Below are 56,993 nucleotides of genomic sequence, written 5' to 3'. Positions count from 1 at the left end.
CGACGATCCGCGCGCCGGTCGCCAGGCAGGCGTCCAGGACGCCGGGCACGGTCAGCCCGCCGCCGAGGAAGATGGCGTGCGGCTTGGTCAGCCCTTCGAGGGCGTCCGGTGCCGCGCCGGTCACCACGTGGAGTTCCGGGACGCCGAGCGCGTGCGCGTTCCGGGTGATCCTGGCGGCCCGCTCCGATGACCGCTCGATCGCGATCGCCCGGTTCAGGGGATGCACGCGGGACCACTCGATGCCGATACTGCCCGCGCCCGCGCCGACGTCCCAGAGCAGTTCGCCGGGTGTCGGCGCGAGCCTGGCCAGCGCGGACGCACGGAGGTCGCGTTTGGTGAGCTGGCCGTCGTGCTCGAAGACGTCGTCGGGGAGGCCGGTCAGCGGCAGCGCGGGCCCATCGGCCTCGATGGCGAACACGGTCAGCGTGCCGGGGCCGACCCGCTCGTCCGGGCCGCCGAGGTCGGAGAGAGCGGTGACGCGGCTCTTGCCGTAACCGCGGGCTTTGAGCAGGTCAAGGAGGTCTTCGGCGTTCGCGCCGAGGACGAGGATCTTCCGCCCGGGCGCCAGTACACGGCTCACCCGGCTGATCGCGCGGCCGACGACGGTGACCACCTCGGTCTCCTCCGCCGGCCAGCCGAGCTTCGCGCGGGCGAGCGTCACCGAAGAGAGCGCGGGCAGGACCTCGACGTCGTAGCCGCGCTGGATCAGCGTCGTGCCGATACCGGAGAGCAGCGGATCGCCGCTGGCCAGCACGCAGACACGGCCTTCCCGCTCGGCGAGGAAGGCGTCCAGGCCGGGCAGGAGCGGGCTGGGCCAGGGCTCGCTTTTCATCCCGGCCGGCAGGTACGCGAGCTGTCTCGGCGAGCCCACGACCACGTCGGCGTTCAGGACCGCTTCCCTGGCCTGCGAGGACAGGCCGGGCCAGCCGTCGGCCCCGATCCCGACGACCGTCAGGGGTGATTTTTCGCGCACCTCGGTCACGCTAGACGACGGATTTCCTATGCGATGATCGGCCGGAGGTCGTCGACGACAGGAGAGCTGTGAAGCCGTACCCGTTCACCGCCGTTGTGGGGATGCCGGACCTGCGCCTGGCGCTGGTGCTTTCCTCGATCTCACCCGCCGTCGGCGGGGTGCTGGTGCGCGGGGAGAAGGGCACGGCGAAGTCGACGATGGTGCGCGCGCTGGCCGGTCTGCTGCCCGGCGTCGACGTGGTGGACGCGTGCCGGTTCTCCTGCGATCCCGTCGAACCCGATCCGGCCTGCCCGGACGGGCCGCACGCCGAAGGCTCGCCCGCGCATCGCCGTCCCGCGCGGCTCGTGGAGCTGCCGGTCGGCGCGGCCGAAGACCGCGTGATCGGTTCGCTGAACCTGGAACGCGCGCTCGCGGACGGCGTCACCGATTTCCAGCCCGGTCTGCTCGCGGCCGCGCATCGCGGGCTGCTGTACGTGGACGAGGTCAACCTCCTGCACGACCACCTGGTCGACACGCTGCTCGACGCCGCCGCCATGGGGCGCGCGACCGTCGAGCGCGAGGGGGTCTCGGTGTCGCACGCGGCCCGGTTCGTCCTGATCGGCACGATGAACCCCGAGGAAGGCGAATTGCGGCCGCAGCTGCTGGACCGCTTCGGCCTCACCGTCGAGGTCGCGTCCAGCCGGGATCCCGAACTGCGGGTCGAGGTCGTCCGCCGCCGTCTCGCCTACGAGGCGGATCCCGACGGATTCGCCGGCCAGTACGCCGCGGCCGACGCCGAACTCGCCGCGGACATCGAGGCGGCACAACGACTTCTGCCGTCGGTCAAACTGCCAGACGACGCGCTGCGGCAGATCGCCGAGGTCTGCGCGTCCTTCGAGGTCGACGGGATGCGCGCGGATATCGTGACCGCGCGGACCGCGGTCGCGCATGCCGCCTGGGCCGGGCGCACCGAGGTGACCACCGACGACGTCCGGGTCGCGGCCCGGCTCGCGCTGCCGCACCGGCGTCGCCGCAACCCCTTCGACGCGCCCGGGATCTCCGAGGAGCAACTGGAGCAGGCGTTGCAGGACGCCGAACCCGAAGGCCCCGGTCCCGACGACGACGGCCCCGGTTCCGGTACCCCTCCCGAAGGCGGTGAGGCTCCGCCGTCGGAGGGCGGAAGCCAGGAGCCGTCGGGCGGCGGACAGAGCGGCGGTGACCAGAAGCCGGTCGGCGCCGGGGAAGCCTTCCGTGCCAGGCGTTTCGAGGTGAAGGGCACCGGTGAGGGCGTCGCCGGGCGGCGGTCGAGGGCGATCACCGACAACGGGCGGACCATCGGCGTCCAGCCCGCCGGAACCAAGGACGGGCATCCGCATCTGCTCGCGACCGTGCGCGCGGCCGCGCCGCACCAGCGGTCCCGCGGCCGCAGTGGCGCCGGGCTCGTGGTGCGGCCGCAGGATCTCCGGTTCGCGCGGCGGGAAGGGCGCGAGGGCAACCTGGTGCTGTTCTGCGTCGACGCGTCCGGCTCGATGGGCGCGCGGCAGCGGATGCGCGAGGTCAAGACCGCCGTGCTGTCGCTGCTGCTCGACGCCTACCAGCGTCGGGACAAGGTGGGCCTGGTGACCTTCCGCGCTTCCGGCGCCGAACTCGCGCTCCCGCCGACGATCAGCGTGGACGCCGCGGCGTCCCGTTTGGACGGTCTCGCGACCGGTGGCCGCACGCCGCTGGCCGAAGGACTCCTTGAGGCGGCGCGGGTGCTGCGGATCGAAGCGGTCCGCGATCCGTTGCGGCGTCCGCTGCTCGTCGTCGTCACCGACGGCCGCGCGACCAGCGGCGCCGATGCCGTCCAGCGCGCGCGGCAGGCGGCCGGGTTGCTGGCCGGGAACGTGACCTCGATCGTGATGGACTGCGAGAGCGGGAAAATGCGGCTCGGGCTCGCCGCCGAACTGGCGGAACACCTTGGCGCGGAACACGTTCCGGTCGCCGAGGTCGCCGCCGACACCCTCGCGGGCGCCGTCCGCACTCGGATCTCGGGAAGGGCGGCGTAATGCCACAGGGCAAACCGGAAACGGTGCCGAACGACGGCCTCACCACCCGCCAGCGCCGCAACCGCCCGCTGCTCGCCGTGCACACCGGCGAGATGAAGGGCAAATCCACGGCCGCGTTCGGGATGGCGCTGCGCGCGTGGAACCAGGGCTGGTCAATCGGCGTGTTCCAGTTCGTCAAGTCGGCGAAATGGCGCGTCGGCGAGGAAGCCGCGTTCCGCGCGCTCGGCAAGCTGCACGAAGACACCGGTCAGGGTGGCGCGGTCGAATGGCACAAGATGGGCGAAGGCTGGAGCTGGGCGCGCAAGTCCGGTTCCGAAGAGGACCACGCCGAGAACGCGCGTGAGGGCTGGGCCGAGATCAAACGCCGTCTCGCCGCCGAGACCCACGACTTCTACGTCCTCGACGAGTTCAGCTACCTGCTCAAATGGGGCTGGCTCGAAGTGGACGACGTCGTCTCGACGCTGACGGAGCGCCCCGGCCACCAGCACGTGGTGATCACCGGCCGGTACGCGCCGCCGGAGCTGATCGAGGCGGCGGACCTGGTCACCGAGATGACGAAGGTGAAGCATCCGATGGACTCGGGGCAAAAGGGCCAGCGAGGCATCGAATGGTGAACCGCGTGGTCATCGCCGCGCCCGGCTCCGGGCACGGCAAGACCACGATCGCCGCGGGGCTGATGGCGGCGTTGCGGGCGCGGGGGCTGAAGGTGTCCGGGCACAAGGTCGGCCCCGACTTCATCGACCCGAGCTACCACGCGCTGGCCACCGGGCGGCCGCCGCGCAACCTCGACCCGTTCCTCCAGGGCGAGGATCGGCTGATCCCGTTGCTGCGGCACGGTTCCGCCGGTGCCGACATCGCGGTCATCGAGGGCGTGATGGGCCTGTTCGACGGGGCGCTCGGCACCGAGGGATACGCGTCGACGGCGCATGTCGCGCGGCTGCTGGACGCGCCGGTGGTGCTCGTGGTGGACGCCTCGGCCGCGTCGCGCAGTGTCGCCGCGACCGTGCTCGGGTTCGCGCAGTACGACACGCGCGTCCGGCTGGCCGGGGTCATCCTGAACAAGCTGGGCTCACAGCGGCACGCGGACGAGATCGTCACCGCGCTGGAGGCGACCGGTGTCCCGCTGCTGGGAACGCTGTACCGCAACGAAGAGATCCACGCGCCCAGCCGGCACCTCGGCCTGGTCCCGGCGGCGGAACGGGCGAGCGAGTCGGCGCGGCTGCTGCCGGAGCTGGCGGCCTGGATCAGCGAGGGCGTGGACCTCGGCGCGATCGTGCAGGTCGCCCGATCGGCTTCGCGGCTTTCGGGGGATCCCTGGCGGCCTCCGTTCGCCCATGACGGCCGCCGTACGGTGGTCGCCGCCGCGGCAGGCCCCGCGTTCACCTTCCGCTACACCGAGGCGGTCGAACTGCTTGCCGCCGCCGGTGTCGACGTCGTCGACGTGGATCCTTTGCAGGACAAGGAACTTCCCGAGGGCTGCGCCGGGCTGTACTTCGGTGGCGGCTTTCCCGAGGTGCACGCCGAGGAGCTGTCGGCGAACGTCCCGCTGCGGACCGCGGTGGCGCGGGCCGTCGGTGACGGAATGCCCGTCGTGGCGGAATGCGCCGGGCTGCTGTACCTGTGCCAGGACATCGACGGCACGCCGATGACCGGTGTCCTCGACGCATCGGCCACCATGACGAAACGCGGGAAACTCGGCTACCGCAAGGCTTTCGCGCCCGCGGACAGCGTGCTCGCCGTCGCGGGCCAGCGCGTCACCGGGCACGAATTCCACCGCACGATCCTCGAACCCGGCAGCGGCCCGACCCCCGCCTGGGGCTGGGACCGCACGCCCGACGGCTTCGCGTCGGCGTCGCTGCACGCGTCGTACCTGCACGTCCATTGGGCGGGCTACCCCGAACTCGCCGAACGGTTCGCCGCCGCGGTGCACGCCCATGGCTGACTACGACCTCTGGCACCACGGTGATCGCGAGGTCGGTGAGGGGCTCGTCGATCTGGCGGTCAACGTCCGCCTTCCGACGCCGCCCGCTTGGCTGCGCGCCGAACTGGCGGCGGCCCTGGACGACCTGGCGGCCTATCCGGACGTCACCGCCGCCACGGCCGCGGTCGCCGCCCGGCATTCGCTGCCGGAGTCCCAGGTGCTGGTGACCTCCGGCGCGGCCGAGGCCTTCACGTTGCTGGCCACGGCTTTGCGGCCGTCACCCGCCGTCGTCGTGCACCCGCAGTTCACCGAACCCGAGGCCGCTCTGCGCGCGGCTGGCCATCCCGTGCACCGGGTGGTGCTGTCCCCCGACGACGGTTTCCGGCTGGGCGACGTTCCGGAAGAAGCCGATCTGGTCTTCGTCGGGAACCCCACGAACCCGACGTCCGTATTGCACCCGGCCGCGGACCTGCTCGCGCTGGGGCGCCCGGGGCGCCTGGTCGTCGTCGACGAGGCCTTCCTCGACGCCGTCCCCGGCGAGACCGAAAGCGTTGCCGGACAACCTGGTTTCGTCGTGCTCCGCAGCCTGACGAAGACCTGGGGGATCGCCGGCCTGCGTGCGGGGTATGTGCTGGCGGACGAGTCCGTTGTGGACAGTCTGCGCGCGGTCCAGCCCCCGTGGTCGGTGTCGTCGCTCGCCGCCGTCGCCGTGGTGGCGTGCTGCCGCCCGGCGGCGTTGGAGGAAGCCGAAAAGCTGGCGGTGGCGGCGGAAGCGGACCGGGAGTACCTGGTTTCGGGTCTGACCGCGTTGGGTGTCGAAGTGCTCGGTGAGCCTCGGGGTCCTTTCGTGCTCGTGCGGCTGCCTGGCGCCGACGGCGTCCGGGAGAGGTTGCGGGAGCGCGGTTTCGCCGTCCGGCGTGGGGACACCTTCCCCGGGCTGGACGCGCGGTACCTGCGGATCGCGGTGCGGGACCGGGAGACGGTGGACGGGTTCCTGGCCGCACTCGACGCGGTCATTTCTTGAGGACCTCGATGATCGACGAGTAGCTGCTCTTCCCGAACCCCGCGGCGATGGCCCTTTCGGCCAGTTCCTTGTTCCTGGCCGGGATCTCGGTGTCCACGCCCTGCTCGCCGCTGGTTCCGACGATGTGCGTGAGCGCCGTGAGGTTCATTTCGAGGGAGCCGAGATCACCGGGGTACACACCGTTGTCGATGGCGGGTGCCTCGACCTCGAGGATCCCGCCGACCACCGAGGGCAGGAACCAGTCCACGGCGAGTTTCGTGAAATCGGTCGCCGCGACCCCGGCGCTGCCGACCAGGGCGGCGGCGTGCAGGAAACCGTTCATTGACGAATACATCAGGCTCAGCAAAGCGGTGTTGTACAGCACCGCGAGGCCCGGATCCGCCCCCAGGTAGGTCGCTTCCCCCAGCACGGCCAGCGTTGCCTTGTGCGCGTCGAAGACGTCCTCGGCACCGCTGTAGAGGAACACCGAACCCGGACGGCCGACCATCGCCGGCGGGACCATGATGGCGCCGTCGAGGTAGCCGATCCCACGATCTCCGGCCCAGCGAACGGCTTCGTGCGCTTCCTTCGGCGTGCCGGAATTGAGATTCACCACCACCCGGCCGCGCAGGGCCGATTCGGCGGGACGCAATGCGGAGTACAGGGCGTTGTAGTCGGCGAGGCACACGACGGTCACCTCGCTCGCGGACACCGCGCTCGCGACGCCGTCCGCTTCCCGCGCGCCTCGAGCCACCAGGGGCGCGGCCTTGCCGGGAGAACGATTCCACACGGTCACCTCGTGGCCGTGGTCGAGCAGGGCCGCGGCGAGCGCCGAACCCATCGGGCCGAGGCCCGCGACGGTCACGGCGAGTTTCTTTTCGCTCATGGCGCAAGGCTAAAGTCTCTCATCGATGTGAGAGTCAACTCCCGATCGTGTAATGGTGGTCCCATGCGGATCGGTGAGCTGGTACGGCGGACGGGCGTGCGGGAGCGCCTGCTCCGGTACTACGAGGAGCAGGGTCTCCTGCATCCGGTGCGAAGGCCGAGCGGGTACCGCGAGTACTCCGAACAGGACGTCGGGCGGGTACGCAACATCCGCACGCTGCTGTCCGCGGGTTTGGGTACCGCGACCATCGCCGGAGTGCTGCCGTGCATGGTCGATCTGGGGAACGGCCTCGCTCCCGCGTGCGCCGACCTGCTGCCCGAGCTGTACCGGGAGCGGGAGCGGATCAGCGCGGCGATCGACGAGATGACGGCGACAAGGGAGGTGCTGGACGGCATCATCGCCGCGACGGTCCCGCACGCCGACGAGGTCGCCGAAGCGTTGGGCTCGTGAGTGGTAAGGACGGTTAGAACCGTCTTCACCACTCACGACCGTTCCGGTGCCCGAAATGGTTGGATGGGCCGGTGAACTTCGTGATCGGCGTCTTCGATCTCTTCGCCTACACCATCCCCGGCGCGCTGTACGTCGCGTTCTTCGGCTACCTCGGGGCGAAACTCCACATCCTGACCGCGGCGAGCATCGGTGGCGTGCCCACCGTGGTGCTGGTCGTCGTGATCGTGGTGCTGAGTTTCCTGCTGGGCTATCTGGCCTATCCGCTCGGGGAGGCGCTGGAGCGGATCGTGCCGCGAAGGCGGAACCGGGACGCGGCCCAGGATTTCGTCCGCCGGATGCCCGCCGCGAAAGACCGCCCGTTCCTGAAGGAGAACCCGCATCTCCTGCTGTGCGCGCTGCAACTGCACGACAAGGAGGTCGCGGCCGACGTCACGCGGCTGCGCGCGTCCGGGCTCATGGTGCGCAACTGCGCGCCGCCACTGCTGTTCGGCGCCATCGCCGCGATCGTCGACATCTTCGCGGGCAAGCACCCGTTCGTCGCCGCCGTCGTCGCGGTGCTGCTGCTGTTCTCGTCGCTCACTTTGGTTTCGCAGGGCCGGAAGCTCGGACTCTGGGCCGGGATGAAGACGTTCGAGCTGTGCTTCTGGCTGCCGGAGATCGACGAGAAACTGGCGGCGGACACCGCTGCTTGACCGGGGCCTGTGCGGCCGAAGGCGTAACTCGCGTGCTCAGACGCGTAACTCGCGTGTTTGGAGGCGTAACTCGCGAGTTACGCCTCCAAACACGCTAGTTACGTCTTTCAGAACGACGAAGCCAGCAAGACCCCCGCGACGGCGACCTCGACGCAGCCCCCGAGCACGTCCCCGGTGACCCCGCCCAGCCGCTGAACACACCGCGCCAGCAACGCCGCCGCGGCCAGATACCCCAGTGCCACGGCGGCGAGCCCTTGCCACCACGGCAGTACCAGCGCCGCCGCACCCGCGAGCACGGCGAACACCACCGCCGCCGCCCACACCGGGACCGAACCGGCGACGGTCGCGCCCAGCCCTTCCGGCCGGGCCGAGGGGACGCCGCGCGCGCAGCACAGCGAGAGCACCCCGCGTCCGGCGACGACCGCCACCGCGGCCGCCGCGATCCCGTGCCCGGCCGAGATCGCCCCGGCCAGCGCGCCGACCTGCACCAGCAGCACCAGCAGCAGGGTCGCGATCCCCGTCGGCCCGGAATCCCCGCGCCGCATGACCTCCAGCGCCCGCGCGCGGTCGTACGAAGCGCCGAGCCCATCCGCGGTGTCGGCGAGTCCGTCCAGATGGAGCCCGCGGCTGCCCAGCGCCACCGCGCCCAGCGCGAGCGCCGCCGACGCGAACGCGGGCAGGCCGATCAGCTCACCCAGGAAGACGATGACCGAGGCGACGGCCGCGAGCGGGACGACGGCCGGCGGAGCGAGCACCATGGCGCCGCCGGCCACCCGCCGGTCGATCACTCCCGGCGCCGGCACCCGGACGGTGGTCAGGGTGCCGATGGCCATCTTCAGCGCGTCGGCGATCAAGCCAGATCCGCCAGCAGGCCCATGTCCGCGAGGATCGCCCGCGCCGCCCGCAGCGTCGGCACCGCCTGCACGGCGCCGCTGCCCTCGCCGAGCCGCAGCCCGAGGTCGAGGATCGGCTCCAGCCCGAGCGCCTTCAACGCGAACGCCTGCGACGGCTCGGTCGACCGATGCCCCGCCAGCCACCACTGTTCGGCCCCCGGCGCGATCTCGCGCGCGACGAGCGCGGCGGCCCCGGAGAAGACGCCGTCGAGCAGGACCGGAACCCCGCGGACCGCGGCCTGCACGAGAAAGCCCGCCGTCGCGGCGAGACAGGCGCTGCCGAGCTCGGTGAGCAACGTGAAGGGGTCTTTCACCGCACCGGACCTGACCAACGCGGCCTCGACGACCGCGAGCTTCCGCGCCCGCGTGTCCTCGTCGATCCCGGTGCCCGTACCGACGACGTCCTCCGGGAGCAGGCCGAGCAGCGAGGCGACCACGGCCGCGCAGATCGTCGTGTTGCCGATCCCCATGTCACCGGGGATGAGCAGATCCGCGCCGCCGTCGATCTCCTCGTCCGCGATCGCCAGCCCGTGCTCGAACGCCGTCCGCGCCTCGCCATCGGCGAGCGCGTCCTCGACGTCGATCGAGCCGGAACCGCGCCGGACCTTGTGCGCGGTGACCTCGGCCGGCACGTCCGCGCCGTCCCAGTCCACCGCGATGTCCAGCACCCGCACCTTCGCCCCGGCCAGCCCGGCCAGCACGCTGACGCCGCTCTTCCCGGCCAGGAACACCCGCACCATCGCCGCGGTGACCTCGCGCGGATACGCCGACATCCCGGAAACCCCGTGGTCCCCGGCGAAGACGACCACGCGGACGTCGTCGAGCGGGCGCGGCGGGACGACGCCGTGCGCGGCGCTGAGCCAGGCGGCCAGGTCTTCGAGCCGTCCGAGTGAACCCAGCGGTTTGACCAGGCCGTCCAGTCTGGCGCGCGCGGCGGCTTCGGCGGCGGCGTCCGGGGTGGCGATACGCATGGCGACTCCCTATGGCAGGTCGAGCATCCGTCCGGCGACGACCAGCACGGTCCGGTCGGACACGGCGGACACCCGGTTGTTCAGCGCGCCCAGCACATCACGGAACACGCGTCCGGACACCGTCGCGGGCACCACACCGCTGCCGACCTCGTTGCTGACCGCGATCACCGGCACGTCCGCCTGCTCCCACGCCGCCAGGAAGTCCTCCAGCCGGTCGTCGAGCCGCCGTTCCCAGCCGTTGCGCTGCTCCCAGGCACCGACCTCGTCGAGCACGCGGCTGATCCACGTGCCGAGGCAGTCGATGAGCAGCGGATGCGTCGCCGTGCGCAGCACCGTGGCCAGGTCGGTGGTCTCCACCGTCTTCCAATGGCCCGGCCGCCGCGCGCGGTGCGCGGCCACCCTGGCGGCCCATTCGGGATCTTCGGCGCTCGGCGGCAGCCCGGGCGCGACGTAGGTCAGGTGCGGGTGGCGGGACGCGAGCCGCTCGGCGTGCTGTGACTTCCCAGAGCGGACGCCGCCCAGTATCAGCACCTTGCCGTCGTCGCGCGAGTAGCGGCGAAGTGCGCGCGCGAGGGTCTCCAGGACCTTCGCGAGGCGGTGCGTCAGCTTGGTCATACCCCGCATTCTCGTGCACGCGCTACGGTTCGCCACGTGCCACTCCGACAAGCCGCCACCGCAGCCGGACTCGTGACCGGTTACGTCGCCGACGCCGTCTTCGGAGATCCACGCAGAAGGCACCCGGTCGCGGGTTTCGGCCGCGCCGCGCAAGCCCTCGAACAGCGGGTTTACGCCGATTCGAAGGTACGGGGCGCGGCGTACACCGCGGTCTGCGCGGGCACGGTCACCGGATTGGGGGTCGCGGCCCAGTTCTGGACCCGCAAGCGCCCGTTCGCGCGGTTCGCGCTCACCGCGGCGTCCACCTGGGTGGTTCTGGGCGGCAAGGGGCTCGCGGCCGAGGGCACCCGCATGGCCCGGTTGCTCGACGACGGCGACCTGCCGGCCGCGCGTGAGCGGCTCTCGCATCTGTGCGCCCGCGACGCCACCGGGCTCGACACCGAACAGCTCGCGCGGGCCACCACCGAGTCCATCGCCGAGAACACCTCGGACGCGGTCGTCGCGCCGCTGCTGTGGGGCGCGGTCGCCGGGATCCCCGGCCTGCTCGGCTACCGCGCGCTCAACACGCTCGACGCGATGGTCGGCTACCGGTCCCCGAAGTACGCCAACTTCGGCTGGGCGTCGGCGAGGACCGACGACCTGGCGAACCTGGTGCCGTCCCGGGTCGGCGCGGCGCTCACGGTCGCGTCGGCGCCGCTGGCGGGCGGCTTCGCCAAACCCGCGTTCCGGATCTGGCGCCGCGACGGCAAGCATCATCCGAGCCCCAACGCGGGCCAGGTCGAGGCCGCCTTCGCCGGCGCGCTCGGGATCAGGCTGGGCGGGACGAACAGCTACGGCGGACGCACCGAACGCCGCGGTGTCCTCGGCGACGGCCGCGAGCCGGAACCGGTGGACGTGCGCCGCGCGGTCCGGCTGTCGAGGGCGGTCGGTCTCGCCGCGCTCGCCGTCGCGGTGGCGGTCACGCGGTGAGCGGCCTGCTCGTCGCGGGGACGACGTCGGACGCGGGCAAGAGCCTGGTCACCGCCGCGTTGTGCCGCTGGCTCGCGCGCCGGGGCGTGCGGGTCGCGCCGTTCAAGTCCCAGAACATGTCGAACAACTCGATGGTGTGCGCGGACGGCGCCGAGATCGGCCGCGCGCAATGGCTCCAGGCGCGGGCGGCCCGCGTCGAACCCGAAGCCGCGATGAACCCGGTACTGCTGAAACCCGGGAGCGACCGCCGCAGCCACGTCGTCGCGCTCGGGAAACCGGTCGGCACGCTGGAAGCGGGGGAGTACGCCACGGGCCGGGCCGGGCTCGCGGAGATCGCCTTCGACACGTTTTCGTCGTTGCGGCGCCGCTTCGACGTCGTGCTGTGCGAAGGCGCGGGCAGTCCGGCCGAGATCAACCTGCGCGAAGGCGACTACGTCAACATGGGGCTGGCGCGGCGCTTCGGCCTGCCCGTGGTCGTCGTCGGCGACATCGACCGCGGCGGCGTCATGGCCGCGATGTTCGGCACGCTCGCCCTGCTGTCCGCCGAAGACCAGGCGCTGGTTTCGGGCTGGCTGGTCAACAAGTTCCGCGGTGACGTCGGCCTGCTACGGCCGGGGCTGGAGACGCTGGAGAAGCTCACCGGCCGCGAGGTCTTCGGCGTGCTGCCCTGGCTCGACCAGGTGTGGATCGACTCGGAGGACGCGCTCGCCGCCGCGGGCTGGGGCGCTTCGGGCGGATCGCTGCGGGTCGCCGTCGTGCGTTTTCCGCGTGCCTCCAACGCGACCGACGTCGACGCGCTCGCCGCCGAGCCCGGGGTCTCGGTCGCGCTGACCGCCGACCCGGACACGGTTCGTTCCGCCGATGTGGTGATCCTTCCGGGTTCCCGCGCGACCGTGGACGACCTGGCGTGGCTGCGTGCGCGCGGCCTGGCCGACGCCGTGCGCGCACGGGCCGAGGCGGGGCGCCCGGTGCTGGGGATCTGCGGCGGCTATCAGATGCTGGCCGCCGAGATCGAGGACGACGTCGAATCCGGCGCCGGCACGGTCCCCGGACTCGGCCTGCTGCCGACGCGCGTCTCGTTCAGCGCCGACAAGGTGCTGGCCCGGCCATCGGGAGAGTGGCGCGGGCAACCCGTGGCGGCGTACGAAATCCACCACGGCACCGTGACCGCCACCGGCCCCGCCGAGTCCTTTTTGGACGGATACCGGCGAGGCGCGGTGTGGGGCACGATGTGGCACGGGGCCTTCGAGAACGACGGTTTCCGCCGCGCCTGGCTGGGCGAGGTGGCGGACTGGTCGCCCGCCGCCGGGGCACCGGGGTTCGGCGCGCTGCGGGAGAGCATGCTGGATCGGCTCGCCGACGCCGTCGAGGAGCACGTCGACACCGCCCGGCTGCTGCGCCTCATCGAAGAGGGCGCCCCTAGCGGTCTGCCTTTCGTGCCGCCGGGCGTCCCATGACGCATTTCGTCCTCTGAATGCGGTCCTTGCGCACGCGACTACCGCATCCAGAGGACGAAATGCTATGGAGGACGGGCACTGTGTGGATTTCGGGGCGTTGGCTGACCAGGAATCCACACGGTCCCCGCGTGACCGGTCCGGTCACGACGGCCAGACCGCCGCAGATGCGAGGTGTGTGGAAATAGGGACGTCGAACGTCTCTATTTCCACACACCCCTCGACCACGTCGAGCGATCACGCGAGGGCGAAGACACGGTCCGATCGCGAGTCATCAATCGGACATAAGGTGGCCATCAAGTGTCCCATGTGGACGCTCCGCCTCACTAAGCGGCCTGAACTGCCGCCTTGTGCTTCAACGCCTTCTCGGCCAGAGCGCCGAAGGCCAGGCCGAGCGCGGTCCAGAGCACCACCTGCGTCCCGACCGAGGCGATCCGGAAGGACCACAGCGTGGAACCCGGGAACCCGTCGGGGACCTCGTCGATCGACGGCAGCAGCGCCGCGGCCACCCCGATCAGCACCACATACCCGCCCGCGGCGATCAGGCCGCCGCGCCAGGCGCCGAGCTTGTCGGCCAGCTTCCGCCCGAACGCGGCGGCGAGGATGCCGACCAGCAGCGAAAGCGCGACGAACCCGAAGTACAGCGAAGTCCGGCTGCCGATCGTGCCCGCCTGCCCGACCGCGGGCGGATTCCCCGGGTACTTCAGGAACGGCACCAGGAACACGACCACGAAAGCGCCGCCGGCGAGCAGGGCCGCGGTCACCCGCGGCCGCAGGGTGCCGAGGCGCCCGTAGACGAAGGCGAACGCGAGCGAGAACAGCCCGCCGACCGCGACGCCGTACAGGCCGACGCCGGTCAGCAGGCCGACGGTGCTCTGCACACCGCGCGTGACGAGCTCTTCCTCCGCTTCCGCGGGAGCGTGTTCATGGGCGCCCGGAGCGCTGTGCGAATGCGCGGCGGAGCCTTCGAGACCGATGGCGGCGTCGACCGAAGGCTCACCGAAGAAGTACGCGAAAAGGGTCGCCAGGACACCGGCGACCAGGCCCGCGAGCATGCCGCGGACCAGCAAGGTCCTCATCATGGGGCGCGTGCCGCCTAGTGGCACGGGAAGGCCAGCAGGTGCCGGCCGTCGTGGACGAACTCGTGGACGTACGAGTTCGCGAACACCGACACCGCGCCCTGCTCGGCGCTGACGAAGTACAGCGTGATCAGCGAAAGGAGGATGACGAGCACCGCCCAGGGCAGGATCTCGCGGACGGGGATCCGGACGGGGACGGGTACTGCGGCTACCGCTTCGGACATGGCGGTGGACCTCCTCGGGCTAGCGCGGCCTCTTCAGGGGTTGTCACGACGGCTCCGGGTCTGGCTTCCCCGATGGCTCGGGGTCACAGTGGCGCGACCGCGCGGATTCTCACCGCGTTCCGGGTGCCGTCGTCTGGCCGGTCGAGCGTAGGTCGCCACGAAGCGTCCGGTCAATGTGACGGAACCCGATCGGCGCAGGCTCGTGATGTCACGTGGTTGGTTCGCCCAGGGGTACCTGACACCCCGTGGCCGGCCGATGACGCTGATGGATCCCTGCCGTCGACGCCGGTCCGCATGCCAAAATCCAGCTATGACACCAGCGGTGGCGGCACTCGATGTCGGCGGCACGTCCATCAAGGCGGCCCTGTACGACGCGGATCTGAAGGACCTCGCCAGCCTGCGCGAGCCGACGGCGCGCGGAGCGGACGGCGAGGCGCTCGCGGACCAGGTCGCGCGGATCGTGGAAACGCTGGGCAAGCAGGCGGGGACCGGGACGCCGGACGCCGTCGGGGTGGTCATCCCCGGCATCGTCGACGAAGTCGGGCGAGTGGCCCGGTTCTCGGCGAACCTCGACTTCCGGAACGTGCCGTTCGGCGAAATGCTCGACAGCAGGCTCGGGCTGCCGTTCGCGTTCGGGCACGACGTCCGCGCCGGCGGGCTCGCGGAGTTCCGCGTCGGCGCGGGCAAGGGCTGCACCGACGCCGCCTTCATCCCGGTCGGCACCGGGATCGCGGCCGCGCTCCAGCTCGACGGGAAGCTGTACGCCGCGGGCGGGCAGGGTGGCGAGATCGGGCATATCGACGTCGGCCACCGGCTGCCGTGCGGTTGCGGCGCGACGGGATGTCTCGAGGCGATCTCCTCCGCGTCGGCCATCGCCCGCCGCTACAGCGAGCACACCGGACGGCCCGCGGACGGCGCCGAGCAGGTGGTCGACGCCGCCCGGCACGGTGACGAGGCCGCGATCTCCGTGGTCAACGACGCCCTCGAAGGGCTCGGCCACGGCATCAAGACCCTGGTCACGCTGCTGGCGCCCGAAGTCGTCGTCCTCGGCGGCGGCCTGTTCACCGCGGGCGACTACGTGCTCGAACCGGTGCGGGCGTGGCTGGCGGCGAACCTGCAGTTCCAGCGCATGCCCGAACTGCGGATCGCGCAGCTCGGCGACGAGGCCGGCAGGCTCGGCGCCGCGCTGCTGGCGCTGGACCGGCTCAAGCCGTGACCACCCGCACTCCTTCCTCCTCGAAGGCGTGCACCCGCTCCGGATCCGCGCGGCCATCGGTGACGAGGACGTCGACGTCGGTGGTCGCGCAGATCTTCGCGAAGGCGTGACCGCCGAGCTTCCCGCTGTCGGCGAGCACGACGACCTGCCGGGCACGGGCCGCCATCAGCCGGTTCGTGCTCGCGTCGCCCTCGTGATGCGCCTGCGCGCCGTGCACCGGGTCGAAGGCGTCCACGCCGAGGAACACCAGATCCAGCGAGATCTGGTCGAGGAAAAGTTGTGACAGCGGCCCGGACAGGTCGAACGACTGCTGCCGCGCGACCCCGCCGGTCACCACGATCTTGATATTGGGCCGGACGGCGAGTTCGTGGGCGATATTGAGCGCGTTCGTCACCACGGTGAGCGCCGGGCCGCCGGTCGGCTCGCCCATGTCCGGCCGGGTCGCGAGCGCGCGGCCGACTTCGGTGCTCGTGGTGCCGCCGTTGAGGCCGACCACCATGCCGGGATCGACCATTCTGGCCGCGGCGGCGGAAATCCGTTGCTGTTCCGGCGCGTTGCGCGCCGCCTTGTGCCGCAACGGAAGGTCGTAGGCGACGTTGCTCGCGACCGCGCCGCCGCGGGTGCGGACCACGAGATTGCGGCCCGCCAGGTGATCGAGGTCCCGGCGGATCGTCGCGGGGGAGACACCGAGTTCGCCCGCCGAAACCTCGACGTCGACTTTTTCCCGCTCTCCCACCATGTCCAATAAAGCCGTGAGCCGCTCATGCCGATTCATCCCCAGCTCCCTCCCCGAAGCCCGATGTCGCTTACCGCACCGGACAAAGTACTACGCGTCGCGAATGGGGCGGTTCGGGGACGCCGGGGAGAAAGGGAAATGGGCGGGCGCCGGCCACCCCCAGTGTGACCGGCGTCCGCCCGGTGGCCGGCACGCCCAGGACCGGCCCGTTTCGCAGGCTATCCCCGCCGACTCCGGATCGATATCGGATTTACGCCCGTTCCGGTGACGTTCAGCGGGTATTCGCCGCCCGATCAGTCCTTTCCGCCGAGCCCGCGCAGGAAGGCGAGCGACGGCATGAAGAAGTAGTCGCCGCCCTTCAGCGTCACCGCCTGCGGGATCGGATCCGCGGTCACCGTGCGCGAGCCCGCCCATTCCGTGGTGTAGACGGATTCCGGCCGCGGGCCCTGGCCGATCACCGGATCGAGTCCCGGCGGCTTGACCCCGACGGGCGGGATCGGGAACCCGGGGTTGTTCGACCAGGTCGCCTGGGTGAACTCGAACTGGTTGCCCAGCACCGAATTGAACGCCATGAACAGCAGTCCGACGCCGCCGCTGGGCCGGGCGGACGGCGGGAGATCGGCGTTCGGGTCGTCGGCGCGTTCGCCGTAGGGCACGCCCCGACGCGCCATCAGGTGCAGACGTTCCTGCGGCGGCGGTTCCGCGCCTCCGCTACCGCGCGGGTTCGTCTTCCGGATGTGGGCCTGGAAAGGACATTTGGCGCCGGCGGCGTCACTTCCGTAGTCGAAGTTGTTCGGTACCGGACTTTCCGCACCCTCTTCCCGTTGCGCGGTCAGCGGGGTGCCGTCTTCGAAACGGCCGACGATCATCGCGCCCGCCCGTTCCCGGTCTTCGCCGGCGAGGCCCAATTGATCCGCCAGCGCCTCCTCAGACTGCTTGAATCGCCGGACGTTCTGTTCCAGTTTGCGGAAAACGAAGTAACTGCCGAAATGCACCCCGGGATCGGGGGCGGCGTGATCCGGGACGAGCACCTGGTTCAGCGGGGCGGCCGGATCCCAGACGCTGATGCCGTCCGATTCCGTCTTTTCCGCGTGGAGGTCCTCGACCAGGAAGAGCGGCTGGCTCCGGCCGTCCACGTAACCGAAATGCTCGATTCCGTCACCGTTGGCGTTCACCCGCCCGAATCCGGTTTCCTCGGCGACGACGGAAATCGTCGACGGAATCAGTGCCAGAACCTCGTTCCGGCGTGCGGTCATCGGAGCGTCCTCGGCGTCGCCGACGATGACGACCGCGTGGATCTCGTCGTGGTATCCATTGTCGAACGTGGAGCGTGGCGGGTCGTTCAGCTTCTCGCGGGTCTCCTGCGCGCGCATGCCGAGACGGAACGATTCGTCTTGTGGCACTTCGATTTGCAGGAACCGGTAGCCTGCGGCGGTGAGCCCGGTGCCGACGTAGGGCGACCCCTTGACCCCTTCGGTTTTGAACCGCTCGACCTCGGTCAGATGGGTCTTCGCGGACTTCATCAGCGGGACGAGCGACGCGAGGAACCTCATCGCTCCCGGAGCCTCCGAAAAACGGAGGAACAGTGCCGAAAAATGGTCGCGAGCGTGCGCTTTGAGGATGTTCGGCTGTAGTTCTTCGAGCATCTTCGCGGCGTCGCCGGTCGCGGTCTTCCATTCCAAGGGCATGGTCAGATCGACGGACATATCAAGGAACCCCCTCCTTGGGAACCCTGTCCGGCGGTCCCCGCCGCCGCACAGGTCTTACTCCTTGATACAACCGATACCGAAAGCTCGCCGTCATCACCCGTAAGTACACTCTTCCGGCGGTTCTTTCACTCGAAAGGACCAGCGGCCCGGTGACTCCTCGCGTTCAGTCGGGCGAACGCGCGTGAAGGCCCCCTTCCCTCGGCTCAGCCGAGGGAAGGGGGCCTTCACGCGCTAAAGGTGCCTAGGTGAGGGGCCGGTCGGTCGGCGCGATCGGTGCGGGCAGCACGTCCCGCCCGGTCAGGAACGCGTCCACCCCGGCCGCGGCGGAGCGGCCTTCGGCGATCGCCCACACGATGAGCGACTGGCCACGGCCCATGTCGCCCGCCACGAACACGTTGTCGACGCTGGTCTTGAAGGACTTGTCACGGGCGACGTTGCCACGCTGGTCCAGTTCGACGTCGAGCGACTCCAGCAGGCCTTCCCGCTCCGGGCCGACGAAGCCCATCGCGAGCAGCACCAGCTGCGCGGGCAGTTCGCGTTCCGTGCCCTCGACCGGGACGAACTTGCCGCCCTCGTTGCGCACCTCGACCAGCTTCAGCGCGCGCACGCGCCCGTCGGCGTCGGCCAGGAACTCCTGGGTGTTGACCGAGTACAGCCGCTCGCCGCCCTCTTCGTGCGCGGACGAGACGCGGTAGATCATCGGGTACGTCGGCCACGGGTGCGCGTCCGACCGCGAAAGCGGCGGCTTCGGCATGATCTCCAGCTGGGTCACCGACTTCGCGCCCTGGCGGTGCGAGGTCCCGACGCAGTCCGCACCGGTGTCGCCGCCGCCGATGACCACGACGTCGAGGCCTTCGGCGCTGATCGGCGAGACGTCCAGCTCACCGGCGGCGACGCGGTTGGCGTGCGGCAGGAACTCCATCGCCTGGTGGATACCGGCGTGCTCGCGGCCGGGGATCGGCAGATCGCGCCACGCGGTCGCGCCGCCGGCGAGGACCACGGCGTCGTACGACGACTTCAGTTCCTCGACGGTGAGGTCGACGCCGACGTTCACCGAGGTCCGGAACTCCGTGCCCTCGGCCCGCATCTGGTCGAGACGCCGGTCGAGGCGGTGCTTCTCCATCTTGAATTCGGGGATGCCGTAGCGCAGCAGCCCGCCGATCTTGTCGGCCCGCTCGAAGACCACGACGCTGTGGCCCGCGCGCGTGAGCTGCTGCGCCGCGGCGAGTCCCGACGGGCCGGATCCGACCACCGCCACCTTCTTGCCGGTCTTGACGACCGGCAGCTCCGGCGTGACCCAGCCTTCTTCGAAGGCCCGGTCGATGATCGAGATCTCGACCCGCTTGATGGTGACGGGATCGTCGTTGATCCCGAGCACACACGCCGTCTCGCACGGCGCCGGGCAGAGGGTCCCGGTGAACTCCGGGAAATTGTTGGTCGCGTGCAGCCGTTCGACCGCGTCGCGCCAATCGTCACGCCAGGTCAGCGTGTTCCACTCGGGGATGAGGTTCCCGAGCGGGCAGCCCTGGTGACAGAACGGGATGCCGCAGTCCATGCATCGGCCGGCCTGCTTCTGCAGCTTCGACGTCGCGAAGTCCTCGTACACCTCGCGCCAGTCCATCAGGCGCAGGTCGACGGGACGGCTCTTGGGCGTCTCGCGAGTGGTGGTCAGAAAGCCCTTGGGGTCAGCCATGTGCGGCCTCCATGATCGCCTCGTTCACGTCACGCCCGTCGCGCTCGGCCTCGGCCTGCGCGGCGAGCACGCGCTTGTAGTCCTTCGGCATGACCTTGCCGAACCGGTCGACGGCGGCGTCCCAGTCGGCGAGCAGCGCACGCGCGACCGCGGACTCCGTTTCGTCGTAATGCTTTTCGAGCGCCTCGCGCAGGAAGTCCACATCGGACGAATCCAGCGGGTCGACGTCGACCATCTCCGGGTTGATCCGGTGCGCGGGCAGGTCCAGCACGTAGGCGACGCCGCCCGACATACCGGCCGCGAAGTTCCGGCCCACGCCGCCGAGCACGACGACACGACCACCGGTCATGTACTCGCAGCCGTGGTCGCCGACGCCTTCGACGACGGCCAGCGCGCCCGAGTTGCGCACGCAGAACCGCTCGCCGACCTTGCCGCGGATGAAGATCTCGCCGCTGGTCGCGCCATACCCGATCACGTTGCCCGCGATGATGTGCTCTTCGGCGTTGTACCGCGCCACCTTCGGCGGCCGCACGATGAGCCGTCCACCGGACAGGCCCTTGCCGACGTAGTCGTTGCCGTCGCCGTAGAGCCGCAGCGTGATGCCCTTGGGTACGAAGGCCCCGAACGACTGACCGGCGGTCCCGGTGAAGGTGACGTCGATCGTGTTGTCCGGCAGGCCTTCGCCGCCCCACCGCTTGGTGAGCTCGTGGCCGAGCATGGTGCCGACGGTCCGGTTCACGTTGCGGACCGGCAGTTCCAGCCGCACCTTGTCCCCGGACGACAGAGCGCCCTCGGCGAGCTGGATCAGCGTGTTGTCGAGCGCCTTCTCCAGCCCGTGGTCCTGCACCGTCTGCTGGTGCCGCAGCCCGGCCGGGGCCGAGTCGGGCACGTGGAAGATCGGCGACAGGTCGAGCCCGGCGGCCTTCCAGTGGTCGATCGCCTTGCGCTTGTCGAGCATCTCCGCGTGGCCGACGGCCTCGGCGATGGACCGGAAACCCAGCTCCGCCAGGTACTCCCGGACCTCCTGCGCGATGAACTCGAAGAAGTTCACCACGTACTCCGCCTTGCCGCTGAACTTCTCACGCAGCTTGGGGTTCTGCGTCGCGACGCCGACCGGGCAGGTGTCGAGGTGACACACCCGCATCATGATGCAGCCGGACACCACCAGCGGCGCGGTCGCGAAACCGAACTCCTCCGCGCCGAGCAGCGCGGCGATGACGACGTCACGGCCGGTCTTGAGCTGGCCGTCGGTCTGCACGACGATCCGGTCGCGCAACCGGTTGGCCAGCAGCGTCTGCTGAGTCTCGGCGAGCCCGAGTTCCCACGGGCCGCCCGCGTGCTTGATCGACGACAGCGGCGAAGCACCCGTGCCGCCGTCGTGCCCGGAGATGAGCACGACGTCCGCGTGCGCCTTGGACACACCGGCCGCGACCGTGCCGACGCCGACCTCGGACACGAGCTTCACGTGGATCCGCGCGGCCGGGTTGGCGTTCTTCAAGTCGTGGATCAGCTGTGCGAGATCCTCGATGGAGTAGATGTCGTGGTGCGGCGGCGGCGAGATCAGCCCGACACCCGCCGTGGAGTGCCGCGTCTTCGCGATCCACGGATACACCTTCGCGCCGGGCAGCTGGCCGCCCTCGCCGGGCTTCGCGCCCTGCGCCATCTTGATCTGGATGTCGTCGGCGTTGACCAGGTACTCGCTCGTGACGCCGAACCGGCCGCTCGCGACCTGCTTGACCGCGCTGCGGCGCTCGGGGTCGTAGAGCCGGTCCGGATCCTCGCCGCCCTCACCGGTGTTCGACTTGCCGCCGAGGCGGTTCATCGCGATGGCCAGGGTTTCGTGCATCTCGGCCGAAATCGAGCCGTAGGAGATCGCGCCGGTGGCGAACCGCTTGACGATCTCGGAAACCGGCTCGACCTCCTCGATCGGCACGGCGGGCCGCTGCCCGATCTTGAAGTCGAACAGCCCGCGCAGCGTGTACAGCTTCTGCGCCTGGTCGTCGACGGCCTTCGTGTACTCCTTGAAGACCTCGTACTTCCCGGCCCGGGTGGAGTGCTGCAGCTTGAACACCGTCTGCGGGTTGAACAGATGCGGCTCGCCCTCGCGGCGCCACTGGTAGTCCGAGCCGGTCTCCAGCTCGCGGTGGTTCGCGCGGAACCCGTCACGCGGGAACGCCCGGCGGTGCCGCTCGGCGACCTCCAGCGCGAGCGTGTCGAAGCCGACGCCGCCGAGCCGGGAAGTGGTGCCGGTGAAGCAGTTCTGGATGACCTCTTCGCCGAGCCCGACCGCCTCGAAGATCTGTGCGCCGGTGTAGGAGGCCACTGTGGACACTCCCATCTTCGACATCGTCTTGCGGACGCCCTTGCCCAGCGCCTTGATCAGGTTCGCGGTCGCCTGTTTCGCGGTGACGCCGGGGATCAGGCCCTGGTCGGCCATCTCCTCGACGGTCGCCATCGCCAGGTACGGGTTCACCGCCGCGACGCCGTAGCCGATCAGCAGCGCGATGTGGTGCACCTCGCGCGCGTCGCCGGCCTCGACGATGAGGCCGACCTGCGTGCGGGTCTTCTCGCGCACCAGGTGGTGGTGCACCGCGCCGGTGAGCAGCAGCGACGGGATCCCCGCGTGGTCTTCGTCGATCCCGCGGTCGGACAGCACGATCAGCCGCGCGCCCTCGGCGATGGCCGCGGACACCTCGGCCCGGATCTCGTCGAGCCGCCGCACGAGCGCCTCGCCGCCACCGTGGACGTCGTAGGTGCCGTGCACGGTGACCGCCTGGAACTCGGGCAGGTCGCCGTCGTCGTTGACGTGCACCAGCTTCGCGAACTCGTCGTTGTCCAGCACCGGGAACGGCAGCACGATCCGGCGGCACGACTTCGCGTCGGCCTGCAGGAGGTTCGGCTCCGCGCCCAGCTGGGTGCCCAGCGAGGTGACCAGTTCCTCGCGGATCGCGTCCAGCGGCGGGTTGGTCACCTGGGCGAAGAGCTGGATGAAGTAGTCGAAGATCAGCCGCGGGCGGCTGGACAACGACGCGATGGGGGAGTCGTTGCCCATCGAGCCGATCGGCTCCGCGCCGGTGCGGGCCATCGGTTCGAGCAGGACGTCGAGTTCCTCTTCGGTGTAGCCGAAGGCCTGCTGGCGGCGCACGAGCGCGGCGTGCGGCGGGATCTCGCGCTCCCGCTCGGGAAGCCCGTCGAGCGGGAGCAGCCCGTCCTCGACCCATTCGTCGTACGGGTGCTCGGTGGCGAGGCGGTCCTTGATCTCCTCGTCCTCGACGATCCGGCCGGCGGCTGTGTCCACGAGGAACATGCGGCCCGGCTCCAACCGTCCTTTCCGGACGATCGTCGACTGCTCCAGCTCCAGCACGCCGACCTCGCTGGCGAGGACGACGAGGCCGTCTTCGGTGACCCAGTACCGGGCGGGGCGCAGGCCGTTGCGGTCGAGCACCGCGCCGATCTGGGTGCCGTCGGTGAAGGAGACCAGCGCGGGGCCGTCCCACGGCTCCATCAGCGTCGAGTGGAACTCGTAGAACGCGCGGCGCGCGGGGTCCATCTCCTGATGGTTCTCCCAGGCCTCCGGGATCATCATCAGCACGGCGTGCGGCAGCGACCGCCCGCCGAGGTGGAGCAGCTCCAGCACCTCGTCGAAGGACGCCGAGTCGCTCGCGCCGCGGGTGATGACCGGGTAGATCCGCTTGAGGTCGCCCGGGATCAGGTCGGATTCGAGCAGCGCCTCCCGCGCGTCCATCCAGTTCCGGTTGCCGCGCAGGGTGTTGATCTCGCCGTTGTGGGCGACGTACCGGTACGGGTGCGCCAGCGGCCACGACGGGAAGGTGTTGGTGGAGAAGCGGGAGTGCACCAGGCCGATGGCGCTGGTGACGCGCTCGTCGGTGAGGTCGGCGAAGAACTTCTCGACCTGCGGCTCGGTGAGCATTCCTTTGTAGACGATCGTGCGGGAAGACAGGCTGGGGAAGTAGACGTCGTCCTCGACGAGCGCGTGCTCGGCGCGTTTGCGCACCACGAAGGCGGCGCGTTCCAGCGCCAGTCCCTCCAGCGCGTCGTTCCCCGTCAGGAACAGCTGGCTGAAGTACGGCATGGTCTCGGCCGCGCCGGTGCCGACGTGTTCGGTGTGGACAGGAAGGTCGCGCCAGCCGAGGACGCGCATGCCCTCTTCGGCGGCGATGCGTTCGATGGTCGTCATCGCCTGGCCGCGGGCGTTTTCGTCCTGCGGAAGGAAAGCCGTGCCGACGGCATACGCGCCGGGCTCGGGAAGGTCGAACCCGGCGACCTCGCGATAGAACTCGTCGGGGACCTGGATGAGGATCCCGGCGCCGTCGCCGGTCTCCGGGTCGGCGCCGCGGGCCCCGCGATGTTCCAGGTTCCGCAGCGCGATCAGCGCTTTGGCGACGATGCCGTGATCGCGTTTACCGGAGAGATCGGCGACGAACGCGACACCGCAGGCGTCGTGCTCGAACTCCGGGTCGTACAGGCCTTCGGGGGCCTTGCTGCCCTTGTAGCTGGCATGGTGGGTCACGGCTGGCCGCCTCCCAAGGCGTCGGCGCGACCGGTACCACTCCGTTCGGGTGGTTCGGACGTGAACCAGTTAACGGAGTGGTCCGGGACCGCGATGGTCAGTCGAGAGGGAACGATCCCGCCCGCGGAAACGGGGGCAGGCCTCGTAGAGCCGCACTGCACTGGGCGGCCGATGCGCATATCGGTACTGCTGTGCACGTGGGTGCCGTCTGGCCACTGTGGTGGGCGGCTGACGGGTACACGTGTTACTCCCGGGTTCGCCGGTCTTATGACGATAGTGTGAAATCGCTGTTATCGACATACGTCGCTTGGTCGGGGTGGGAAATGCCACGCGGGCGTTGACTTCAAACATCATCTGCCCACTGGCTGGAATGAGACGTCCACTGAGTGGTGCATCGGCCCGTTGACCTGCGTAAACGATCGCTCACCTGGTCCGAAAGTGTGACCTGGGTCGCGCGGAAGAGTGGGTTTCGCCGGTGTTGCGGTGACCCCGGGTGACCGCCGAATCGCCCGAACGGCAGAGCGGCGTGCCTGGTTTGAGAGGCTTGGCCGATGGCGGATCGTTATCTCACCGTGGCGGGCACCGGGGTCCACGAGATCGAAATCCGGCGGTCGCGCTTCCTGTGCGCGCTCGCGCCGGTCACCTCGGAAGAGGCCGCCCGCTCGCTGATCGCGGGCCGTCGGAAGGCCGAACCGGCGGCCCGGCACCACTGTCACGCGTTCGTGTTGGGTGCCGACGGCCGCACCCAGCGTTCCAGTGACGACGGGGAGCCCGCGGGCACGGCGGGCACTCCGATGCTCGAAGTGCTCCGCCGCCGGGAGCTGACCGACACGGTCGCGGTGGTGACCCGGTACTTCGGCGGGGTGCTGCTCGGGGCCGGCGGCCTGATCCGCGCGTACGGGCAGGCCGTTTCGGAGGCCGTCGACGTCATCGGCGTCCGGGAGTACCGGCGGCTGCGGCTGGTGGAGGTCGTCGTCGACTACGACCGGGCCGGCCGCCTGGAGAACGACATCCGCTCGTCGCCGTACCTCCTGCACGCGACCCGCTTCGAGGACGTCGCGCATTTCGACGTCGGGCTCGCGCCGGACCAGGGCCCCGCGTTCCACGCCTGGCTCGCCGACCTCACCGGCGGGGAGGCCCTGGCCGAGGAGATCGGCGAAACCTGGCTGCCCACCCCGTGATCGGACGCGTCACTCGCGTGATCAGAGCCGTAACTCACGTGATTGAAGGCGTAACTCGCCTGATCACGTGAGTTACGCCTTCAATCACGCGAGTTACGCGTCCGATCACGTGAGTTACGGGCCCGCCACTCCTCCAGCGTGATGGCGTACTCGACCTCGCCCTCCTCCGTGCCGGGGATCGGGTTGTCGAAGTGCTCGTGATAGGTCCGGACGTGCCGCATGCCGATCTTCTCCATGACCCGCCGGGACCCCAGGTTCACCGCCATGGTCGCCGCCCAGATCCGCCGGGCCCCGAATTCGGTGAACCCCTTCTCCAGTAGCGCGAGCGAACCCTCGGTCGCGTACCCCTTGCCCCAGGACGCCCGGTTCAGCCGGTAGCCCAGTTCCGGATCATCCGTATGGTGATCACGCAACGGGCGGAAATGGAACCAGCCCAGGAAATCGCCGCTTGTTTTCTCGACCGCCGCCCAGAATCCGTAACCGGGGAAACGCTCGTAGTAACCGAGAAAGGCGGGAAGGTCGTGGTTTTCGATCTCCGCCCGGTCGGCGGGTTCGCCCCCATTGAGATAACGCATGACTTCGGGGTCGTCGTAGAGCGCGAACAGGTCGTCGACGTCGGCGCCGGTGAACTGTCGCAGCAGGAGCCGCTCGGTCTCCAGAAAGACACGCATCGGCAAAGCGTGGCGCCGGCGAGACGCCCTGGCAACCGGATTACGCGGCCGCTCCGGGGCCGGCGAGGTCGTCCAGCGCCGCCGCCCCGGCCTCGGTGAGCAGGGCGGGAACGCGCTCGCCCCACCGGCCGTCCCTGGCGGGCGCCACCAGGCCGAGATGGGCGAGGCGATGCGCGGCGTGCTGGTCGCAGCAGGCGAGCCCGTCGACGAACAGGTCCGGCTCGCGGCTGCAGCTGATCTCGGCGTGGCCCTTGGCCACGGCTCTCAGGGTGGCCCGCTCACGATGGTTCAGGTCCGTCCGAAGGTCCATGGCGTGCCTCCTTTCCGTCCCGTACTGAACAGTCAAACCCATACCCCCGACAGTTTCCGTCTCCTTGGATGCGAAATCCGGGATTTCGGGCGGACCGAAGGGCGGCGAGTCGTCCACTAAGGGGTATCACCGGGTATTCGTGGCGGAAGCGGTTCCAGTTCGGTCTTGCGCAGATGCCGGAAAATGATCGAACTGCGGAAGCCGATGATCTCCTTGCGCTTCGCCAATCGATCCACCAGGAACGCGTGGAGCTGATCGACGTCCTGTGCGGCGACGTGGATCAGGAAATCGTCGCTGCCGGCGGTGACGAAGACCGAAAGGACTTCCGGCAATTCAGCGACCGAACGCTGGAACGAGTCGATCACCTCCCGGCTCAGGGGCCGCACCTGCGCCGAGACCATCGCCTGGAGGCCGCGGTTGAGGCTGCGCAGGTCGATGTCGGCGTGATACCCGCGGATGACGCCGCGCTCGCGCAGCAGCCGGGTCCTCTCCAGGCAGGTCGACGGCGCGACGCCGACCTTGCGGGCGATGTCGCGGTTCGACTGCCGCGCATCCGCCTGGAGTTCCCGGATGATCGCCGAATCAAGTTCGTCCACGTCCACTCCTTCGCCGTGCCTGCCGAATATCATTCGGTAGAGCATCCACAGTCCTGTGCATCAGCCTAACTTCAGCGCGATTGGTCGACTGAATGCGTGGGAGGAAGCGAGATGTCCGTACAGGAGTTGGTCGTCCGGAGGGGACGCCGGTCCGGAGTGACCACGATGGTGGCCGTGCATTCGAGCACGCTCGGCCCGGCCGTCGGCGGCTGCCGGTTCAAGGTCTATCCGCGTGTCCACGACGCGATCGACGACGTGCTGCGGCTGTCCGCGGCGATGACGCGCAAATGCGCGGTCGCGGGTCTGGACTTCGGCGGCGGCAAGAGCGTCGTCGCCCTCGACGCCGTGCCGACCGCCGAGCAACGGCGCGAGATCCTGCTCGACCACGCCGACCTCATCGAGTCACTCGGCGGCGCGTATCTCGCCGGCCCGGACGTCGGAACCGGCCCGGAAGACATGCTCGTGCTGCGCGAGCGGACCCCTCACGTCTTCTGCCTGCCCGAGGAGCACGGCGGCACCGGTTCGTCGAGCGGGCCGACCGCCGTCGGGGTGCTCGCCGCCCTGGCCGCGGGCGCGCGGGCCGTCTTCGGTGACGACGACATGCACGGTCGCAAGGTGGTCATCAGCGGATACGGCTCGGTCGGCGCCCACCTGGCCACCTGGCTCGCCGGGCAGGGCGCCGAGGTCGTCGTGTCCGATGTGGACGAACGACGCCTCGCCGCGGCCCGCGAACAAGGCCTGACCCTGGTCCAGCCGGAGGAAGTGCTCGGCATCGAGGCCGACGTCCTGATCCCGGCGGCCGTCGGCGGTGTGTTCGGCCCGGGAACCGAGGTCAACGCGCCGCTCGTCGTCGGCCCGGCGAACAACCAGCTCACCGACGACACCGTGGCGGCGAACCTCGCCGCCCAGGGAGTCCTGTGGATCCCGGATTTCGTCGCGAGCGCTGGGGGAGTGGTCTACACGCTCGGCCGGGAGGCCCGAAGCCTCACCCACGAACAGGCGATCGCCCGCGTCGAAACCCTGGAGGACACCACGCGAAGGATCCTCGACGCCGCTTCGGCCGACGGCACCACACCGTTGGCCGAAGCGGACGCGCTCGCCGAAGCGAGACTCACTTCTGGTGCGGAGCCACGTACTCCTTCGCCTCGGGAGCCTCGAACAGCGGCTTGACGTAGCGCACCCCGCCCTCGGCCGACGCGTCCGGTGTCGCCGCGTACACCTGGCGTGTCGCCGGGGTGCCCGCCTTCGAGAAGTCCAGCGCCGCCACCAGGTCACCCGTGCTCGCCGACGTCGTCTGCTTCAGCGCCGCGGCGATGCCCTCCCGGGTGAGGTCCTTGTTCTCGCAGGCCTTCTTGAGCACCGTGCCCCAGACCTCGCCGACCGCGTAGCCGTAGGGGATCCCGCCGTTCGGGGTCTCCTTGTACGCCGCCTTGTACTTCGTCGCGACGTCCTTGGCCTTGGGGATGTCGGCGGAGAACGGCACGCTGCTGGCGACGATCGTCAGCTTGTCCAGCGCGTTCGCCGCCGGGCTCTTCAGCAGTACGGGGTCGAAGGTCGGGTTGTTGCCCAGCACGGGGACGTTGAGCCCGAGCGCCTTGTTCGCCGCCAGTGCGGAACCGGTCTGCGCGGGCGTGGTGGTCAGGACGATGGCCTTGACGCCGTCGCCCTTGAGCCCGGTGACGATGTTGGTGAGGTCGTTGTCCGTGGAGGTCACCTTGACCTCCTTGACCGTCAGATTGTGCTTCTTCGCGTAGAACTGCGAGCCGCGCAGGCCGTTCTTGCCGTACTCGCCGTCGATGTAGACGTGCCCGATCGTGTCGCCGTCCTTCACCAGCCCCTGTTCCTGGAAGTAGGAAAGCCCGTCGATGATCTCCAGGTCGTACGTGGTCCCGACGATCATCACGTACTGGTTGTCGAGCAGTTCCGAAGACCACGACGCGGGCGCGGCGACGGTCTTGTCCGACGCGATGTTCTGCTTCAGCGCGGCCACCACGGGCGAGCCGAGCAGCTGCACGAAGCCGAGGACCTTCGGCTCGATCTGCGGATACAGCGTCTTCGCCGTGTCCGCCTTGTAGCCGTGGTCGACGGTCTCCAGTTTCACCTGACGGCCGCAGGCCCCGCCCGCGGCGTTGAAGTCCTTGGCCCACAACTCGTTCCCCTGGGTGATGCCGAGCCCGAGGTTCTTGAACACCCCGGTCTTGTCGGTCATCACGCCGAGGGTGATCTCCGACGCCGTCACTCCTTTGTCGGTCTTGACGCCCGAACCGTCCGCCCCCGAGGACCCCGAGTCGCCCGCCTTCGTGCTGCACGCCGAGAGGGCGAGGACCGCCGCCAGCGCGACGGCCGGATATGTGCGCTTCATTTGTCTTGCTCCTCCGGGAGTTTCTTGGCGGGTGTGATCCGTCGGCCGATCGCGGCGAGCCCGCCCGGTTCGAAGAGCACCACGAGGATGATCGCGGCGCCGTAGACGAACGAGCTGACCAGGATCGGGGTCAGAGCGCCGTCTCCGGTTCCGGAGAACCAGCCGAGATCGGCGGAGTACAGCGAAAGCACCTGCGGCAGCCCGTTGACGATCAGCGCGCCCACCAGCGCGCCGGGCACCGAGCCGAGTCCCCCGATGATCACCATGGCCAGGAAGGCGATGGAGATGTTGATGCCGTACGTGCCGAATTCGCTCTCGTCGGGTTTGAGGATGTCGAACCACAGCACGGTCATCGCGCCCGCGAGCCCCGCGTACGCCGACGAGACGGCGAACGCGCCGGCCTTGGCGCGGGTGACGCTGACGCCCATCACGGACGCGGCGGCCTCGTTGTCCCGCACGGCGCGCCACGACCGGCCGACCCGGCTGCGCACCGCCGCCTTGGCGACCACGAACGCGAGGACGGTCAGCAGCAGGAACAGGTACCAGAGCCGTTCCGCCTGCCGGATCGGCACGCCCATCAGCTCGATCTCGGGACCGTCGTTGGTGAACGGGAAACCGAACAGCGAGAACGGTTCCGGGCTGCGCCCGGTCGACGTCCCACCGGTCAGCGTCTCGGCCGACTGTCCGAAGTAGAGCCCGAGGAAGACCAGTGAAAGCGACGCGACACCGAGGTAGATCCCGCGCAGCCGTCCGGAAACCGGCGCGAACGCCAGCCCCAGTAGCGCGGCGATGACCACCGCGCCGACCAGCGAAAGACCGGGATCGAGGCCGAGGCCGAACACGCGCTCGTCGTCGACCGGTCCGGAAAGGACGGTGTACCCGGTCGCGCCCGCCAGCAGGAAGAACGCGTGCGCCAGGGACAACTGCCCGGCTTGCCCGACCAGCATGGTCAGCCCGATCGCGCCGACCCCGCCGATCATCATGTACTGCCCGGCCTTCAGCCAGGCGGCGTCGAGGTAGAGCGGGATCGCGAGCAGGACGACGAGCAGCGCGATCCAGGCCAGCGCCTTGATCAGCCGTCCGCGATCGCGTTTCGGAGGCGGCGCCGTCGGGGCGGCGGGTGGGGCTTTCACGGCGGTGTCAGACACGTGTGCTCTCCCTTGTCCCGAACAACCCCGACGGCCGCACCACCAGGACCACGAGCATCACCAGGAAGACCGCGCTCTTGGAGAAGTCGAACGACACGTACTGCGCGGACAGTGCCTCGACCAGCCCGACGACCAGGCCGCCCACCACCGCGCCCGCCGTCGAGTCCAGCCCGCCGAGGATGGCCGCGGGGAACGCCGCGAGCGCGATGGAGTGCGTGCCGCGGGACAGTCCCGCGCCGGAGAAGTCCTGCGTGGCGATGAAGAGGACCGCGACCCCGGCGAGCACGCCGGCGACCACCCATGCCGTCGCCGTCACCCGGGAACTGCGGATCCCCATCAGCGCGGCGGCTTCGCGGTTCTCGGCCTGGGCCCGCATCGCGACGCCCCAGTTCGAGTACTTGAACGCCAAGGTGAACGCGGTGATCAGCACGGCGGCGACGACCAGCGCCACCAGATGCGTGCGGAACAGCGTGATCCCGCCGAGCTGGAACGGCTGCGCGTCCCAGGCGTCGCCGAGGAACGGCAGCGTGACACCGAGGCGCCGCACGATCTCCTCGGTGATGATCACGTCGACGCCGATCGTCAGCAACGCCAGGCTGTTCGCGTCCGCGTGCCGCGAACGGGACAGCAGGAACCGTTCCAGCAGGAGGGCGAGCAGACCGGCCGAGACGATGCCGACCAGTGAGGCACCCGCCCAGCCGAGCGATTCGCGCGTCACGACGACCAGGTAGCCACCGAAGAGGACAAGCGAGCCGTGCGCGAAGTTGACCACCTCGGTGGCCTTGAAGATGATCACGAAACCCAGCGCCAGCAACGCGAACACCGCGCCCTTGCCGAGTCCGTTGACCACGAGTTGCAGGAAAGTGTTCACGCCGTGGCCTCCGTGCCGAGATATGCCTTGATCACGTCCGGATCCGACTGGACCTCGGCCGGTGTGCCGTCGGCGATCCGCCTGCCGAAGTCCAGGACGGTGACCCGGTCCGCGATGCCCATCACCAGTCCCATGTCGTGTTCCACCAGCAGGATCGAGATGCCGAGCTCGTCGCGGACGTCGCGGATGGTCCCGGCGAGTTCGGCGGTCTCGGTGGCGTTCATGCCCGCCGCGGGTTCGTCGAGCAGCAGCAGGACCGGTTCGACGGCGAGCGCGCGGGCGAGGTCGACGCGTTTCACGGCGCCGTAGGGCAGCGCGCCGACCGGGAGATCCACCAGCGCGCCGATACCGAGGAAGTCGCAGATCTCCCTGGCCCGCGCGGAATGCCGTCGTTCGGCGCGGACCGTCCACGGCAGCCGGAGCCCGCAGGCGAGGAAGCCGCCCTTGGTGAGCGCGTGCCGTCCGAGCATGACGTTGTCGAGCACGGTCGAGCCGGGGGAGAGGGCGGCGTTCTGGAACGACCGGCCGACGCCGAGGCCCGCCAGCCGGTGCGGCGGGAGTCCGGAAAGGACGGCGTCGCCGAGCCGGACGCGGCCGGTGTTCGCCCGGTACAGCCCGCTGATCACGTTGAAGCAGCTGGACTTCCCGGCGCCGTTCGGCCCGATGAGCGCGTGCAGCGAACCGGAGCCGACGGTGAAGGAGACGTCGTCGAGCGCCCTGATCCCGCCGAAGCGCAGGGTCACGTTCTCGACGTGCAGTTCGGGAGGCGTCATCCGGCCCACCTCGACAGGCTCCGGCCCGCGAGCTGCTTGCGGGCGTCGGCGGCTTCGGCCTCGGCGGTGGCCTGCGATTCGGCGTGGCCGCCGAGGTAGAGCCGCTGGACCTCCTCGCTCGCCGCGAGTTCGGCCGTCGTCCCGGCGAGCGCTACCCGGCCCACCTCCAGGACGATCGCGTGATCGGCGACGCGCAGCGCCATCACGGCGTTCTGCTCGACCAGCACCACGGCGGTGCCCTGGTCGTGGATCTCGCGGATGATGTCGCCGATCTGCTCGACGATCTTCGGCGCGAGACCGAGCGAGGGTTCGTCGAGCAGCAGGAGCCGCGGGCCGGACATCAGCGCGCGGCCGATCGCGAGCATCTGCTGCTCGCCGCCGGAGAGCAGGCCCGCGCGCTGTTTGGCCCGCTCGGACAGAACAGGGAAGAGCTCGTCGACGCGTTTGCGCGCGGCGGCGCGCTGCTCGGGGGAGCGGGCGCCGATCCCGCCCGCGCGCAGGTTCTCCTCGACCGTCATCCGCGCGAAGACCTGGCGGCCTTCGGGGACGCCGACCACGCCCAGACCGACGATGCGGGCGGGGTCCAGTTTGGTCAGTGGTTTGCCGTCGTAGCGCACCTCGCCGGCGGAAACCGAGCCGCGGTGCATACGCAGCGTGCCCGACACGGTGCGGAGCAGGGTCGACTTGCCGGCACCGTTGCTGCCGAGGACGGCCAGTACTCCATCGGGTGAAACGTCGAGGTCGACCCCGTGCAGTGCGGCCACCGATCGGCCGTACCGCACTTGAAGATCACGGACACTCAGCAAGCCGCCTCCTCCATCCGTGTGACCCGAGTCACGATCGGTGGCGGTCATCCTGCGTTGGCACCCTCCGCCGCGTTACCCCCACCTGGAGACCCACACGGCTACAAAACGGACACAGCGTTCGCTGGTCGCGCGCTGACGGAAACGCCCCGCAGGGCGGTAGGCCCGAGAGGACTCGCGTGATCTCGGAGGGCGCCCTGCAAAACGTTTCCGTGGGCCTCCGGCCCAAAAGAGGGCGCCCTTGGGGAGACCGTTGTCGCGGGGGTCAGAGGAGGCCGGCTTCGGAAGCCTTGCCGATGGCCTCGACGCGGTTCCGGGCGCCGAGTTTGTGCAAAGCGGACTGCAGGTACGTCTTCACCGTGTTCCGTGCCAGGCCGGTCGACTCCGCGATCTCCGGATTCGTCTGCCCCTGGGCCGCGAGTCGTAAAACCTCGTACTCGCGCCGCGTCAGACCGCTGCGGGCCAGCGCGTCGGACCGCTGGCCGTCGTCGGGGAAGATCCGCGGATCGACGACGCGCTCACCCTTGAGCACCTGCCGCAGCGCCGCCACGAGATCCGTCCCGGCGACGTCCTTGAGCAGGCAGCCGTGCGCCCCGGAGTCCAGCGCGGCCCGGACACCCTGATGGTCGCCGTGCGCGGTGAACACCACGATCCGCCCGGCCGGGTGGACACGCCGGAGTTCGGCGATGACCTCGGGCGCGAGCATGTCCGGCAGCCGCAGGTCCAGCAGGATCAGCGCCGGCTTCAGCTCGCCCGCCCGCCGGATCGCGGCCCGGCCGGTCTCGGCAGAGCCGACCACGGTCATCGCCGGGTCGTAGCGCAGCAGCAGGCTCACCCCGTCGCGGACCACCGGATGGTCGTCCACGACGAGCACCGTCACCGGCGACGGCACGGTTCCGGCACCCATGCGCGCAGCGTGCACCCATCGTCATCGTCGCGGACCAGGCTGACCCGGCCGCCGAGCCGCGCGGCGCGTTCGGCCAGCGCGCGCAGCCCCATCCCGGTTCCCGGCTCGGGCTCCTCGTCTCCGGAGCGATGCCCGGTCCCGTCGTCGGCGACGACCACCTGCACGCCGTCGTCGCTGGGCAGCAGACTGACCACGACGGACAGCGCTTCGGCGTGTTTCTCCACGTTGAGCAGGCCTTCCCGGACGGCCGCCACCAGCAGGCCGGTGCGTTCGGCGTCCAGCCGGGGCACCGGGGCGAGCTGGACGAAGCGCGCCGGGACGCCGCAGCGCGCCTGGAACGAGCGGCAGTGCTCGGCCAGCTCCACCGGCAGCGCGCGTTCCGGGCTCGACTCCGACAACGCCAGCAGCGACTCGCGCAGTGCCCTCGACGCGGCCGAGACGTCGCCTTCCAGCCGTCGCAGCCGTGATTCGAGCGCCGGGTTGTCGCTGATGTCCTCGTGCAGGTTCCGGACCTGGACGCCGATGGAGAACAGCAGCGCGCCGACCGAATCGTGCAGCGCGCTCTGCATGCGGAGCCGCTCGGAGGACAGCGCGGTCTCCCGGTCGGCTTCGGCGACCGACGCCAGCTTCAGCGCCCGGCCGGCCTCGGTGGCGATGTCTTCGAGGGACTGGACCGCGTCGTCGCCGAAGTCGCGGCGCTCCCGCATGGCGGCGTACGCGATGGCGACGGTCTCGGTCCCGCTGACGATCGGGACGGCGATCATCGCGGCGAGGCCCTCGCCGCGAACCTGCGCGTCGAACTGATGGGTGATGCTCGGCGAGCTGACGTAGTCGTTGACCTTCACCGGCCTGCCCAGCGCCAGCACGCGGCCGCCGATGCCCTGGCCGATGGGTACCGCGAGGTCCTGCAGCGCGTCCGTGCGGGTCCCCGACATCCAGCGGATCACCGCCTGTTCCGGCCCGGTCAGCTCGGCGACGAAGCCGGAATGCGTGCCGATGGACTCGCGGATCAGGCGCGCGGTGCCGTTGAGCGCGGCGACCCGGTCGAGGGTGGCCAGCAGCTCCTCGCGCTCGCGAAGAAGCCCGCCGAGCACCGCGCTGTGCTCGGCGGCGAGGTCTTCAGCGGCGTGCCGTCTCGCCGTCACGCGCTCACGATCGCATATCCGACGTGGTTTCCGACACACCCGTCCGGAGAGGTTCACCGATGCGTTCTCGTCCGCGGTTGTCTTGAATGGACCCCGTGGAGATCCTGGCCGACGCCGCGACACTGGCGCTGTACACGACCGACGCCTCCAACTACCGGCATGTGCCGAAGGGTGTGGTGCTGCCGCGGGACGTCGGCGAGGTGATCGCGGCCGTCGCCGCCTGCCGTGAGGCGGGGCTGCCGGTGATCGCCCGTGGCGGCGGCACCAGCGTCGCGGGCAACGCGTGCGGGCCGGGCGTCGTGATCGACACGTCACGCCACTTCGGCGGGGTCCTCGGCCTCGATCCGGAGGCGCGCACGGCGAGGGTCGCCCCCGGAACCGTCCTCGACGACCTCCAGCGGCTCGCCGCACCGCACGGCCTCCGGTTCGGCCCCGATCCGTCGACGCATTCGCGCTGCACGATCGGCGGGATGATCGGCAACAACGCCTGCGGCTCGCATTCGGTGGCCTGGGGCCGCACGGTCGACGTCGTCCGGGAGCTGGACGTGCTGCTCTACGACGGCACCCGGCTCACCGTCGGGCCGACCTCGCCGTCCGAAGTGGACGCGCGAGCGGCCAAGCCTGGCACCGAAGGCCGGGTCTTCTCGGAGCTGCGCGCGCTCGTCCACGACAACCTGGCGCTGCTGCGGACGGAGCTGTCGTCGTTCAGCAGGCGGGTGTCCGGCTACGGGCTGGAGCACCTGTTGCCGGAGAACGGTTTCGACGTCGCCAAGGCGCTGGTCGGCAGCGAGGGCACCTGCGTCACCGTGCTGGAGGCGACGGTCTCCCTCGCCGAGGTGCCGCGACGCAAGGTGCTCGCGGTGCTCGGTTTCGAGTCCGACATCGCCGCGGCCGACGCGGTCCCGGAGATCCTGCCGTGGTCGCCGCTGACCGTCGAGGGCGTCGACGCGGACCTCGTCGCGCTGCTGGAGCCGGGCCGCGCCGACGGGCTTCCGCCGGGCGGCGCGTGGCTGTTCGTCGAGATGGCCGATCCGGACATGGCGCGCGGGCTGATCGACGGGCTCCGTGGCGCGCTGACCGGCTCCGCGCTGCTGGACGACGCGGTCGCGCAGAAGCGGCTGTGGCGGATCCGGGAGGAGGGCGCCGGTCTCGCGACCCGGCTCGCCGGGGGCGAAGAGGCCTGGCCGGGCTGGGAGGACGCGGCCGTCCCGCCCGAGCGTCTGGGCGCCTACTTGCGGGAGTTCAAGCAGCTCATGCGTGAGCACGGGCGCAAGAGCGTCGTCTACGGCCACTACGGAGAGGGCTGCCTGCACCTGCGGCTGGACTTCGATCTGCTGTCGCCGCAGGGGATCGCCGGGTTCCGGTCGTTCCTCGAAGAGGCGGCGGACCTGGTCGCCGCGCACGGTGGCTCGCTGTCCGGGGAACACGGCGACGGGCAGGCCCGCTCGGAACTGCTGACCCGGATGTACAGCCCAGAAATCCTCGCGCTTTTCGCGCGGTTCAAGGGGATCTTCGATCCGGCGGGCATGATGAACCCGGGCATCCTCGTGAACCCCAGGCCGGTCGACGCCGATCTCCGCGTCCGGCGCGCACCGCTGGAACTCGAAGACGTCACCGCGCTCGCGTACCCGGAGGGCAGGGGGAGCTTCGGGCAGGCGATGCGGCGTTGCGTCGGCGTCGGGAAATGCCGCAACACCACCGGAGCCGGCGTGATGTGCCCGAGCTACCGCGCCACGCGCGAGGAAAAGCACTCCACGCGGGGCCGCGCGCATCTGCTCGCCGAAATGGTGAACGGCGAACTGATCACCGACGGCTGGCGCTCGGAGGAGGTCGCCGAGGCGCTGGATCTCTGCCTGTCGTGCAAGGGGTGCCTGTCCGATTGCCCGGTCGACGTCGACATGGCGACGTACAAGGCGGAATTCCTGCATCAGCACCACAAGGGGCGGCTGCGCCCGGCGTCGCACTACTCGATGGGCTGGCTGCCGTTGTGGCTGCGCGCGGCATCGGTCGCGCCCCGGCTGGCGAACACGATGTCGCACCGGTTTTCCGGGCTGCTGAAGAAGTTCGGCGGGATCGCACCGGAACGGGAGCTGCCGACGTTCGCCACGACGCCGTTCACCCGCCGCCGTACGGACCTCAAGCGCTGGGCGACCGGTTCGCGGCGCGTGGTGCTGTGGCCCGACTCCTTCAACAACTACCTCACGCCGGACGTCCTCGACGCCGCGGCCGAGGTGCTCACCGCCGCCGGTTACGACGTCGTCCTGCCCGATCGCGGCGTCTGCTGCGGGCTGACGTGGGTGTCCACCGGACAACTGGACGTGGCGAAGAACGTGTTGCGCCGCACGCTTTCCGTTCTCGAACCGTATCTGCGTGCGGGGTATCGGGTGGCCGGTCTGGAGCCGAGTTGCACGGCGCTGTTCCGCGGCGATCTCCCCGCGCTCCTGCCTGGCGACCCGGTCGCGGAACTACTCGCCGAACGGACCAGGACCTTCGCCGAACTCGTCGAGGACTCGCCGCTCGAATTCCGGTCGCTGGACGTCGAAACACTCAGCCAGGTGCACTGTCACCAGCACGCCGTGCTGGGCTTCGACGCCGACGAGGCCGCGATGCGCGCCGCGGGTGTCCACAATTCCACAATGGACTCGGGCTGCTGTGGACTGGCGGGGAACTTCGGTTTCGAACGCGGGCACTACGACGTTTCCGTCGCCTGCGCCGAAGACCGCATGCTGCCCGCGATCCGTGCGGCGGCCGAGGGTACCGAGGTGGTCGCGGACGGCTTCAGCTGCCGGACGCAGATCGAGCAACTCGACGGACGGCGGGCGCTGCACCTGGCGGAACTGCTGCGGCGCGCGCTGCCCTGAGCGCGCGTCCCGTTCGCCGAGTGTTGCGAAAGCCACTTTCGCAACCTTCAACGGTGCGAAAGTGGCTTTCGCAACGTCGGCGGAGGCACGGAGTCGGCGACCGGCGCAGGGACCGGCGAGCATGTCGCGAAAGCCACTTTCGCGACGTCTGGTGTCCCGAAAGTGGCTTTCGCGACACCACCTTCGGCACCCCGGCCGACCTCCGTGCCGCTCACGAGACGTGACCGAGGCGCGCGTCCCGTTCGGCGTACTTCTTCAACGTCAGCAGCTGTTTCCGCATCATCACCAGATCGCCCCAGCCGAGAAGGAACTCCTTGACGCGCCCCCGGAATCCCTGAGAGGTCACGACGATGCGGCACAGCATCCGGCACGACCGCTCGTCGATCGGTTCGACGGAGTACGTGACGGCCACCGGGCCGAACAGGTTCTCGGATTTGGCGAAGGTCCGCCCGGTGAGGCTGTGCCCGCGGTCGACCTCGGTCAGCTCGAACACGATCAGCGTGTCGCCGGGTGCGAGTTCGTCGGCGCCGGGGGTGAGGCTGTCCGGGCTGCGGCGCCCCAGGTTGTCGAGCAGGTCGTAGCTGTAGGGCGCGACCGAGATCTGGCAGAGCCACCGGTAGGCGAGCGCGGCGGGCGCGTGCACGGTGACCGCGCGGTCGAAGCGGGCGACAGGGCCGTCCAGCAGGGTGTCCGCCGGTTGCGCGCGGCGGCGTTCTTCCGGGGTCGCGCCCCAGTTCGCGGGTGATCCGAAGGGCATGGCCGCCTCCGTACGGTGCCGTATGGTTTTCCATACGGTAGCGTACGGTGGGTGAAACGGAAGCTCGCGCCAGAAGATTGGGCCGACGCGGCGCTCGAGGCGTTGTGCGAGGGCGGGGTCGCCGCGATCGCCGTCGAGCCCATCGCGGCGAAACTCGGGACGACGAAAGGCAGCTTCTACTGGCATTTCGCGAATCGGGGCGCGCTGGTCGAAGCCGCCGTGCGCCGATGGGCCGAGCAGGACACCGAGGCGTTGATCACGCTGCTGGACGGGATCTCGGATCCGGAGCGGAGGCTGCGCGAACTCTTCACCCTCGTCTTCGGATCCACGGACGACGAGCGGGCCGAGCTGGCGCTGCTCGCCCACGCCGGCGACCCGGTGATCGGCCCGCTGCTGGCCGAGGTCACCGCGCGGCGCGTCGACTTCATCGTCCGGTGCTTCCGGGAAATGGGCCTCCCGGACACCGAAGCCCGGCATCGCGGCCTGCTGACGTACACCGCCTTCATCGGTTTGATCCAGGCACAACGGGCCAGCGGCGGCACGCTCCTGCACGCGACGGAACGGCCGGGCTACTTGGCGTTCCTGCGCGGGATTATCACCCGGTGATAAGGATCTTCGGCTCTTCGGGCGGGTGACCGGCCGGATCCTTCCGGCCGCGACGGCCGCCGCTCATCATCATGCTCCATGACAGCCACGTATCCCGCGGCGAAGGACGACCCCGCGACCCCGATGGGCGCGATCTACGCCGACTATCCGCCGATGTCCCGGGTCGTCTTCCCCAGCGGCTGCGAAGGCTGGCTGGTGACCCGGTACGAAGACGTCCGCCTGATCTTCTCGGACACGCGGTTCTCCCGGAACCTGCTCGCGCCGGGCGCGCCGTGCCTCATCGAACCCGGCGACTTCTCCACCGGCGAGCACAGCATCCTCAACATGGACCCACCGGATCACACGCGGCTGCGGAAGCTGACCGCGCAGGCCTTCACCGTCCGCCGGATCGCCGGGCTGCGGCCGCGGATCCAGGAGATCGCGGACACGCTGCTGCGGGCGATGATCGAGCACGGTCCCCCGGTGGATCTGGTGGAGATGTTCGCCTTCCCGCTGCCCACCGCGGTCATGTGCGAGATCCTCGGCGTCCCTTACGAAGGCAGGGAACGGTTTCGCCAGTGGTCGCGCGTGATCGTCACGCCGATGGCGTACACCCCGGCGGAAGTGGCGCAGGCCCGGCGTGACGGTGCGGACGACATGGCGGCACTCGTCGCCGTCAAGCGGGTGACGCCGGGGGAGGACCTGCTGAGCGTCCTCGTGCACGCTCGCGACGAGGACGGTGATCGGCTCACCGAGGCCGAGTTGATCGATCTGGCCACCCAGCTCCTGCTCGCCGGGCACGAGACCACGGTCAGCCTCATCGCGACCGGGATCGTGCTGCTGGCTGGGCATCCGGACCAGCTGGCGGCGCTGCGTTCGGATCCGAACCTGACGGAGGGGGCCGTCGAGGAGATCATGCGGTTCGACGGGCCCGCCGACGCGTCGCTGCTCCGGCTGGCGCTGGAGGACGTCGAGCTGAGTGCCGGCGTGGTCCGGCGCGGCGAGGCGGTGCTGGCCCACACCGGCGCGGCGAACCGGGACGAAGCCGCCTTCCCCGGTGCGTCGCGGTTCGACATCCGCCGCCGGAACGCGCCGCAGCTCGGCTTCGGGCACGGCCTTCACTTCTGCCTCGGCGCGGCACTCGCCCGGCTCGAAGGGGAGATCGCGTTCCGCACCCTGCTCGACGGATTGCCGGGGCTGGATCTCGCCGTTCCCGCTTCGGCCATCGTCTGGCGTCCGCCGCTTTCGATCCGCGGCCCGGAAGCCGTGCCGGTGACGTGGGCTACCACCAAGCCCGGCTGAGGCTCTCCAGCGTCGGTTCCTCCGGCGCGGGAAGAACCCTGAGATACCAGGTGAAGTTGCTGTAGACGTGCAGCAGCGCGTATGCCAGGCAACGCCGGGAGAACGCTTCGTCCGGCTCGGCGCCGTATCCGGCCAGCAACCGGCGCAGGAAATCCTTGTCCCCGCCCGAAACGAACAGCCCGACCGCGACGAAGTCGTACTCGGCCGCACCCCGCATCGCCGGTTCGAAATCGAAGAGCCCGGTCAGCCTCGGGCGACCGCCATCGTGGACGACCATGAGATGGTCGCGCATGAATTCGGTGTGCAGCGGGACGACCGGCGGGCTGCCCAGGTCGACCGAGTCGAGGAAAGCCGGAATCTGGCCGATCCAGGACTCGTCGAGCCCGGTCCGGCGATGGTGCTCGACGACCTTGGCGCGCTGCCCGGCGACGAACGCGGCCCAGTCCGGCGGTTCGAGGACGTCGAGCCGCGGGTCGCGCAGCGAATGCAGGGCGGCCAGCGCCTCGCCGAGTTCGGGGGCGAGCCGATGTTTGTCCTCTGTGGACAGTTTTGGCCAGGCGTCCTTCAGTGTTTCGCCGCGCAGGCGCTCCATGAGCACATAGCCCCAGCCGTCCCGTTCGCCGACCTCGTGCACGGCGGGGGTCGGGATCGGCAGTTTGCCGTGCAGGACCTCGAGCATCGTCCGCTCGGTCGGGAGTTCGTCGAGATGCACCGGCGGGAACAGCTTGAGCACCAGATCTTCGCCGATGGCGTAGACCGGCAGCGAGCCTTCGGTGAACGGGACGGCCTCGCCGTAGCCCAGCGACGTCACCGCCGGAAGGAGGTCTTGCCTGGTCAGCGCGTCGAACTCGGCTTCGGTGCCGGCGGGCGGAAACGTGATCACCGCACGACCGTAGAGCAGCGCGCCCCGGGCGGCGACGGAATTACCCGCTGCGCTCCAGCAGCGTCCGCGCCGCGCCGAGCACCAGGCGGCAGACGTCGTCGGGATCCGCGCTGGCCAGCGGTTCCTTCCCGGTGATGTCGCGGACCAGGCCGATCCCGAGCAGCCAGGCGAGGATCAGGTCGGCCCGCAGGTCCGCGTCTTCGGCGTCGGTCAGCGTGGCGAGCACCTTGGCGTACTCCTCGCCGAGCTGCCGCCGGACCGCGGCGGCGGCGCTGTCGTGCCCCGTCGAGCGCAGGTACGCGTCGAGGGTGCGGTCGCGGCCGGTGTCGGCCTCCAGCATGCTGCGCAACGCCGTGCCGAGCAGTTCGTCCGGTGGGGTGGTGGCGATCTGCTCGCGTCCGCCGCGCGCCAGGACCTCCTCGAACAGCGCGTCCTTCGAACCGAAGTAGCGGAACAGCAGGGCCTGGTTGACTCCGGCGAGTTTCGCGATGTCGCGGACGGTCGTCCGGTCGAAACCGCGTTCGGCGAAGAGAGCCGCCGCCGCGTCGAGCAGCGCCGCCCTGGTCGCGGCCGCGTCGCGCTTGCGGACCTGCGGTTCTTCCGTCATCGCCAAAGGCTAACCGTACGTCGCACGGTAGGCGCATTGACGCTCAGCGTGATCATGGTTAGCGTTGTAAGCAGTTGCTTACAAACCGCCGAGCCGGGGGGTTTCCGGACAAATGACCACCACTGACACCGAATTCGTCGCCTATCCCTTCAACGAGGACGCCGGGCTCGAACTCAACGAGGCGTACGCGGCGGCCCGCGCCACCAAGGGCATGCTCCGGGTCCGTCTTCCGCACGGCGAGCCGGCGTGGCTCGCCACCCGGTACGCCGACGCGCGTCTGGTACTGGGCGACCGGCGCTTCTCCCGTGCGATGGCGGCGGAACGGGACGAACCGCGGATGGCGCCGGGCAGGCGGCCCGGCGGGATCCTGAGCATGGACCCGCCGGATCACACCCGGCTGCGCACGCTGGTCGCGAAGGCGTTCACCATGCGCCGCGTCGAATTGCTGCGGCCGCGCGTCGCCGAACTGGCGGCGGGCCTGATCCGGGACATGAAGGCCAAGGGGCAGCCCGCCGACCTGGTCGAGGACTACGCGCTGCCGATCCCGGTCGCGGTGATCTGCGAACTGCTCGGCGTCCCGGTCGAGGACCGGCCGAAGTTCCGCGTGTGGAGCGACGCCGCGCTGTCGACCAGCCCGCTGACCACCGAAGAGATGATGGCCAACCAGGACGAGCTGCGGGCGTACATGCACGTGCTCGTCGAGCAGCATCGCGCCGAACCCCAGGACGACCTGATGACCGCGCTGATCGAGGCGCGCGACGTCCGCGACCGGCTGAGCGAGCTGGAACTGGTCGACATGTGCATCGGCATCCTGATCGCCGGGCACGAGACCACCGCCAGCCAGATCCCCAACTTCGTCTACGCCCTGCTCGAACAGCCGGAGCAGCTCGCCCGCCTCCGCGCGGACCTGGACCTGATCCCGGCCGCGGTCGAAGAACTGCTCCGGTTCATCCCGCTGGGTGCCGGAGCCGGGTTCGCCCGGTACGCCACCGAAGACGTCCAGGTGGGTGACGTGCTCGTGAAGGAGGGCGAGCCGGTGATGGTCGCGATCGGCGCCGCGAACCGGGACGGGCTCCAGTTCACCTCGGCGGAAACCCTCGAGTTCGACCGGGAATCCAACCCCCACCTCGGTTTCGGCCACGGCGTGCACCACTGCCTCGGCGCCCCGCTGGCGAGGCTGGAACTTCAGGAGGCCTTGCGGGCGCTGCTGCGCGATCTCCCCGGGCTGCGCCTCGATGGCGATATCGTGTGGAAGACGCAGATGCTGGTGCGGGGGCCCCGCTCCATGCCGATCGGATGGTGAGCATGAGCTGGAAAGTCGACGTCGATGGCGACACGTGCATCGGCTCGGGGATGTGCGCCGCGCTGAAGCCGGAGGTCTTCGTGCTCGAAGGCGCCACGGCGACGGTGGTCACGGGCGAGGTGGAGCCGGACGAGACCGTGCTCGACGCGGCGGATTCGTGCCCCGCGATGGCCATCGAGGTGACGGAAAAGGGTGAGGTGATCGGGCCGCGGCCCTGATGACCGCGCTTTAATGCGTGGCGGTCGCCGGTGAACAGGCGTAGGACGACAGGGTGAGCGATGACGGCTTGACCCTCCGCACTCTGACCACCGACGACCTGCCCGCGTTCGCGGAACTGCTCGCGAGCGCCTTCCTGACCGATCCGACGGAAGGTTTGAAACACCGTGAAAGGCTGGTGTTCGAGCCGGACCGCACGCACGGTGTGTTCGACGGCGACGACCTCATCGGGACGGGGGAACTGCTCACCCGCAAGATCACCGTTCCGGGGGCCGGACAGACGCCGTTCGCCGGGGTGACGTCGGTAGCCGTCGCGCCGGGTCACCGCAGGCGGGGCGTGCTCACCCGGATCATGCGGGCGCAACTGCACGGCCTGCACGAAGACGGCGGTGAACCGATCGCCGCGTTGTGGGCGTCCGAAGCGGTCATCTACCCCCGTTTCGGTTACGGCCTCGCGGCGCAGTTCCACCGCGCGAAGGTGCGCGCCAAGTCCGCGTTCCGGCCCGGTGTCGAGCTCGAAGCCGAACGAGTACGCGAAGTCGGGCGGAAACAGGCGATTCCGCTGATCAAGGCGATCTACGAAAAGGAGGCGCCGCAACGGGCCGGCGCACTCGACAGGCCCGAGTCGGCCTGGGAGTTCATCCTCGACGACCCGGAGTACCGCCGCCACGGCGCGACCGCGCTGAAGTTCGCCGTGCTCCCGGACGGCTACGTGATCTACCGGCTGAAGAACGATTGGAACGAAGAAGGCCCGCGAGGGATCCTGACCGTGCAGGAACTGGTCGCGACCACTTCGGAGGCGTACGCGACGCTGTACCGCTTCCTGCTCGACTACGACCTGGTGTTCACGGTGGAGGGGATCACCGCCCTCGACGAGCCGCTCGTCCATCTGCTCGCCAATCCCCGCGCCATGACCCGGTCCGCCGGTGACTCCTTGTGGCTCCGGCTCGTCGACGTCGACCGTGGCCTCGTCACCCGCCGCTACGGCGCTCCGGTGGATCTGGTGTTCGGCGTGCGCGACGCCTTCTGTCCGTGGAACACCGGGAACTGGCGGCTCGTCACCGACGCCGGCGGGAACGCCGAGGTGACGCGTGTGGAGGACGCGCCGGATCTCGAACTGGGCGTGGACGACCTCGGCGCGATCTTCCTCGGTGGCACCAGGCCCAGCACGCTGGCCGCGGCGGGCCGGATCAAAGAGCGGACCGCCGGCGCGGTCTCCCGGGCGACGGCCGCGTTCGCCTCCGACCGCGAGCCGTCCTGCGTCGAATCCTTCTAGCCCGGCATTACCTGCCGGGTAATCGACTTCGCGTGGTCGCTCTTGCCAAGGTGACCAGGTGCGAAAAATCAAGAGATTCGTTGGTGTGGCGGCGGTTCTGCTCGGTGCGACGGTGATGGGAAGCGGGGCGGCGGTGGCTGAGACGACCGAAGGCTGTGCACTTCCGAAGCAGCTCGGAGACCTGGTCGAAGGCGCGGTGTCGCCGTCCGCGTGCGCCTTCATCACCAAACAGACCGAATTCGGGGCGATGCGCTCGGACACCCCCGAGGCACGGGAAGCCCGTGTCCGGTTGTACGGCACCATTTTCGCCGCCGATGGGACGCTCGCGGAATCGGGCAGCGCCGCGCCGGTCCAAGGCAGGGCGAACATCGAGAACAGCCTGCGCACCCTGCTGGGCGCGTTCCCGACGTTCCGGTTCACGCCGGTGAGGATCTCGGTGAACGGCGACGCCGTCTTCTACGAGGCGGCCAACGAAGCGGTGATCCAAGGCCGGATGGTGCGATACCCGGCCGTCTACCGGGTGGTGCTCGAGAACGGTGAAGTCACTCAAGGCCGCCGCTACCACGATCGGACGGAATGGTTCCGCCCGCTCGAAAACGACGGCCTGCGCGAACTGTTCGCCGATGTCGGCGACGACTGTCCGCGGCCGGGGCCGGCCTTCACCGGGCCGGGGCTGACCGCACCGGTGACGGACCCGGCGTGCCATCTCGCTTACCTCGGCAGGCTTTCGGGCGCGATGTCCGACGTCCGGCTGGCACCCGATCAGGCGGCGGGGGAGTTCCGGGAATATCGCGGGACCGTGCGGGCGAAAGGGCGGACGATCGACTTCGGAATGGTCGTGGGCACCGGCTCCGGCGTTCTCCGCTACTACTTCGACACGCTTCCGCTCAGCTACGACGACGCGGAAATGGCCGCCCTGTTCACCAAGCTGATCACGGGCGCAGCACCCCCTGCTCGGTGACGACCGCGGTGACCAGCTCGAACGGCGTCACGTCGAAGGCCGGGTTGAACACCTCCGCGCCATCGGGAGCGACCCTCGTGCCACCGAAACCCAGGACCTCGCCGGGATCGCGTTCCTCGATCACGATCCCGGCGCCGTCCGGCATCGCGGTGTCCACAGTGGACGAAGGGGCGACGACCACGAACGGGATCCCGTGGTGCTTCGCCGCGATCGCCAGGCCGTAGGTGCCGATCTTGTTGGCGACGTCGCCGTTGGCGGCGATCCGGTCGGCGCCGACGAGCACGCAGTCGACGAGGCCGCGGCTCATCGCGGCGGCGGCCGCGCCGTCGGGCTGGATCCGGTACGGGACACCGGCTTCGGCCAGCTCCCACGCGGTCAGGCGGGCGCCCTGCAACAGTGGCCTGGTCTCGTCGACCAGCACGGACTCGACCAGGCCGCGGGCCTGAAGATGCCAGACGACGCCGAGCGCGCTGCCCCAGGCGACCGTGGCGAGGTGGCCCGCGTTGCAGTGGCTGAGCAGCCGCAACGGCCGCCGCTCGCAGTGTTCGAGCACCACCGCGGCCGCCAGCCGGGAGGCTTCGTGGTTGATCCGCTCGTCCTCGTCGAGGATGGCGAGCGCTTCGGCGAGGACGGCGTCCGGCCCCTCCGGGAGCTTCGCGAGGGCGCGGGAGACACCCCAGCTCAGGTTGACCGCCGTCGGCCGGGCCTGGGCGACGCGATGCGCCTCGGCCTCGACGTCACCTCCCGCGCGGACCGCGAGCACGACACCGAGCGCCCCCGCCGCGCCGAGCGCCGGCGCCCCGCGCACCGCCAGCCGCTGGATGGCGTCGACGAGTTCACCGACCGTGCGCAGTTCGAGCACGTGATACTCGGCGGGCAGGACGGTCTGGTCGATGATCGTGACCGCGTCACCGGTCCAGTCGATCGTCCTGCGCATGGCTCCCCCGTGAAATCCGGTTGTCCCGTCGCGACCGCCTCGGTGAGGATGCGGCCCGTGACCATTCAACGCCACCATCCGCCCGGTCTGCACCCCACGCCCACCTACCACCACGTGACCATCGTCGAAGGACGGCGGGACGTCCACCTCGCCGGCCAGTGCCCGCTCGCCGAAGACGGCAAGGTCGTCGAGGGCGACGTGCTCGCCCAGGTCGACCAGGTCGTCGCGAACACCGCCGCCGCGCTCGCCTTCGCCAAGGCGACCCCGGCCGACGTGGTGCGCACGGTGATCTACGTGGTCACCCCGGACGCCGACGTGCTCTCGGCGGTGTGGGACCGGTTCGTCGGGTCGGAGATCGGGGAGGCCTTCACCACCGCGAGCACCCTCCTCGGCGTCGCGCAGCTCGGATATCCCGGGCAGCTCGTCGAGCTCGACGTCACCGCCGCCACGGCCTGATCCCTCCGTGCGTTGATGAAGGATCCGGGACGTCGAGTGTCCCCGATCCTTCATCAACGGCGGGTCAGAGACCCGCCATCAGATCGGTCTCGGTGATACCCGGCCCCTGCCCGGCGCGGATGAACCACTCGACGCCGAACGCCTGCGCGAAGGCCTCGTCCGGCATCGCGAGGAAGAACGAATCCTCACTGATCTGGCTGGCGTGCGCACGCATCGCGGCCCGCTTGGCCGGCAGGTACGCGGTGACGTCGACCCTCGCCGTCAGGACCGCTTCCGGCTTGCCGAACTCGGATCCGTCTTCGAAATCGGGGAGATCCTCCGCCTTCATCTGCCCTGTCCGCACCGCCTCCTCCATGCCGCGGCGCATCTCGTCACTGTTGCTCGTCGCCTCGTAGACCCGCGGCGTGCCCGCCAGCTCGGCCGCGCGCATGCCGACGCGATGCACCTGGATGTGGTCCGGATGCCCGTAGCCGCCGTTGTCGTCGTAGACGGTCAGGACGTCGGCCTGCTCCTCGCGCAGGATCGCGGCCAGGCGCTGCGCGGCCTCCTCGACGTCGGCCTGCCAGAACGTGCCGGGCTCGTCGTTACGCGGCTCGCCCATCATGCCGGAATCGGTGTACCCCAGGAACTCCACCCGCTTGGCCCCCAGGACCTCGGCGGAAGCGTGCGTCTCCTGCACGCGGCGCTGCCACAACTCCTCTCCGTCGTCGAGGAACCCGTCCGGCACCTCGCCGACCTCCCCCCTGGTCGCGACGACGAGCACGACACGGTGACCTTCCTCGAAGGCCTTGCGCATTACGCCGCCCGCGACGATGCACTCGTCGTCGGGGTGGGCGTGAAAACTCACCAATGTGGCCATGCTGGGGAAACTACCGGGAGGCACCGACATATTCCGGTGCTTCGCCCACAGCGAAGCGCCTCGTGAGTGGTAAAGACGGTTCTGATCAAGGGTGTCTTGGATACCTGCTGGCTCCGGGCCGGGGGAGGGGTGTCGCGAAAGCCACTTTCGGGACATCAGACGTCTCGAAAGTGGCTTTCGCGACCTGCTCGCCAGGGCGGTGTCGTGCCCGGCCACGGCCGACGTTGCGAAAGCCACTTTCGCAACGTTGAAGGTTGCGAAAGTGGCTTTCGCAACCCCGGCCGGGCAGGTGAGCTCCGAAAACGCCACCCGCGGCTCTAACCCTCCTTACCACTCACGAGCCCAACGCCCACTCACGCCGGAAAGACCCGCCCCAGGAATTCCAGCGTCAGCGCCCAAGCCGCCGCGGCGGGCTCCGGCTGGTGGAACATCGGCGCCACATGGTTGTGGAACGCGTGCCCCGCGCCCTCGTGGATGTGGATCTCCGCGCCGTCGTGCGAGGCGACCGCGTCGGCAAGGCGGCGCACGCCCTCGACGGGGATGTAGGGATCCTCGCCGCCGAACTGGAACTGGATCGGGCAGGTGATCTTGTCCAGCAACGGAACTTGCTCCGGAACGCGCGAGCCGTAATACGAGACCGCGACGTCCGGGTCGCCTTCGGCCGCGGCCGCGTAAGCCATCGAGCCGCCGAGGCAGAAGCCGAAGAGGCCTGCGCGGCCGTCGGTTTCGGGCAGTTCGCGCAGCGTCGCGAGGGTCGCGAGCACGTCGGTGACGGCGCGTGCCGGGTCGAGCTGTCCGGCGACGGCCATCGAGGCCGAGAGCCCGGCTTCGTCGTGCGTGGCCGACCAGCCGGGGGAGATCCGCCAGAACAGTTCGGGCACGGCGACGACGTAGCCGAGGGCGGCCAGGTCGGCGGCGACCGACTTGAGGTAGTCGTCGAGACCGAAGATCTCCTGGATCAGCACCAGCCCCGGGCCGGAGCCGGATTCGGGCAGCCAGAGCGGGGCGTCGAACGAGCCGTCGGCGACGGTCACCTTGGTCATCGGGTTCCTTCCAGTGCGCGCACGAGGCAGTCCGCCACCAGGGCGGCCTGTGTGCCGTCGGGGTCGAGGTCGGGATCGAAGATGGTCAGCTCCAGCCCGGCGGCGCCGGGGATCGCGAGCAGGCCGCGGAGCAGTTCGACGAGCTTGTCCGGGCTGAGCCCGCCGGGATCGGGACTGTCCACAGCGGACACGAACTCCGGATCGAGCGTGTCGATGTCGACGTGGATCCAGAAACCGTCCAGCGGCGCGAAGATCTCGCGGGCGGCGGCGAGCGCGCCATCGGTGCCGGACGCCATGATCTCCTGGCTGGTCACGACACGCAGCCCCGCGTCCCGCGCTTCGGCGGACTCCTCCGCGCGAACGCCGAGTACGAGGACGTCCTCGTCGCGGACGTAGGGACCTAGACCGTCCACATCGGCCAGTTCCGGTTGGCCGCGGCCGGTGACGACGGCGAGGGCCTCACCGCCCACGTTGGCGACGTGCTCGGAATTGCCGAGGTGCCGGAAGTCGTCGTGGCCGTCGAAGTAGACGATGCCGAAGCGGCCTTCGCGACGCAGAGTCAGCATCGCGGCGAGCGCGATCGAACAGTCGCCGCCGAGCACCACCGGGAAGCCGCCGTCCGCGCGGATCTTCGCCAGCCGCCCGGCGAGGGCCGCGGTGTAGGCCGCGATCCCGGCCGCGTTGCGCACCCCGCCGCCGGGCGACCAAGCGGGCAGATACCGCGGCGGGGTGACGACGCCGCCGTCCCTGGCGTCCAAACGGGTGAGCAGACCTTGGTCGCGCAGCGCGCCCGGTGCCTTGTAGCAGCCGGGGACCACCCCTTCGGCGGGCGGACGCAGTCCGAGATTGGACGGTGCGTCGAGCAGTACGAAATTCCCCATGCCCCCACCGTAGTAGTGACGCCTGGTGCCACGCCGTCCGTCCCTTTAGGTTGAAGGGACGGACAGAGGAGGCTCAATGGCGGAGCGGACCAAGTACATCCTCGACGAAGCGGACATGCCGGCCAGGTGGTACAACATCGTCCCGGATCTGCCGGAGCCGCCACCGCCGCCACTGCATCCGGGCACCCGCGAGCCGGTCGGCCCGGACGACCTCGCGCCCCTGTTCCCGCAGGCGCTCATCGCCCAGGAAGTCAGCACCGAACGGTACATCGACATCCCGGAAGAGGTCCTCGACGTCTACCGGCTCTGGCGGCCGTCCCCGCTGTACCGCGCGAGGCGGCTGGAGAAGGCGCTCGGCACCCCCGCCCGCATCTACTACAAGTACGAAGGCGTCAGCCCGGTCGGCTCGCACAAGCCCAACACCGCCGTCCCGCAGGCGTTCTACAACGCGGCGGAGGGGGTCACCAGGCTGACCACGGAAACCGGCGCCGGACAGTGGGGGAGCGCGCTCGCGTTCGCGTGCGCCACCTTCGGGCTCGAATGCGAGGTGTGGCAGGTCCGCGCTTCGTTCGACCAGAAGCCGTATCGCAAGCTGATGATGGAGACCTTCGGCGCGACGGTGCATCCCAGCCCGTCCGAGCTGACCGAATCCGGCCGCGCGATCCTGGCCGCGGACCCGGGCTCGACCGGGAGCCTCGGCATCGCGATCAGCGAGGCGGTCGAGCAGGCGGCGCAGGCGGAGAACACGCGTTACGCGCTCGGCAGCGTGCTCAACCACGTGCTGCTGCACCAGACGATCATCGGCGAAGAGGCGCTCAAACAGTTCGAACTCGCCGGGGACACCCCGGACGTCCTCGTCGGCTGCACCGGCGGCGGATCCAACTTCGGCGGGCTCGCCTTCCCGTTCCTGCGTGAGAAACTCGCCGGCCGGATGGACCCGGTGATCCGCGCGGTCGAACCGGCCGCCTGCCCGACGCTCACCCGCGGGAAGTACGCGTACGACTTCGGGGACACCGCCGGGCTGACGCCGTTGCTGAAGATGCACACGCTCGGTCACGACTTCATCCCCGACCCGATCCACGCCGGCGGCCTGCGCTACCACGGGATGTCGCCGCTGATCTCGCATATCTACGAGCTCGGGCTGATCGACGCGGTCGCCATCGGGCAGGAGGACTGTTTCGCGGCAGGCGTGCGGTTCGCCCGCGCGGAGGGCATCATCCCCGCGCCCGAGCCGACCCACGCGCTCGCCGCGTGCATCCAGGAAGCGTTGCGGTGCAAGGAAACCGGCGAGGAGAAGGTGATTCTGACCGCGCTGTGCGGGCACGCGCACCTCGACCTCCCGGCGTACGGCGCGTACCTGGCGGGCGAGATCTCCGACCACGCGCTGCCCGATGAGGCCCTCGAGAAGTCACTCGCCGGCCTTCCGTAGCCCCTCGCGCGGATGTCATGAAAGGGTCGTTCCTGACATTCGGGAGGGGTCAGCCGGCACTGTGTGGATTTTGGTGCGTTGGAGGACCCGAAATCCACACAGTCCGGCGAGAACGTCCCTGTCACGACCGGTTCAGGAGGGGTGTGTGGAAGTAGGGACACTCAACGTCCCTGTTTCCACACGCCCCAACCTGCGCCACCTTTGCCTTACCTCTCAATAGAACGACCCCATCGAATGCCCGAATCGGACACTGCCGTCCCGGGAAGTGTCCCTTGTGGATGGTCAGGTACTTGCACACGCAAAGACCGCATCCAGAGGACGAAACGCGAGGGGGTCAGCCGGTCACCTGGTAGCCCGAAGTCCGGTTCCGCCCGGTGTTCTTCGCCTCGTAGAGCGCCCGGTCCGCGACGGCGATCACCGCGTCCAGATCGCTGACGCCCGGCCGGTCGGCGAGGCCGATCGACACGGTGACGTGCTCGGGCAGGTCACCGGCGCGCGTGGCCACGCTCGACCGGATCCGTTCCGCGATCGCGTGGGCATGGACGGCGGGCGTGCCGGGCAGCAGCACGACGAACTCCTCGCCGCCGAACCGCCCGACCAGATCCGTGCCGCGCACCTCGGTGCGCAGCGTTTCCGCGATCGCCGCCAGGTACCGGTCGCCGACCAGATGCCCGTGCCGGTCGTTGATCAGCTTGAACCGGTCGACGTCGACCATCAGCAAGCTGGTGTGCCGCCCCGCGCGCCGCGCGCGGTCGAGTTCGTCGGCCGCCGCTTCGCGCCACGCCTTGGCGTTGAGCAGCCCGGTCTTGGCGTCGCTGCGCGCCTGCCGTTTCAGTTGCCGCAGCAGGACGCCGCGATGCAGCACCAGCGTGATCCCGACGACCAGCAGCAGCACCACGGGCCAGTCCCGCAACGCCCACGCGACGATGACGCCGAGCGCGATCGTCGCCGCTTCGAGCGCGTATTCGAACGGCTTCGCCAGCGCGTCCCGCAGCCGCTCGTGCGGCGTGCCGTAGTACACCGCGATGGTCATGAGCACGGTGTTGACCAGCAGGAACACCACGCCCGCCGCGACGATCGACCCGAACGAGGCGACGTCGCGGGGGAGTACGTCGAACGGGGCCGCGTACCGGGAGAGGAAGGCGGCGGCCGCGAAACCCGAGAGCACGGTCGCCGAGGTGGAGAACATCCGCCGGAACAACGGGTTCGGCTGACCGCGGAACCAGCGGTAGAAGAACGACACGGCGATGACCAGCGCGGCGAGCGCCGGGTGCACCAGCAGCACGGCGGCGAAGGTCCAGACGCTGTCGAGCGAGATGTGCGGCGTGCCCGCGAACCGCTCCCGCACCCGCTCGACCGGGCGTGACAACTCCGTGTAAGCCACGGCGCTGACGATCAGGATGGCGAACGGGAGGGCGTCGCCCTGAGTGAACGGGACGCGGACCAGAGACCAGGCGGATCCGGCGATCGCCGCGACGTCCACCAGGAGGACGAAGCCGATCAAACCGCGGTGGGGTAGCCGCCACAGCGCCCAATTCGTTAGCGCCACGGAGACGAACGTAATCGGTTGGATACTAGGTGTCACTACGCTGTATGGGTAGGCGTGGGTGCACCACGCGTGACCGGTTCGGGGAAGTGGAGGGGGTGAGCTCCATGCGCGGGCAGAACTGGTGAGTACCCGGTTCCGGTCAAAGGGGGTGAAGCGGGGCCACGTGGCGCCAAGCCCGGGTGGCCGGAACAGCCACTACGAGACCGGCGAGTGCGATGACCGAGACCGTCGTCGCGGGTGAACCGAGTACGCCGACGAGCAGGCCGCCGGCGATCAGCCCGATTCCCTGCACGGCGATGAGTCCCGACCCGGCGAGGCCGAACGCCTGGCCTCGTTCGGTGTCGGGTACCAGCCGCATGAACGTGGTGCTCGCGGTGACCTGGTAGGCCGCGCACATCCCGGACAGCACGAGCAGTCCGGCGGCGTAGGGGAGCGATGGCCGGAACCAGAACGCCGCGAGCGGCACGATCGCACCGAGCGCCAGCCCGCCGACCAGGCGCAACCGGACTTCCGGCCGCACCAGACGGCCCAGTACGAACACGCCGAGCACGATCCCCGCGGGATGCGCCGCGAGCAGCAGTCCCGCCGTCACCGCGCCGCCGCCGATCTCCGCGGCATAGGGCACCGCGAGCCCTTCCGGCACGATCACGAAACCCGCGAGCCAGGCCAGGCCGACCAGCGCGCGCAGCCGTCGGTCGTGCCAGATCGTGCGGGCGCCCGCACGAAGCCGCCGCAGGGTCGACGTCGCCGGTCCGCTCGCGCCCGGCGCGGGCCGGGCACGGACTCCGAGCCGCAGGACGACGGCCGAGACGGCGAACGTCGCCGCGTCGATCGCCAGCCCGCGTCCGGGCCCGATCGCGGCGATCACCACGCCGCCCAAGGCGAAGCCGGCGAGCTGGCCGATCTGGTTGGTGATCTTCAGCAGCGACTGGCCGAGGACGTAGGAATCCCCGGTGAGCACCGACGGAAGGACCGCGGCCTGCGCGGCGGTGAACGGCGCGTTGGCCAGCTGCACCACCACCAGCACGGCGGCGAGCACGGGCAACGGGATGCCGGGGACGGCGAGCACCGCGACCAGGAGCGCGCGGACGACGTCGGAGCAGACCATCACCGCGCGTCGCGGGAACCGGTCGGCCAGTCCGCCGAGCAGCGGCCCGCCGATCAGGTCGGGCAGGTAGGTGAGCGCGTAGGTCAGTGCGGGCCAGGTCGCCGATCCGGTCCGCTGGAACACCAGCACCGACAGGGCGACCCTGGCCACCTGGTCACCGAGGATCGACTGGAGTTCGGCGAACCAGATCGCCCGCAGTTCGCCGACCGCGAGGATCTGCCGGAAGGTCGCCTTGGACTCCACGAGGTGGCCACCCCCGCTCGATCGGGTGAGTCACTGAGCGTACCGCCCCGCACGCGCCTGGTGAAACCGCTAGGGAGCGCTACTCCGTGCCGCAGGTGATCTTCGGCTGCGGGTTGTAGTGCACATTCCGGGTGTGCCGCCGGATCTCGCGGCCGGTCGCGGCGTCCTTGATGACCCGGGTGTCCGACGTGGTGAAACCGGGCGCGCCGTTGCTGGGCTTGCAGTTCTCGGCGGGGCCGGGCTTCGTCGGCGGTTCGGACGGGTTGGTGCGGCCGCCCGGGATCGACTCGACGGTGTACTTCTTGGTGCCCCACAGCCGGATCGTGATGTCCGACGGCGTCCAGATGGTCTGGATCGCCACACCGGTGTCCGTGTCGTTGGTGAACTTCAGGTCGATCACGCTGGCACCGCTGTGGGTCTGGAACACGGTCGCCTCGCGCGCGGCGGGGTAACGGCTGATGTAGTAGCTGTGTTCCTTGTGCTCGGTGTCCTTCATGCCGGCGAAGTACGAGGCGTTGTACAGCGTGGTGGCGAACTGCGAGATCCCGCCGCCGACCTCGCGGCCGGGCGCGCCGTCCTTGATGACACCGGCCTCGACGTAACCCTGCGCCGCGCCGCGCGGCCCGGTGAACCCGTTGAGGCTGAACGTCTCGCCCGGTTTCACGATGGCGCCGTTGACCTTCTGCGCCACGACCCGGATGTTCGTCCCCGAGTCCGGCGCGAACCCGCCGGTCTTGAACTCGCTGACGACCTCCTTGATGCCGAGCTGGTTCGCCTGCTCGGTGGTCACCTTGGCCGGGGTCTTCTTGTAGGTCACCGGCAGCTCGCGGGGCGCGGCGCGCTTGAGCACGTCGAGCACCGGCTTGAGGCTCGGCTCCCAGTCGACGACGTTGGCGTCCTCGGAGGGCTGCACGGTCGGCTTGCCGCCTTCGAAGACGATCTGCGCGTCCTTGCCCTCCTTCTCGGTGGACTTCAGCTGCGGGCCCGCGGCCTCGATGATCTTGTTGTTGTCCACCTTCGGGTTCAGCACCCCGCCGTCGACCGGCTCGAAGGTCAGCGCGGCCGCGATCTGCGCGGGTTTGACGACGGCGTCCTTGCCCTCGCCCTTGATGACCATCGGCGCCGCCACGGCGGGTTTCGCGATCTGCTCGAGAGCGGCGTGGACGGCCTCCGGCGAGACCTTGACCGGGGTCTGGGTGACCGCGAGCGTGAGCGGCTCGCCACTGGCCCAGCGGTCCAGGATGGTCTTCTTGGCGGCGTCGAGGTCGAGCTTCTGCCCGGTCTTCGGCTCGACGGCGACCGGCTTGGCCTCCTCGAAGCGCACGGTGCCCTCGATCGGGTCGCGATCGACCTTGTCGCGCAGGTTCTCCAGCGCGGCGGTGAGCTTGGCGTCGTCGGTCTGGGTGACGACGCCGACCTCGGTGGTCGAGAAGAACGACGCGATCCGGGTGAACGGGTTCAGCGGCTGGTCACCGGCCTGGTCGAGGGTGGCGGGCCAGTCGAGGCGCAGGCCGGCGTTGTTCGGCGCCAGCGACTCCTCGGCGTCGCCCGCGACGACCTTCACCGGCCGGGTCAGCCGCGGCTCGATCCCGCCACGGAGCTCCTTCTCGGCCGCCGTGCGGTCCATCCCGCCGACGTCGACCCCGGCGACGGTGACGCCGCGGGGGACGCTGCCCTGGGAGACCAGCACGTCGAGGGCGTACGCGACGACCAGCAGGCCGAACACGCCGCCGCCGATGAAGGCGGCCTTGCGGTAGCTGCGACGGCGCTTCGGTGGCGCGGGCTCCTCCGGCGTGGCAGACTCCGCGAACCCGGGCGTGACGACCGGGAGAATGTCCGTCTGCTCAGCGTGGGACTCGGGCCAGCGCGGTTCCTGCGGCAACTCTCCACCCTCCACGGTCCGGCGAGGCCGGGCGTCGTGATCGAACATCCGGGCTTCCACACGTTCCGGACGTAGGTTCAAGATACGGGGCGCGTTTTGTGGTCGTGCAACTCGCCCGGTTGGGTGAGCGGGTCACTCCGTCGGGTGGTCACTGGGCGTCAGGTTCGGGATTTTCACCCACTCTGGCGAGAAAGTCGAAGTCACAGCCCTCATCGGCTTGCGTGATGTGTTCGGCGTACAACGCGCCGTAACCCCGTTCGTACCGCGGGGCCGGCGTGGTCCACTCCGTCCGGCGACGTTGCAATTCCGCATCATCGACGTCGAGGCTCAGCCGTCGCGAAGGAACGTCCAAAGTGACCGGATCGCCGTCGCGGACCAGCGCGAGCGGCCCGCCCACATGGGATTCCGGCGCGACGTGCAGCACACACGCGCCGTAACTGGTGCCGCTCATCCTGGCGTCGGACACGCGGACCATGTCCCGGACGCCCTTGGCCAGCAGGTGATCCGGCAGCGGCAGCATCCCGTATTCGGGCATCCCAGGTCCGCCGAGCGGGCCGGATCCGCGCAGGACGAGGACCGAGTCCTCGGTGATGCCGAGCGCGGGGTCGTTGATGCGGTTCTTCAGGTCCTGGTAGTCGTCGAAGACCACCGCGGGTCCCGTGTGGACGAGCAGCCGGGGTTCGGCGGCGATGTGCTTGATCACCGCACCCGACGGCGCGAGATTTCCGCGCAGTACCGCGACTCCGCCTTCGTTGGCGACCGGGTTGTCACGCGTGCGGATGACGTCGTCGTTGTGCACCCGTGCCGTTTTCAGTTCTTCACCGAGGGTCCGGCCGGTGACGGTGAGGCGATCGGTGTGCAGCAGGTCGGTCAGCCGGGAGAGCAGGCCGGGCAGCCCGCCCGCGTAGTAGAAGTCCTCCATCAGCCAGTCGCCGCCCGGCCTGATGTTCGCCAGTACGGGGACCCGCCGCGCGATCGCGTCGAAATCGTCCACGGACAACGGGATCCGCCCGCGACCGGCCATCGCGATCAGATGGATGACGGCA

General features: G+C 69.9%; 52 protein-coding genes (2 of these 52 cut by a window edge). 20 read left to right on the top strand and 32 right to left on the bottom strand.

What is annotated here, in order from left to right:
- Window positions 1-982 carry the 5' portion of a precorrin-6y C5,15-methyltransferase (decarboxylating) subunit CbiE gene (gene cbiE / locus NQK81_RS14620; RefSeq protein WP_257488623.1) on the bottom strand. It extends 158 nt beyond the left edge of the window, so the window shows 982 of its 1,140 coding nt (coding positions 1-982); its start codon is at window positions 980-982; the stop codon falls past the left edge of the window.
- Window positions 983-1,041: 59 nt separating this feature from the next.
- Here cbiE and NQK81_RS14615 point away from each other — a divergent pair, with 59 nt between their 5' ends.
- Genes NQK81_RS14615 through cobC form a run of 4 tightly spaced genes read left to right on the top strand, consistent with a single transcriptional unit; the run spans window position 1,042 to window position 5,945 of the window.
- Window positions 1,042-3,000, top strand: coding sequence for a putative cobaltochelatase (locus NQK81_RS14615; RefSeq protein WP_257488622.1), 1,959 nt, complete (start codon window positions 1,042-1,044; stop codon window positions 2,998-3,000).
- Window positions 3,000-3,614, top strand: coding sequence for a cob(I)yrinic acid a,c-diamide adenosyltransferase (gene cobO, locus NQK81_RS14610; RefSeq protein ID WP_257488621.1), 615 nt, complete (start codon window positions 3,000-3,002; stop codon window positions 3,612-3,614). Before NQK81_RS14615 ends, cobO begins: the two co-directional genes overlap by 1 nt.
- A complete protein-coding gene (locus NQK81_RS14605) occupies window positions 3,608-4,942 on the top strand; it encodes a cobyrinic acid a,c-diamide synthase CobB (protein WP_257488620.1) in 1,335 nt (444 codons plus the stop codon). Before cobO ends, NQK81_RS14605 begins: the two co-directional genes overlap by 7 nt.
- Window positions 4,935-5,945 carry an Rv2231c family histidinol phosphate aminotransferase CobC gene (gene cobC, locus NQK81_RS14600; RefSeq protein WP_257488619.1) on the top strand — a complete coding sequence of 337 codons (1,011 nt, stop codon included), beginning with the start codon at window positions 4,935-4,937 and terminating at the stop codon, window positions 5,943-5,945. Before NQK81_RS14605 ends, cobC begins: the two co-directional genes overlap by 8 nt.
- On the opposite strand, the gene NQK81_RS14595 is transcribed toward cobC, so the two are convergent.
- Window positions 5,935-6,810 (bottom strand): NAD(P)-dependent oxidoreductase, encoded by an 876-nt coding sequence (locus NQK81_RS14595; RefSeq protein ID WP_257488618.1) that lies wholly within the window; start codon window positions 6,808-6,810, stop codon window positions 5,935-5,937. The two genes, cobC and NQK81_RS14595, sit on opposite strands and share 11 nt — an antisense overlap.
- Before the next feature lie 63 nt (window positions 6,811-6,873).
- On the opposite strand from NQK81_RS14595, the gene NQK81_RS14590 reads away from it, so the two are divergent.
- Complete coding sequence (locus NQK81_RS14590) at window positions 6,874-7,260, top strand: MerR family transcriptional regulator (RefSeq protein ID WP_257488617.1); 387 nt, start codon at window positions 6,874-6,876, stop codon at window positions 7,258-7,260.
- A gap of 71 nt (window positions 7,261-7,331) precedes the next feature.
- On the top strand, window positions 7,332-7,952 hold the full coding sequence (locus tag NQK81_RS14585; RefSeq protein WP_257488616.1) for a hypothetical protein: 621 nt from the start codon (window positions 7,332-7,334) through the stop codon (window positions 7,950-7,952).
- 107 nt (window positions 7,953-8,059) lie between these two features.
- Here the strand turns inward: NQK81_RS14585 and NQK81_RS14580 are convergent, their stop codons facing one another.
- From NQK81_RS14580 to NQK81_RS14570, 3 genes are read right to left on the bottom strand one after another with little or no spacing between them, the layout of a single operon-like run.
- A complete protein-coding gene (locus NQK81_RS14580) occupies window positions 8,060-8,806 on the bottom strand; it encodes an adenosylcobinamide-GDP ribazoletransferase (RefSeq protein ID WP_257488615.1) in 747 nt (248 codons plus the stop codon).
- Window positions 8,803-9,816, bottom strand: a complete 1,014-nt coding sequence (gene cobT, locus NQK81_RS14575; RefSeq protein WP_257488614.1) for a nicotinate-nucleotide--dimethylbenzimidazole phosphoribosyltransferase — start codon at window positions 9,814-9,816, stop codon at window positions 8,803-8,805. The genes NQK81_RS14580 and cobT overlap by 4 nt, the downstream gene beginning before the upstream one ends.
- 9 nt (window positions 9,817-9,825) lie before the next feature.
- Entirely contained in the window at window positions 9,826-10,431 is a 606-nt protein-coding gene (locus tag NQK81_RS14570; RefSeq protein WP_257488613.1) for a bifunctional adenosylcobinamide kinase/adenosylcobinamide-phosphate guanylyltransferase, read from the bottom strand.
- 36 nt (window positions 10,432-10,467) lie between these two features.
- On the opposite strand from NQK81_RS14570, the gene NQK81_RS14565 reads away from it, so the two are divergent.
- The gene (locus NQK81_RS14565) at window positions 10,468-11,400 is read left to right on the top strand and encodes a cobalamin biosynthesis protein (protein WP_126735411.1); all 933 of its coding nucleotides are present in this window, start codon (window positions 10,468-10,470) and stop codon (window positions 11,398-11,400) included.
- Window positions 11,397-12,857: a cobyric acid synthase gene (locus NQK81_RS14560; protein ID WP_257488612.1), complete on the top strand. Its 1,461-nt coding sequence runs from the start codon at window positions 11,397-11,399 to the stop codon at window positions 12,855-12,857. Before NQK81_RS14565 ends, NQK81_RS14560 begins: the two co-directional genes overlap by 4 nt.
- A 323-nt stretch (window positions 12,858-13,180) precedes the next feature.
- Here NQK81_RS14560 and NQK81_RS14555 read toward each other — a convergent pair whose 3' ends face one another.
- Both NQK81_RS14555 and NQK81_RS14550 read right to left on the bottom strand, forming a co-directional pair.
- Entirely contained in the window at window positions 13,181-13,936 is a 756-nt protein-coding gene (locus NQK81_RS14555) for a CbtA family protein (protein ID WP_126735415.1), read from the bottom strand.
- 14 nt (window positions 13,937-13,950) lie between these two features.
- Entirely contained in the window at window positions 13,951-14,157 is a 207-nt protein-coding gene (locus tag NQK81_RS14550; protein WP_034312940.1) for a CbtB domain-containing protein, read from the bottom strand.
- Between the two features lie 322 nt (window positions 14,158-14,479).
- On the opposite strand from NQK81_RS14550, the gene NQK81_RS14545 reads away from it, so the two are divergent.
- Entirely contained in the window at window positions 14,480-15,373 is an 894-nt protein-coding gene (locus tag NQK81_RS14545; protein WP_257489759.1) for an ROK family protein, read from the top strand.
- On the opposite strand, the gene NQK81_RS14540 is transcribed toward NQK81_RS14545, so the two are convergent.
- The 4 genes from NQK81_RS14540 to gltB all read right to left on the bottom strand — a co-directional run bounded on the left by NQK81_RS14540 (window position 15,363) and on the right by gltB (window position 24,042).
- Window positions 15,363-16,148, bottom strand: coding sequence for a DeoR/GlpR family DNA-binding transcription regulator (locus NQK81_RS14540; RefSeq protein ID WP_126735417.1), 786 nt, complete (start codon window positions 16,146-16,148; stop codon window positions 15,363-15,365). The genes NQK81_RS14545 and NQK81_RS14540 overlap by 11 nt on opposite strands.
- 254 nt (window positions 16,149-16,402) lie before the next feature.
- The gene (locus NQK81_RS14535; protein ID WP_257488611.1) at window positions 16,403-17,815 is read right to left on the bottom strand and encodes a Dyp-type peroxidase; all 1,413 of its coding nucleotides are present in this window, start codon (window positions 17,813-17,815) and stop codon (window positions 16,403-16,405) included.
- Between the two features lie 244 nt (window positions 17,816-18,059).
- Complete coding sequence (locus NQK81_RS14530; protein ID WP_257488610.1) at window positions 18,060-19,511, bottom strand: glutamate synthase subunit beta; 1,452 nt, start codon at window positions 19,509-19,511, stop codon at window positions 18,060-18,062.
- A complete protein-coding gene (gltB, locus tag NQK81_RS14525; RefSeq protein ID WP_257488609.1) occupies window positions 19,504-24,042 on the bottom strand; it encodes a glutamate synthase large subunit in 4,539 nt (1,512 codons plus the stop codon). Before gltB ends, NQK81_RS14530 begins: the two co-directional genes overlap by 8 nt.
- A gap of 551 nt (window positions 24,043-24,593) precedes the next feature.
- Here gltB and NQK81_RS14520 point away from each other — a divergent pair.
- Window positions 24,594-25,223 (top strand): YigZ family protein, encoded by a 630-nt coding sequence (locus tag NQK81_RS14520; protein ID WP_126735425.1) that lies wholly within the window; start codon window positions 24,594-24,596, stop codon window positions 25,221-25,223.
- Between the two features lie 80 nt (window positions 25,224-25,303).
- Here NQK81_RS14520 and NQK81_RS14515 read toward each other — a convergent pair whose 3' ends face one another.
- The 3 genes from NQK81_RS14515 to NQK81_RS14505 form a co-directional block, all read right to left on the bottom strand.
- The gene (locus NQK81_RS14515) at window positions 25,304-25,894 is read right to left on the bottom strand and encodes a GNAT family N-acetyltransferase (RefSeq protein WP_257488608.1); all 591 of its coding nucleotides are present in this window, start codon (window positions 25,892-25,894) and stop codon (window positions 25,304-25,306) included.
- Window positions 25,895-25,934: 40 nt separating this feature from the next.
- Window positions 25,935-26,204, bottom strand: coding sequence for a hypothetical protein (locus NQK81_RS14510; RefSeq protein ID WP_257488607.1), 270 nt, complete (start codon window positions 26,202-26,204; stop codon window positions 25,935-25,937).
- A 116-nt stretch (window positions 26,205-26,320) separates the two neighbouring features.
- Window positions 26,321-26,800 carry an Lrp/AsnC family transcriptional regulator gene (locus NQK81_RS14505; protein ID WP_257488606.1) on the bottom strand — a complete coding sequence of 160 codons (480 nt, stop codon included), beginning with the start codon at window positions 26,798-26,800 and terminating at the stop codon, window positions 26,321-26,323.
- Between the two features lie 111 nt (window positions 26,801-26,911).
- On the opposite strand from NQK81_RS14505, the gene NQK81_RS14500 reads away from it, so the two are divergent.
- The gene (locus NQK81_RS14500; RefSeq protein ID WP_257488605.1) at window positions 26,912-27,970 is read left to right on the top strand and encodes a Glu/Leu/Phe/Val dehydrogenase dimerization domain-containing protein; all 1,059 of its coding nucleotides are present in this window, start codon (window positions 26,912-26,914) and stop codon (window positions 27,968-27,970) included.
- Here NQK81_RS14500 and NQK81_RS14495 read toward each other — a convergent pair.
- From NQK81_RS14495 to NQK81_RS14465, 7 genes are all read right to left on the bottom strand, one after another.
- Window positions 27,912-29,162, bottom strand: a complete 1,251-nt coding sequence (locus tag NQK81_RS14495; RefSeq protein WP_126735431.1) for an ABC transporter substrate-binding protein — start codon at window positions 29,160-29,162, stop codon at window positions 27,912-27,914. The genes NQK81_RS14500 and NQK81_RS14495 overlap by 59 nt on opposite strands.
- Window positions 29,159-30,310 (bottom strand): branched-chain amino acid ABC transporter permease, encoded by a 1,152-nt coding sequence (locus NQK81_RS14490; RefSeq protein WP_257488604.1) that lies wholly within the window; start codon window positions 30,308-30,310, stop codon window positions 29,159-29,161. Before NQK81_RS14490 ends, NQK81_RS14495 begins: the two co-directional genes overlap by 4 nt.
- The gene (locus NQK81_RS14485; RefSeq protein WP_126735435.1) at window positions 30,303-31,181 is read right to left on the bottom strand and encodes a branched-chain amino acid ABC transporter permease; all 879 of its coding nucleotides are present in this window, start codon (window positions 31,179-31,181) and stop codon (window positions 30,303-30,305) included. The genes NQK81_RS14490 and NQK81_RS14485 overlap by 8 nt, the downstream gene beginning before the upstream one ends.
- Window positions 31,178-31,954 carry an ABC transporter ATP-binding protein gene (locus NQK81_RS14480; protein WP_257488603.1) on the bottom strand — a complete coding sequence of 259 codons (777 nt, stop codon included), beginning with the start codon at window positions 31,952-31,954 and terminating at the stop codon, window positions 31,178-31,180. Before NQK81_RS14480 ends, NQK81_RS14485 begins: the two co-directional genes overlap by 4 nt.
- Window positions 31,951-32,760, bottom strand: a complete 810-nt coding sequence (locus NQK81_RS14475; protein ID WP_126735439.1) for an ABC transporter ATP-binding protein — start codon at window positions 32,758-32,760, stop codon at window positions 31,951-31,953. Before NQK81_RS14475 ends, NQK81_RS14480 begins: the two co-directional genes overlap by 4 nt.
- Before the next feature lie 262 nt (window positions 32,761-33,022).
- A complete protein-coding gene (locus NQK81_RS14470; protein WP_126735441.1) occupies window positions 33,023-33,664 on the bottom strand; it encodes a response regulator in 642 nt (213 codons plus the stop codon).
- Entirely contained in the window at window positions 33,634-34,809 is a 1,176-nt protein-coding gene (locus tag NQK81_RS14465; RefSeq protein WP_126735443.1) for a GAF domain-containing sensor histidine kinase, read from the bottom strand. Before NQK81_RS14465 ends, NQK81_RS14470 begins: the two co-directional genes overlap by 31 nt.
- 95 nt (window positions 34,810-34,904) lie before the next feature.
- On the opposite strand from NQK81_RS14465, the gene NQK81_RS14460 reads away from it, so the two are divergent.
- Window positions 34,905-37,670, top strand: a complete 2,766-nt coding sequence (locus tag NQK81_RS14460) for an FAD-binding and (Fe-S)-binding domain-containing protein (RefSeq protein WP_257489758.1) — start codon at window positions 34,905-34,907, stop codon at window positions 37,668-37,670.
- 211 nt (window positions 37,671-37,881) lie between these two features.
- On the opposite strand, the gene NQK81_RS14455 is transcribed toward NQK81_RS14460, so the two are convergent.
- Complete coding sequence (locus NQK81_RS14455) at window positions 37,882-38,427, bottom strand: SRPBCC family protein (protein WP_257488602.1); 546 nt, start codon at window positions 38,425-38,427, stop codon at window positions 37,882-37,884.
- 51 nt (window positions 38,428-38,478) lie between these two features.
- Here NQK81_RS14455 and NQK81_RS14450 point away from each other — a divergent pair, with 51 nt between their 5' ends.
- Together NQK81_RS14450 and NQK81_RS14445 are read left to right on the top strand one after the other, a co-directional pair.
- Window positions 38,479-39,033, top strand: a complete 555-nt coding sequence (locus tag NQK81_RS14450; RefSeq protein ID WP_257488601.1) for a TetR/AcrR family transcriptional regulator — start codon at window positions 38,479-38,481, stop codon at window positions 39,031-39,033.
- Window positions 39,034-39,111: 78 nt separating this feature from the next.
- Window positions 39,112-40,314, top strand: coding sequence for a cytochrome P450 (locus NQK81_RS14445; protein ID WP_257488600.1), 1,203 nt, complete (start codon window positions 39,112-39,114; stop codon window positions 40,312-40,314).
- On the opposite strand, the gene NQK81_RS14440 is transcribed toward NQK81_RS14445, so the two are convergent.
- Window positions 40,295-41,197: an aminoglycoside phosphotransferase family protein gene (locus NQK81_RS14440; RefSeq protein WP_257488599.1), complete on the bottom strand. Its 903-nt coding sequence runs from the start codon at window positions 41,195-41,197 to the stop codon at window positions 40,295-40,297. The genes NQK81_RS14445 and NQK81_RS14440 overlap by 20 nt on opposite strands.
- Window positions 41,198-41,237: 40 nt before the next feature.
- Window positions 41,238-41,804, bottom strand: coding sequence for a TetR/AcrR family transcriptional regulator (locus tag NQK81_RS14435; RefSeq protein WP_219145375.1), 567 nt, complete (start codon window positions 41,802-41,804; stop codon window positions 41,238-41,240).
- A 112-nt stretch (window positions 41,805-41,916) separates the two neighbouring features.
- Between NQK81_RS14435 and NQK81_RS14430 the strand changes: the two genes are divergently transcribed.
- The 4 genes from NQK81_RS14430 (at window position 41,917) to NQK81_RS14415 (ending at window position 45,560) form a co-directional block, all read left to right on the top strand.
- Window positions 41,917-43,107, top strand: coding sequence for a cytochrome P450 (locus NQK81_RS14430; protein WP_126735461.1), 1,191 nt, complete (start codon window positions 41,917-41,919; stop codon window positions 43,105-43,107).
- Window positions 43,108-43,109: 2 nt separating this feature from the next.
- Window positions 43,110-43,325 carry a ferredoxin gene (locus tag NQK81_RS14425; protein WP_126735463.1) on the top strand — a complete coding sequence of 72 codons (216 nt, stop codon included), beginning with the start codon at window positions 43,110-43,112 and terminating at the stop codon, window positions 43,323-43,325.
- 53 nt (window positions 43,326-43,378) lie between these two features.
- Window positions 43,379-44,599, top strand: coding sequence for a GNAT family N-acetyltransferase (locus NQK81_RS14420; protein ID WP_257488598.1), 1,221 nt, complete (start codon window positions 43,379-43,381; stop codon window positions 44,597-44,599).
- An 85-nt stretch (window positions 44,600-44,684) separates the two neighbouring features.
- Window positions 44,685-45,560, top strand: a complete 876-nt coding sequence (locus NQK81_RS14415; RefSeq protein ID WP_257488597.1) for a nuclear transport factor 2 family protein — start codon at window positions 44,685-44,687, stop codon at window positions 45,558-45,560.
- Here the strand turns inward: NQK81_RS14415 and mtnA are convergent.
- Window positions 45,532-46,497, bottom strand: a complete 966-nt coding sequence (mtnA, locus tag NQK81_RS14410) for an S-methyl-5-thioribose-1-phosphate isomerase (RefSeq protein WP_257488596.1) — start codon at window positions 46,495-46,497, stop codon at window positions 45,532-45,534. The genes NQK81_RS14415 and mtnA overlap by 29 nt on opposite strands.
- A 57-nt stretch (window positions 46,498-46,554) precedes the next feature.
- Between mtnA and NQK81_RS14405 the strand changes: the two genes are divergently transcribed.
- Window positions 46,555-46,953, top strand: a complete 399-nt coding sequence (locus NQK81_RS14405) for a RidA family protein (RefSeq protein WP_257488595.1) — start codon at window positions 46,555-46,557, stop codon at window positions 46,951-46,953.
- 64 nt (window positions 46,954-47,017) lie between these two features.
- Here the strand turns inward: NQK81_RS14405 and NQK81_RS14400 are convergent, their stop codons facing one another.
- From NQK81_RS14400 to NQK81_RS14390, 3 genes are all read right to left on the bottom strand, one after another.
- Complete coding sequence (locus NQK81_RS14400) at window positions 47,018-47,812, bottom strand: PIG-L family deacetylase (protein ID WP_126735470.1); 795 nt, start codon at window positions 47,810-47,812, stop codon at window positions 47,018-47,020.
- 353 nt (window positions 47,813-48,165) lie between these two features.
- Complete coding sequence (locus tag NQK81_RS14395) at window positions 48,166-48,855, bottom strand: dienelactone hydrolase family protein (protein ID WP_126735472.1); 690 nt, start codon at window positions 48,853-48,855, stop codon at window positions 48,166-48,168.
- A complete protein-coding gene (locus NQK81_RS14390) occupies window positions 48,852-49,736 on the bottom strand; it encodes an arginase family protein (RefSeq protein WP_257488594.1) in 885 nt (294 codons plus the stop codon). Before NQK81_RS14390 ends, NQK81_RS14395 begins: the two co-directional genes overlap by 4 nt.
- 76 nt (window positions 49,737-49,812) lie before the next feature.
- On the opposite strand from NQK81_RS14390, the gene NQK81_RS14385 reads away from it, so the two are divergent.
- Entirely contained in the window at window positions 49,813-51,165 is a 1,353-nt protein-coding gene (locus NQK81_RS14385; RefSeq protein WP_257488593.1) for a TrpB-like pyridoxal phosphate-dependent enzyme, read from the top strand.
- Between the two features lie 334 nt (window positions 51,166-51,499).
- Here the strand turns inward: NQK81_RS14385 and NQK81_RS14380 are convergent, their stop codons facing one another.
- The 4 genes from NQK81_RS14380 to araD form a co-directional block, all read right to left on the bottom strand.
- Window positions 51,500-52,714, bottom strand: a complete 1,215-nt coding sequence (locus NQK81_RS14380; RefSeq protein WP_257488592.1) for a GGDEF domain-containing protein — start codon at window positions 52,712-52,714, stop codon at window positions 51,500-51,502.
- Between the two features lie 139 nt (window positions 52,715-52,853).
- Window positions 52,854-54,065: an MFS transporter gene (locus NQK81_RS14375; RefSeq protein ID WP_257488591.1), complete on the bottom strand. Its 1,212-nt coding sequence runs from the start codon at window positions 54,063-54,065 to the stop codon at window positions 52,854-52,856.
- Between the two features lie 79 nt (window positions 54,066-54,144).
- Window positions 54,145-55,995, bottom strand: a complete 1,851-nt coding sequence (locus NQK81_RS14370) for a VanW family protein (RefSeq protein WP_126735480.1) — start codon at window positions 55,993-55,995, stop codon at window positions 54,145-54,147.
- 100 nt (window positions 55,996-56,095) lie between these two features.
- Window positions 56,096-56,993: the 3' portion of an L-arabinonate dehydratase gene (araD, locus tag NQK81_RS14365; RefSeq protein ID WP_257488590.1), read on the bottom strand. Its footprint extends 821 nt past the window's final position; the window shows 898 of its 1,719 coding nt (coding positions 822-1,719); its start codon lies beyond the right edge, outside the window; its stop codon occupies window positions 56,096-56,098.

It is taken from the genome of Amycolatopsis roodepoortensis, from assembly GCF_024628825.1.
In the GTDB taxonomy this organism is placed as follows: Bacteria; Actinomycetota; Actinomycetes; order Mycobacteriales; family Pseudonocardiaceae; genus Amycolatopsis; species Amycolatopsis roodepoortensis.
This window is presented reverse-complemented; position numbering and strand designations above follow the sequence as displayed.

Coding starts and splice junctions, on each gene's coding strand:
- NQK81_RS14510 (WP_257488607.1), bottom strand. CDS start 26,204: ATGGACCTTCGGACGGACCTGAACCATCGTGAGCGGGCCACCCTGAGA.
- NQK81_RS14395 (WP_126735472.1), bottom strand. CDS start 48,855: ATGACCAAGGTGACCGTCGCCGACGGCTCGTTCGACGCCCCGCTCTGG.
- NQK81_RS14540 (WP_126735417.1), bottom strand. CDS start 16,148: ATGAATCGGCATGAGCGGCTCACGGCTTTATTGGACATGGTGGGAGAG.
- NQK81_RS14590 (WP_257488617.1), top strand. CDS start 6,874: ATGCGGATCGGTGAGCTGGTACGGCGGACGGGCGTGCGGGAGCGCCTG.
- NQK81_RS14530 (WP_257488610.1), bottom strand. CDS start 19,511: ATGGCTGACCCCAAGGGCTTTCTGACCACCACTCGCGAGACGCCCAAG.
- NQK81_RS14400 (WP_126735470.1), bottom strand. CDS start 47,812: ATGGCCACATTGGTGAGTTTTCACGCCCACCCCGACGACGAGTGCATC.
- NQK81_RS14520 (WP_126735425.1), top strand. CDS start 24,594: ATGGCGGATCGTTATCTCACCGTGGCGGGCACCGGGGTCCACGAGATC.
- NQK81_RS14425 (WP_126735463.1), top strand. CDS start 43,110: ATGAGCTGGAAAGTCGACGTCGATGGCGACACGTGCATCGGCTCGGGG.
- NQK81_RS14435 (WP_219145375.1), bottom strand. CDS start 41,804: ATGACGGAAGAACCGCAGGTCCGCAAGCGCGACGCGGCCGCGACCAGG.
- cobO (WP_257488621.1), top strand. CDS start 3,000: ATGCCACAGGGCAAACCGGAAACGGTGCCGAACGACGGCCTCACCACC.
- NQK81_RS14500 (WP_257488605.1), top strand. CDS start 26,912: ATGTCCGTACAGGAGTTGGTCGTCCGGAGGGGACGCCGGTCCGGAGTG.
- NQK81_RS14550 (WP_034312940.1), bottom strand. CDS start 14,157: ATGTCCGAAGCGGTAGCCGCAGTACCCGTCCCCGTCCGGATCCCCGTC.
- NQK81_RS14470 (WP_126735441.1), bottom strand. CDS start 33,664: ATGGGTGCCGGAACCGTGCCGTCGCCGGTGACGGTGCTCGTCGTGGAC.
- cobC (WP_257488619.1), top strand. CDS start 4,935: ATGGCTGACTACGACCTCTGGCACCACGGTGATCGCGAGGTCGGTGAG.
- NQK81_RS14555 (WP_126735415.1), bottom strand. CDS start 13,936: ATGATGAGGACCTTGCTGGTCCGCGGCATGCTCGCGGGCCTGGTCGCC.
- NQK81_RS14445 (WP_257488600.1), top strand. CDS start 39,112: ATGACAGCCACGTATCCCGCGGCGAAGGACGACCCCGCGACCCCGATG.
- NQK81_RS14535 (WP_257488611.1), bottom strand. CDS start 17,815: ATGTCCGTCGATCTGACCATGCCCTTGGAATGGAAGACCGCGACCGGC.
- NQK81_RS14605 (WP_257488620.1), top strand. CDS start 3,608: ATGGTGAACCGCGTGGTCATCGCCGCGCCCGGCTCCGGGCACGGCAAG.
- NQK81_RS14480 (WP_257488603.1), bottom strand. CDS start 31,954: ATGACGCCTCCCGAACTGCACGTCGAGAACGTGACCCTGCGCTTCGGC.
- NQK81_RS14570 (WP_257488613.1), bottom strand. CDS start 10,431: ATGACCAAGCTGACGCACCGCCTCGCGAAGGTCCTGGAGACCCTCGCG.
- NQK81_RS14595 (WP_257488618.1), bottom strand. CDS start 6,810: ATGAGCGAAAAGAAACTCGCCGTGACCGTCGCGGGCCTCGGCCCGATG.
- cobT (WP_257488614.1), bottom strand. CDS start 9,816: ATGCGTATCGCCACCCCGGACGCCGCCGCCGAAGCCGCCGCGCGCGCC.
- NQK81_RS14430 (WP_126735461.1), top strand. CDS start 41,917: ATGACCACCACTGACACCGAATTCGTCGCCTATCCCTTCAACGAGGAC.
- NQK81_RS14495 (WP_126735431.1), bottom strand. CDS start 29,162: ATGAAGCGCACATATCCGGCCGTCGCGCTGGCGGCGGTCCTCGCCCTC.
- NQK81_RS14390 (WP_257488594.1), bottom strand. CDS start 49,736: ATGGGGAATTTCGTACTGCTCGACGCACCGTCCAATCTCGGACTGCGT.
- NQK81_RS14455 (WP_257488602.1), bottom strand. CDS start 38,427: ATGCCCTTCGGATCACCCGCGAACTGGGGCGCGACCCCGGAAGAACGC.
- NQK81_RS14515 (WP_257488608.1), bottom strand. CDS start 25,894: ATGCGTGTCTTTCTGGAGACCGAGCGGCTCCTGCTGCGACAGTTCACC.
- NQK81_RS14370 (WP_126735480.1), bottom strand. CDS start 55,995: ATGTTCGATCACGACGCCCGGCCTCGCCGGACCGTGGAGGGTGGAGAG.
- NQK81_RS14385 (WP_257488593.1), top strand. CDS start 49,813: ATGGCGGAGCGGACCAAGTACATCCTCGACGAAGCGGACATGCCGGCC.
- mtnA (WP_257488596.1), bottom strand. CDS start 46,497: ATGCGCAGGACGATCGACTGGACCGGTGACGCGGTCACGATCATCGAC.